Origin of the sequence: Bacillus sp. FSL K6-1560 (genome assembly GCF_038592935.1) — a bacterium.
Classification (GTDB): Bacteria; Bacillota; Bacilli; order Bacillales; family Bacillaceae; genus Bacillus; species Bacillus subtilis.
The window spans coordinates 1,995,237-2,047,837 of record NZ_CP151946.1 but is presented as its reverse complement, the minus strand read 5'-3'; the positions used below and the strand labels follow the sequence as shown (position 1 = coordinate 2,047,837).

Below are 52,601 nucleotides of genomic sequence, written 5' to 3'. Positions count from 1 at the left end.
TCCTCATACCTTTCCAGGATCTTTGTTTTATCGTTTGTCTTCAATGCGTAGTCATTGTAGAACTTAAACGCGCTCATAAAAGATGGGAATCTAAATTTGTAACTGTAAGCAATCTTATAAATTGATTTAATCTGTTCAAATGTGTATTGATCTAAGAATTCTTCTTCGTAATAATTATTTTTAATCAAATAATCAAGTTTCTCTTTTAGATCATGGAAAAAGACTGTGTTTTGATTAATGTAATCAACAAAGTAACTATGTACGGCCTCCTTATCCTTTTGGAATTGATACTTCCCATCTTTTTGAATCATGATCTCATTATTGAGCTTGATCCACTTTGGTATTGTGTTTGTCAATAAGTTGTACCTCCTGAATGATCTTCTGTAAGTCATGTTTCGTTCCACTAAGTTCAAATTTTAATAACAATGGTGTGTGGAACTTAGCTGAAAGCTTGTCTCCAGCTAAACCATAGTTATCACCCCAAACCTTGTTACCACTAACAGCAACTCCCCTTATTTTATTTTTATTCTTATTGATAAAACTCAAAGTCCTTTCAGGTACTTCCCCAAAGCCTATCGTATATGTAATATGTATGAACTCTTGAGTGATGATCGTATCATCAGTTATTTCAATTGCCTCAATGTCTAACTCTTGTTGCAACGCTTTTACAAACCTTCTTACATTGCCAGTTTTACTCTCATATGTAATGATCACTAATCGTTATAGGCTCCTGTAATTAATCTTGTAGTTGCACATTCAGCTTCATTTTCAACATGATTAAATACTTCTGATATCTCACGATTAATGTCGCCCATTTCCATGTAGCCCTGTGCCATACTTTCATATAAGGAACTCTTCTTAACTGGAACGTAATCATCTAGATTCTTTTCTAATTCAACAAATTGATTTCCCTGTTGGTCAGTTGCAATAATCTCTCCTTTTAATACAGGAAAAGATTGCCCATCAGCTAAATGAATATGAGTGTTCTCATCGGCTATTGTAAAGCTAATAATGTTCTTCTTTTTTACATATTGTTGAGTTGGATCAATACGTCTAGCTGCCCCCATTTTACATCTCCTTATTTTTTGTTTTTAATTTGAATAAAGCTGTGATTTTATTCAGATTTAATCCGTATCTATTTGCCCTCCTCACTCTTCTTCAATCGTCCATCCATTTAATCTTGCGTACTTTAATTTTCTTGAATATCTATGTTTCCACTCGTCCCACCTTTTCGTTTCCCCGAGCGTAGCGAATGGATCTTGGTTTTTCTGTTTTAAGAGAATTTCACCAACCCATCTAGGAACTGACGGTTTATAGTTACTTTCCGACATCTATTCGTCCTCCAATTACAAATTTCTGTATCTTCCTTTATTATTGTTTAGGCCATCCTTCTCCAAGGAGCTTTTTAGCCTCTTCAACATCTGTAAATCTCTCAATTTTGTGTCTATAGTCATCGATCCACCGGTAAACACATACAGCATTTTCTTCTACTTTCATGACAGTATATTGCTGCATAGGATCTTCTAAAAGGTGAAGCTTCTGATCTTTATAAAATCCTTGAATCATATAATATCCTCCTCTTATTTTATTGAATTTCTCTTACTTCATGCGGTACTCCGCTTTCTTCCTGAGCATATACAGCATCATTATGAGCCTCAATTGTATCATCATAAGTATTAACAAGTGTTCCCATGCAAAAAAGTCCGTATTTTTTATTCATCTTTATCATCCTCTTAATTTATTTTTATTCTTTAAAGTAAACTTCCATCCATAATCAAAACTCTTTCTTCATTACTTTGAAGTTCTTCGAGAACATCTGATATTGGGGACAGCTCTTGATCCTCGGTTACTGTTCGACTGTGTTTAACAGCTGCGTACAACATACCAACTTCTTTGATCTCATCTCTTAAGTTCCCGTCATCGTCCGCAACTTCTTCTGTATATAGCTTCAATGCTTTTTCCTTTGTATTAGCTTTAATTAGTGCATAATATGGGTCACACACCTCAAAAAATTTCATGTTATTACATCAACTCCTAATTTATTTTTGTGAACCTTTTTATCTCTTTTCCATCAACCACAACTGTTCCAAAGAACATGTCTTTAGGCCTTGCCCACAGAATGCCCTCCATGTCTTCATATGTAACAAGCTTCTCTTCTGTCTCAGTATGAATTGCCTCTCCAATAACCTTATATAGACCGCCTTTATAATGTTTAAACCGACAACCGATCACATTGTATGTATCTATTTACTTCACCCCCTTTTAAGCTTCCTCTAAATGAAACAATAAAACATTCTTATAAAAGTCTACCTGAATTTCATTCTCTGTATCTTCTCCATTAACACAACACTTAAAAGGAGTGTCCCCATAAAATTCAAGCTGTTCTTGTAGTACCTCAATAACATCGCTAATTTTAGGATTAATTAATTTACCATTGCTCTCATCGTAAGCCATTCCTTCTTCCTCCTTTCTCTATAAAATCATCCTTTTATTCAATAATCCTCTTGAGGGACTTTAATATAATTTGGAGCTTCTTCTAACATCTCATCAAATATTGCGTCAATTACTTCCTGAAATACAGTTAAACCTGTTTCACTATTTGTTGAGGTTTCATTAATCTTTTCAGCAAACCCTTTAGCAAATTGTCTTTTGTATTTAACCTTAATTGATTCATCCCAGTTGTTTGGGTTATTGTTAAATGCCACTTCTAACAAATCGATCGGTAGAGTAATGACTACATTTTTCCCTTTGACTTTCGCATAATCCATGCTTTCCATCTCCTCTTTTGTTTAAAATAAAACTTTTAAAGTGATTTTCTTAGCAAGGCTGCTAAATTGTCTAAGATTTTTTGCCTGTTTTCATTCTCTGAGATTGACAAGCTTACATCATTTATTTCTTGAATCACACAACCCTTATCATCAACTCTCTTAATATTGACCTTTGGATTTTCATTAAGTGTTAAACCATATGTAACAAAATCCCCTAAATCCCGTACTAAAGCTCTACCAGACATTATTTTGTTTTCACATACACTTTCTTTCAGATCGTATGTACCTTCGTATTCGATCAAGAGTTTGGCCATATTCCTCCACCTAACTCCTTTCAATAATATTTTTTCGTCTAAAGGTAACGAGAGAATTAATGTCAGTTGCCTTTAATTATTTTCAGATTCCTCCTTCGTTAAATAAACAGTGTGCTCACATACAGAACAATCAAGGCTAAAGCTGAATGAAGTAAAGACTTACCGGCTTTCTTGAAAATGTTCTCATCTTTTTCCTGATCTGACCGTTTTACACCTTTGACAAATACGTTGAGTAAAACACCAATAACAAATGCATGAGGTAAAGTGACATGGACATTTTGAATATTGTATGTATCAATAAGCAATGGATTTAACACATGATTCAATCCGTAATAAACAATGAGTGACATAGTCAACGCTTCAACAAAAATAAGTAATCCAACTACAATTAACGAACCTGACCCCATAAAGAATCCGCTCCAAATATCTTTCTTATTCAATAAATATCTCTCCTTTATTCTTTTTTAGTTAGCCTCTTCCACCAGGAAGTTTTTATCTGTCTTTGATTTTGAGTATCATTGTTTTTTGCTTTCTTATTATTGTGTTCTGCGCATTCCTTCAAGCTTTTTTCATCTACAATTGTCTTAACCACTCTGTCAGTTTGATATGTCCACTCGTTATGTATGTTTCGCTGCCTGTCAGTCACTATGACATATTCATTAAGTCCAGGTATATAAACTTTACCTCCAATTTCTATAGGCTCAATATCTATATAGCCCTCGAAGATTGATTCAGTACGAGTTATCTTACATACTGGCTGAGTAATCCACCTCTCTGTACCTGGGGCACGGTGTGAGTAATAACTTTCTATCATAACCAATCCTTCAATCGTTGCTTTATGGCGTCCCACTTATTCACCTCCTTATAAGTCTCTTTAAAAATTGAATTTTATTTAGATTACTTTGCAAAAAACCGTTCCAGTTTCTCGTGCAACCACCTCTTTAACTACCCATTCGCTTCCAACGGGATAGATAATGTGCCCCCAATAACCTTGCACTTCCTTTGTGACTCTAATTTTGTCTCCTTTTTTGGCACTCATATTGATTCTCTTCCACCCCATTATTTGTTTTGATTTGTCGTATACTGCGCTTGCCCGGGAAATTATGAATATTTCTTTGAGGTTTATTTCCCTTTTATAGATCCACCAACATCAGACCGTCTAACCCATACACCTTGTCTCTTTCAGTTAACTTTCCATTCTCTCTCATTATCTTCAATGCATTTTCTGCTTGTTTACGGTTTGAATAAATATGTGGGTGGTAACCATAAAGGTATTTCCCCCCACTCTTTGCAGCAATTACGAACATATTCATTTATCGACTCTCCTTATCTCTCTTAAATTTAGACAAAAACTTCATTTTTTCTTATATAGACTTAAATCCATGTCGAAATATATCGTTCCGCATATCATGTTCTATCTCCCTAAAGGAGGTGGAAATATGGGATTCTTCGGTGGATACTCTAACGGAAATAACGGTTACTCAAACGGTTATGGCAGCTCCTTCGCTTTGATCGTGGTGCTATTCATTTTGTTAATCATTGTTGGAGCTTCCTTCTTTGGTGGTTATCCAGAGGGTGTTCCAATCTAGTTTGGTATAAGCACCTCTCTGTTCGACAGACGCCATAAGAATTTTTTATGGCGTTTTTAATTTTGAAAACAAATCACGATAAAAGGAACATTTTATCCACTTATTTTGCATTTGTTGTTTATCCTTAAATATTCTAATGTCTTTTTAACGCTTAAATTACTGCATTCCTTCTTCACTTTCTCGGAATAACCCTTTGCACAACCTTCACAACAATTGAAGTCTACATAAGTTTTATCATCGCTGATTCTAAGACAAATTGTTTTTCCGTTTATGTACTCTTTACAGATGTCACATATATGATTCATTACCCCTCTCCCTTCACTCTAAGTTATTTTAATTATATACATATTATTTGTATTTGTCTATTGTTTTTTTATTTATTTTTCAAGAAGAGTAGGAGAGTTTCCTCCCCTACAGTACAATACGGCTGCTGCTAATGGTCTTCAGCTCGTTTATGAAATACACGAACAATTATTGCCGCTATGAAGAATAAGGCAAACAAACCAAAAGCCATTGATCCATTCTTTAAAATTATCCCAAAGATCAACAATGCACAACCAGACAAAATAAATAGTATTTTACTTAAGATATTGATCATTTACACTTCTCCATACAATCAAAGAATGCATTTACACCAATAATACCAGCAGTATTTACACAAGCATAACAAGCAGTTCCTGCTGTTGCTGGAACACCAGCTGTGCATGCAGCTCCACATAAAATAGCTAAACCAGTAATTGCCCATTGGCTAATATTCTTATCACCTAAGCAATCTGATACACATCCAGTCCAACTCTGAGTACTCATCATGTTAGATGAGCTTGTTTGATCTTCTAAAGATTTTTCTGTTTCAAAGACACCAGACTTGTCTTCATCCTTAACGCCATTAACCCAATAACTCATTTCGTTTTGAGTGCTGCTGATTTTCTTCATATCAACTTCATAGTATTCTTCAATATTCATATCGCTATCAAATGAAACATTGAATGAACTAACTCTATCTACTTTTTCAGTGTCCACGTATAAATAGGAAACTGAATAAGTTACTGTACCATCATCATACTTGATAGCCCTAACTGATGCATTATCAAATACTTTTTCGTTTGATTTATGATACTTAATGTCTCCGTCTTCAATTGCCTTATTTGCCTTTGAAAGAAGTTCTTCCTTAGTCTTTTTGCTCACATCAATAGTGTGATCTGCAATAAATTCTGCTTCTGATTTTACCTTACCCTTGTCAATATTATCTGTTGAGATTGTACTCTTTGCATCACTATTCTGAGGAAATGTTGCAAAGGCCAGCACAAATACGGCAACTAATGCTAAGATCGTTCGATAAAAAGACTTGTTCATTAAAATAACCCCTTTGTAAAAATATAATTCTCATCTGGCACCAATACTTATCAAACAGACAATCTCATAAATCACCTTCTTTCTTTAATAAATGCTACCAATCATATAAATAATTGTTAAGAAACAAAGGCGATTTTGAATAATAAGTATCACAGATGTCATTAACTCAAAGGGATATTGCTCACCTTTATAAACAACTTATGTAATTTTGTAATTCGTTAGATTTAGTAAAAACCTCACCGAATTTTTTGTCTATCGTTTTCCATTGCCTTTCAGTTGTTGAAGGCAACTCATTTTCAAGGTATATGAACAACTCATCGATTTTACTGCTAAGTTGATCCACATTTTGCACGAGAGTTTCTTTTATTGGATCAGATATTCGCATGGAGCCGTCCTCCCTTATGAAAAGATAGTTATAGCCTTGCCGTTGTCATTTTTTATGTATGGAGAATATTTTCGTTCAAGATAATTCCTTGATCTTCCTTCTCCCAGACTTACATTATAAATATCCCTTACCTCATTTACTTCGTATGCTTGTTCTTTTGCATGCTCAGGTGATAGCGCCTCAATAACTAGAGACGCATTTTCACCTTTGCTGTCTTTACACCTTACATAATACTTTTTCAATAAACATCCCTTTATCCTTTCGTTTTTTCTTGAAACAATTTAATGAATCAAGCCTCGATATGTATTTGGTTTAATATTGTGTAGATCGATTTGGTTAGTTAACCGCTCGATTTCCTTACTCATCGCATAACATTGATCAACATAAAATTTCTTTGGCATAATCACAAACTGGCCATCTTTAAATCCTTCCGCACCGGCTTCTTGCATTGCTGCTGGAAAGATATCAATTAGACTCCCTTTCTTAAAGCTCTCAATATACTCATCTACTGAAATAGTGTGCAAAACCTTAGCTAATACTCCATTGGTCTTTTCATCGTTATGTACGTAAATGCTTTGTGTATGTGGTTCAATAACTACAAAATCCAGAGCGTTTACCAAGTCAATTTTTTCTTGATCAGTTAGCATATTCACTCCCCTTTTAGATACGATTTGAAAAACTCACTTAAGTTATCAGCCATAGCTGCAGCAACTTCAGAAAAGTATTTATGTCTTTTCTCCTCTGATTTCAAAAACTCAACTGTCGTTTCTGCAATTTCTTTAATCCTGTCTTCTTTGATATTTCCATTCCTAACACGCTCTTTAATCTCCTCTGTCTCTTTTTTTAGGGACTCTGGGTAACTATCCAATCGATCTACTCCTCTAATTTTAAATTTGTATAAAAGACAAATTTTATAGCGATTTATATAAAGGGAAAACAGTCCTGTCAACCTCATAAAGATAAACCTCTATATCTCTCCTATCTAGATTCCAGAAGACATTTTTCACAATAAAGCACCTCTTATCATTTATATCTGATGACAGATCTCCTCCTACAATATAGTCACCTGTACGAGGCACCATTGACTCTAATCTTAGGTGGTTTCCTTCCCCATCCTTACTATATGTAAGCTCACTCAAAGAACTGCCAGTTTTACAATCATTAAAAATAACTAACCATTTAACTTCCATTTCACAACCTCATTTCGATAAAATTGATCTTTTAAACTAAAATTTGATCAAAGGTATTGTCATATTTATTAATTAAAGAAGGTATAGGCACTTCTTTTTCTTCGTTTAAATTTATTCCTGAGAAGATATGGCTAATAACATTGACTGTCCAGCCATTTCCTAACATTTTCCCTCGCTCTGTTTTGGAGACACCTTGAGTGTAGTTAATGGGTACCCCTTGGAGCCTTTCACATTCATTTATCGATAGCTTTCTATAATTTTTATGATCTTCAGTTATATTCAAATCAAAAAGACTTGCACAAATCGTCGGACAATTACCACTAATATCGTAGACCCTTCCTCGTTGCCAAGTTTGTTTACCTCTTTTGTCTCTTGGATTTATTGTAATAATCCCATCTCTACTCATTGTTGGCTTGTAGACTGTTCTATTTAAGAAGAAATCTATGTTTTTATCAAACTCCATGCTTCGATCAATAATGTCTTTTATTTTATATTCTTTATCAGGAAGGTCTCCAATAGGTATGTTTGTCCAATAGTATCGTTTTCTAATGTGTCCAGTAAAATTTCTACTGTCAATTAAAATTCTTTTTACACCTAACTCTTCATCAATCGCATCTGCAATTAAATTAGACATTTTCACATTTTCAAAAAGAAAGTACTTTGGCTTTAATATGTTCTTTATTCGAACAAAATCAAAGAATAATTCACTTCTTTTATCTTTAAAGTTTAATTTCTTCCCAGCAATAGAGAATCCTTGACAGGGAGACCCGCCTATCAATAAATCGATTTGGGGGAGACTACTTAAATCAATTGATTTTACATCACCCAGTTGAATAGTGTTTGGATAATTCTTTTGTGTTATTTCAATTGCATTTTTATCTATTTCACTAGCAAAATATTTATTAATAATCAGACCTGCTTTTTCAAGTGCGATTTGACCGCAACTCATTCCATCAAATAAGCTAAGAACGTTCAATGTATATCCTCCGGTAATTTTATTTTCATTTTGAATAAAAGAGATATTTTAAAGTAATTTTCGTTCAATCTCTTCCCAGTTCATAACACGAATAAATCTGTTGTCATTCCTGTTATGGGGAGCATCAAATAGAATCTTCATTCCTTCAAATGATTCTAAGTTATGTATTCCGTCATCTATCATGATGTCTGCTTTAATTATGCTTTTATTGCCACAAAGCACTACATTGCTATGTGGGATAAATGAAAAATGCTCAGTAAGCCATTCAAGCTTTGCTTTAAGGGACTCTGGATGGTTTGTTGCAGTAGTCACAACATATACTTCATATTTCTTCATCAGCTCTTTTACTACTCTTTGGCTGCCTTCTATAACATCAAGATTTCTGAACAAATTGTAATCTAAATGTCTATAAACATTATTGTTGGTATTTGTATATTTTTTTATATCCCAGCACAGGATGTCCTCCTCTTTGAGAAAAGGATCATCGTGTGTGTTAATGTTAGCTACCCAATCACTTAGTAAATCAGCTAAGACCTGATCCATGTCAATTGCAATTACTTTTTTCATAAATTCCCGTATTCCACTAAAAAGATTATGTCTTTAGCAATTTCGTCACTTGACCATTGTCCAGTATCCCATGAATATGTATGTAATCCCGCATTGCTCATAACTTCTCTATACAACTCTAAAATTGAATCAATGTCTTTTCCTTCTATATACTCATCTCCCCGTACGTTTAACCGTTCCTTAATAATGCTTGGATCAGCATGTAAGTATACAACCTTCGTTTTTGCTTTAATTTTATCCTCAATAAATCTAAGCTGTTGCTCTGTAAGGATCGAGTAATCTTTGAATTTCTTTGCATATACCAAGTTAGAATAAACAAACCTGTCAATAATCACATTGTCTTCGTCAGCCAATTTGTTGAAGTGCTCAAATAATTTCTCATTCCCGCTTGTGGCCAACTCAAAGCTTGAACCTTTGATAATTGGGTACTTCAGTTCTTTGCTAAGCTTTGCTGCAACTGTTGATTTAAAGCAGCAATCAGGCCCCTCCAAGATAATTAATGCCATTAATCCTCCACCTTTCTTATTTTATGAAATCCAACAACCTGATAAGTACCGTCAGGATACTTCACTTCTACCTGGTTGTATCGGTAATCAACTTTCGCAACAGCTCCAATCTCATCTGTAAAATCAACAATTACCTTTTGACCTTTTCTAAACATAAGTTAATCCTCCCTTTAGTGGCGTTAATTCATGTTCTTTAAAGTAAGTAATGTCACCTGTTTCATCGCTAACTGCATAGTCATATGTAGCTGAATGTAAATGCTCGATAATCTTTCCTTTTCTCCCCACATGCTGTGGGCATCCGTATCGTGCATTATTGTTAATTTCTACAGCTAGCCCAACAGGATAACTCCAGTATTTAGGCAATTTAATACCACCTCCCCTCAATAAAAAACCTCTTAATCTTCTGTTACTATTCTAGAAACCTGTTTTTCATTAAACCCAAGGGACGACAAGAACCTCTTAAAGTCATCTAACAACAATCCAGGAATTTCCCCTTTATGTTCTTCAATAATCGACGGTTTATAAGTCTTATTTAATTTGGTTACCTGTCCATATTCGTCTGTGAATGACATTTCAATTTGAATACACTTCAATTATCTCACCCTATTTTTTATTTTTGTCTTGAAATTTTAACTACTTGATGCCATAACAACATCATCAAAACTCCTTTCATCATAAGTTCCATCATAATAACAAAGTTCCACTGTCTTTGTTTCAGGGTAAATGGCTTCAATAACCCCGCACTCCCCAGTTGATTTGACCCTGGCCTCTTTATCTAAAATGAACATCCTCTTCACTCTCTCTATGTAATAGTTTTCCTTGGGATAAATTTCATGTTATGTATTGCATCGAACGAATTGTTGAAATGTTTATACCTTTCAGTTATTTGGATCGATTTACCAGCTCACTCTTACATTTTTACGACCAAATGCATTTGCTTCTTGCTCACTGTCCATTAGAATATCAATACGATTGTTTTTAATATCTCCTCCTGTATCTATTGCATATGCTTGAAAGCTATTCCCTTCATATGAAACTTGCACTAATGAATACAAAGGAATTATTTCTGGATCAACAGCGATTATTCTTTTTCCATTGTAATAGGATGTGTTTGATACATCATAGCCGGTTTTTGTTTTCCCTGTGCACCCTGTAGAACAAAACGCTGTGTAAGCAGTGGCAATCACTTCATGACTCTTCACTGCCTTTACATTAGTACTTTTTGAAGCTGGGTTATCTTCACTTCTCTTTTTATTAATTTTTTGCACTTTTTTTGTTTTTGTATGTTTTGCTGCTTTTTTATTTTCTTCTGTTAGATATGTAATCGTCGCATTAAGATATTTTTTTCTACTTTCAGCCTGCTTTTCTTCCTCACTCTTTAGCCTGGGAAGGATTCTTGGAACGTCAATTTCATGAATTAGTTTTTGGGTCACCTCTTTTTTATTTAGATAAAATGACTCTTTTATTAAGACTTGACTATCTTGATGTGTATACAAGTTTTTAGCGATATATACGAGCCCTACTCCTAACAAACCAATTGTAGCAAAAAGTGTCATTTCGTTAATTCTATGATATACATATTTTTTGTGTTTGTCTATAAGTTTTTTGAAAATTTTCATCTCTCCTATCATCAGTTAAGATTTATATTTCTGCCCTTTTAGTTGTCAAACTCATATTTCCTTCATTATCAACATTGTCTATTTTGCAGACAGTGTGATTATATATACTATCTTTATAGACTTTCGGAATGAAATTGTTACCTCTTCTGAAACCAGTAAACATGAGCAATGTTCCTCTGGTATACCAAGATTTCTCGACCACCTCTTTCTTTCCGCCGCCAATGGATCTAGAAATCTGTTTATTGTAATGGCTAAAGCTGCCTGACCACTGTTTAACTGTAACCACCCCTGTAGGTGTTAGAAGAGTAATTGTATGTTTGTTTTTATCCCTATCTAAAACAGTACCTATAATCCGTGTAGTCTCATATTCATAGAGAGTTTTTCCTCTCCATTGATAAGGTTTACCTTTAACCGGCTCTTCTGGCAGTTTATAAAAGTCAGTAATATCATACTTGGCAAAGTTAACTCCAGAAAGCTCATGGTCATTATAATAATAGCTCAATGAATCCATTTCCCACTTACCTAATGATCCATTGGCATATTTTTCCCACTCTTTTATTAATAAACAATCATTCAGTTTCTTCAGTGGCTCTTCTGTTGTTATCCAGTCTTTGATTTTGGACATTTTGCTGTCATATTCTTTTTTAAACACTCTTTCTGATACAACTAGCTGTCCATTAATCATGTCAACAATTCCGCTCTCGCTGAAATGCTGATTGTAAAAGTTGGATGACATATCATCTAATAAGAAAAGCCTGTCTTTTGGAGATTTCACTGTCTTGTATACCTTTTTGCTAATGTAATCTTTGAAACGAAAGAATCTAATTTCTAAAGCATATTCTTGGGGAACAATATCATTTTCAATTAGCATTTTTAAATTAGATAAAGTAAGTTTGGTTTTAGGCTCAGATATCTGTCCAATAAAAGATTTCATTATTTCTTGTCTATTACCAAAAGAGTCAAAACAACCGCCTTTTATTAGTTGGATTACTTGTCCCTTTTTAAGGATACGACTTCTAAACATTCTTTCCATGAAGTCGTTAAAGTCACTGTATGGCCTATTTGCAATTAACTGATGAACAACATCGTCTCCGATTCCATTCATTCCTTTTAACCCAAATACAATAGAATTACTATCTATATCTGCTTTAAAACCAAAATTTGCATTATTAATATCAGGTAAATCAACTTTGATTCCTCTTTTTCTAATATTCCCTATAGCTGCGGCCACTTTCCCATAGTTTGTGGCGGCTGATTTTTTAGTAGCCTGATCTTCTTCGCTTTCAATACCACCGCTATTTACAGTTAGACACGCTGTACTCCAATACAATGGGTTGTATTTATAGTTAAGGTTTAATTCTTGAAGAGCGATAATAGAGTATGCAAGTGTATGAAGAGTGCTGAACGAGTATCCGAATTGTCTTTTAAATTGGACATCCCAAACATATTTCAACATGTTTTCAGATGTTCCTAAGCTTCGCCCTTTCTCAAAAAACATTTTCTTTATTTCATCAATCATTTTTTTGATTTTTTTGGCTATCCCTTTTCTTAGCTTATTAGACTCTTCAATACTAAATCCAGCAATTTCTTTATCCATGGATAGCATCATAACTGATTCCTGTGTATCTGCTATCCCGTATAAACCTTCTTCTGGTTTATATAGATGTTTTTTTAGTACATCTATTTCTTTTGAGCTTAAATTGTGATTTCTCATTTCTTGATACCATTGGTTGATGTCTTTTTTAAATCTTACATATGTATCTACAAGTTGTTCTTCTCCTTCTGACATCAGTCTCATTAAAGAATTCGTTACAGCTGTTTCCAATAAATTTTTCGGCTTAACTTTAACAACGGATTGGTTGCCCACTTCTGTATCAAACTGAAACAAATCCATTATTTCTCCTTCGCCAGCCATTTCCCATATTCTCTTAGAGTTATACTCCAAAGTATCTGGATGCAGATACTTATTATAAGTTCTTTTTAAAGTTCCTTGAGATTGTATTTGATTGTCTTCAATAAGCTGATCTAAAGCTACTCGAATTTTATCTAAGCCTTCAATAGTCAACAGATCATATTTAACTGAACCCATTGCTTCACTGTCGCCCATATTGAACTGTGTGATATATGCTCCTTTTGGTGTCCTCATCATTGCGTTTGATTTGGTATATTCATCATTGAATATTAGAACACCAGCTGCATGAGAAGATCGCTTGTTAGTTAAACCTTCAATTTTAAGACAGGTTTCTTTCAAATTAGGAAATCCCTCAACCTCTCTAATAAATTCCTTAATAGGCTTTCTTCCTAATTCTTCATTGCCAAAGAAGCAATCGGAGAGAGTCCAGTTGGCTCCCCTTTCAAATGGAATCATTCCACTTAAATATTGAGAAATATCGTTATCAATCCCTAAACCTCTGCAAGCAGTTTGAAGTGCAGATTTAGATTTTTCAGTTCCAAAAGTGCAAATCTGCAGTACTCTTTTTTCTCCAAACTTGTCCCTTAATGCTTTCAGGATTCTTGGACGCTTAGATCCTTCAGTATCAATATCGATATCCGGCAAATCTGGTCTCGATTTATGTATGTGGCGCCAATGAGGAAGGTTGTACTCCATTGGGTTAATTTGCGTAATGTCTAACAAGTAATTTACTAAGAAACCTGCAGCGCTCCCTCTTGCTGCTCCAACTAAGCTGTCTCCTCCACATTCATCATCCCAAATTGTATTGATGATTTCTCGGACGGTAACATAATAAGATGACATGGCCTGTTTTAGCTTCTCACTAATTTCCCATAGCTCACCCAACTCTAAATCAATCCGTTTTAAAATTGAGTGCAACTCTTTTTTAGACATATCCTTTTTCATTAACTTTGTCTTAAAACCATCTTCAATTAGCTTTAACAAATACCTGTCCTGTTCTTCATTAGATTCTGCCATTAATTTTATATATTTATATCTCTCATAAGCCGGCTTGAACAAATGGGATAATTCAAACTCAGGTAAAGCCATTTTTGGAATAATTGGTTCGTGCTCAATAGTATAGTCTTCAATCATCTCTCCTATTAGCAATGTGTTTTCAATGGCCTCATTGATGATCTCTTTGTCCATGTAGTTCATTCTCTCATGAATTTCATCAACGTTTTGAACGAAACAGGCTTCATAAAAGGAATCAACTTCTCTTTCTCCATCCTTGGCGTTTAAAAAGGCTTGATGAATTGCCCTATCTTCCGGTCTAAGAAAGTGTGCATCAGTTGTGACAATTATCTTCAATCCATAGCCGTTGGCTATATCAACAAGTTTCTTATTACAATAAATTTGCTCTTCACTTAAAGCTGGCTGAAGCTCAATAAAGAACTTATCTTCCCCAAAGACTTTAATACACCATGTAATAAACTCATGAATTTTTAATTTGTGCTGCTTGATTGACTTAATATCTCCGCTTTCTTCGCATTCTTTGATTCTGAGTAAATTGATATTCACCTCAGAGCCGAGACAAGCTGTTGTAGCAATAATGTGACCTGGATTTTTGCTAAGCAGCTCTTCTACATCATTTTTAACTGTGGGCACTCTTTCCATCGTTCCTGTGTAAAATGAATTTTCCCAGGCTAGTGAAGACAGTATTCTTAGCTGCTCATGTCCTATAGGGTCAATTGCCAACATCAAGAAATGCGGAAATTTTGTCACTCCCGATATATAGTTATCACGGACTTCTTCTAATGAATCGACTAAATATGCTTCATTCCCCAAAATGAGTTTAAAATCTGTAGGCATATCCCCTTTCTTTTTCATTTCTCTGACAGTCTTAATTGCTTCTAAGTGTGCTGAAAGAACCTCATGATCAGTAATAGCTAATCCTTTATAATTCATCTGAACCGCTGTCTTAAGCAATTCTTCAACTGAGTTTGTTGAATCAAGTAGTCTTATGTTACTTTTATCAGTGTGACAGTGACATCCTATCAACTTTTCTCCCCCTTAAAACACAAGTTCTTTTTGTTTTGTGCGAACCACCTCCAATTCATAAATCTCGATTTGAGGTGTTTTCTTGCCTTTGTATTCATTTGCCTTTGCTTTGCCAATTACATTAATGACTAACGTTCCATTTGATGCAGTAAGCTGATTAAAGTAGTTCTCATCACTTTTAAACCTTATGTATTCAATATCGCCATGCTTAAATTTAACAGTTGTCTTATTCTTTTTCCCTAAATGCTCAATTTGTTCGACTTCAATTTCAAGATCCGTTATAGCTATTAAGGGTTCTTCAACTTTGTAACCCCAATAGTCTTTGTAACCATCAAGTTGAAGGATAAATTCTTTTCTCAATCGTTTTGCTGGGATCTCAAAATCAACATTCTGAATATCTTTTTCGATATCTATGTTTTTAAATTTTTCATTCAGCACTTTGTTCACCAGGATTAAGTTCTGTCGTTTAATTGCAAAGCCAGCTGCATTTGGGTGACCTTCAACAAACTCAAATAATCCAGTATCTATAAGCTCTTTCTTAAAATCCTTTATAAACCCTTTATCATATCCTCGTATAGAGCCACTCAAGATATCTTTACCTTTTTCGGGATCGTTTCTGGCTAACAAGACCGGCTTTTTATATTCTTCTGCAAGCTGATTGGCCACCAGTCCAGTTAGGCTTTTATCTAGAATTCCTTCAATGTAAACAATCAGTACTTTATTCGCTGTTAAACTTTTCTCCTCTATTCTATTTTTAATTTCAGCCCCAGCTGCATCTGCAATCCGTTTCTGCTTTGCTTTTAGATTTCCTAGAATCCTAACTGTGTCATCATGTATTGACACAAGCTCAGTTTCACTTTGTCCACGTTTTTTGTAGGGTACCTTTTCTTTAGAAAGGAGGAATGCTCTCATCATTTGATCTTTTTCTTCACTGCTTCCAACCCTAATGGCAGCATTAATTAAGGGGTTAATAAAGAATTGTGTATTCTGTATGTTCTTGTCACCCTTGGTTGAAAACTCTTGCTTCTTAAATAGCTTCTTTAATAATGGATGCTTAATTTTCTTCAAACCTTCATTCATAAAATACCTGGTTTCAAGGTTTCTTGAATCAGCCGAATCTGCTATGTTACCAATAGATACAAGGTCTAAGAATTGTTCAGCTTCATTTTTATTTAGCTTTTCATCAACTGCCTGGCAAAATTTATAGGCCATTCCTGCACCTGTCAGAGTTTTATTCGGATAATTAGGCGACAGTTGATTATTTACTACGATCGCATGTTCAGACACTCGTTCACATTCATGGTGATCAATAACAATTATTTCTGCGCCTCTCTTATTAAGAGCCTCATGTTCGTCAAATTGACTTGAACCTGCATCTGGGATTATGACTAAGTCAACATCATCAGGAATTGTATCAATAAAAATCCCATGCTCTTTCCCATCTTGAATTCTGTAATGTATATTAGCTTTCGGACAAATCTTCTTTATGTAGTTTATAATGATTGAGCTGGATGTGTATCCATCAACATCACTGTCTACCTGAACAAACAATTTATTTTTATTATTTAAATGCTTAATAAGACAATCTGCAGCTTTATCAATATTATTTAGCTTTGAATAATGAATAACTGAACTTTGATCAACATTAACAAACAACTTTGGATCTTCTATGCCTCTATTTTTTAAGATAGTAGCTAAAGGATCGAAATTATAATCATTGTCGCCAATTAGTCTATACTCCATTAAATTCCCCCTTCATCTGTGCCAATCTCAATTTTCCTTCTCATTAGCTCCTCTAGAGTTTCCTTTCCCTTGTCAGCTGGGCTGTCCTTATAATCCAGTAAGCCTTCATAATCCCACAAAACATACACACGAACATAAGGAGTAAATTTTGCTGCGAGCTTTAGAATTTTCTTCTGATATTCAACCAATTTTTCTTGATATTTCTCCTCTGTTTCATGTTCTTTTGGTGGTCGGTATTTATCAAGAGCAATAAAAACTTCTTCAACACCAAGAGACAATAAAATGTCCCGGTGAAAATTAGATATATTACTTGAACAAACAGCACAGGTAAAGTTTGATTCACCGTAAAAATCTTGGCATTTTAATACTGATTTTTCTGATTCGAAAATCAATACTTTCTTGAACCTTTCTATCGAATTTTTTGTTTTATGTAATCCATATAGATTCATCATTGTTTGATGGTTATATAAGGTATTGCCAACTTTTAAAGGCATATATTTATAGCCTGCATCTACTTCTTCTTTAATCATTGAGCGCCTACGTATACCAATCAACCTATTATTTAAATCTCGATGAGGAATGGTAATCCCTTCTGTATGAGGTCTAAAATAGTACCCAATCTCAAACTCTTTTAATGTCTTGTGACTTATTCCCTCACCTAGCCACAATTGGTGAGGATAAGGCACAAATACATCTAGAACCGTTTCATTAAAGCTGGGGAGCTCAATATGTATTTTTTTCTTCTTTTTGAACTTCCCCATCCATTCCCAGTCATCAATCAAATCATTGTTTATGTATGTCTCTCTATTCCCAAATCCAAATGTTCTTCCTGCTATTTTGGCAACATATTCGATAGCCTGATTAAAAGAGATATTAATACCTTTTTGACTTTTTGCTCTTATAACAAGTTCAAATACATCAAAATTATCTCCACACTCTGTATAACAGTGAAACTGTTTTGCTTCATGATAGTAATACAGCTTATAGCTCCCACCAGAAGCATTGTGACAAACAGTTCTGTAAATCGGATTTCCTTGTTGATCCCACTGATTGTTCTCGCTACCTAAGTCTTTTAAAATCTTATGTATATCCTCAATGGTCAGGCTTTCTTTTACTCTGTCTTTATCATACTTCAAAGGGCGCTACACCCCTCATCCTGCTTTTATATTCAATTTCTCAACTGTGATTAATTCATTGTCAAGATTTGTTGTGAAACAGTCCTTAATCCGCATGTTGCCCATATTGATATGAGAAAAGACTTTAACTTTGTCATACTCATTTCCCCTATTTTTAAATACATGTGTAACAAAATTTGGCTCTGGATAAAATCCTTCTTTTAAGATTGGATCAATTGCATCCTTCTCTTTTTTACTTAAAGGAAGAATTATCATTGCAGCATCTGTTTTATCTGCAATGGCCTTACTTCCTCTCAAGTAAGAAGCATCTATTACTTGTCCTTTTAACCATGCTTCTTTCCAATCACCATTCAACTGAGTTGCACTCATCATATAGACATCGTATTTGTTACATAAGCCCTTTAACTTATCCGACATAAGTAAAAGAATTTGGTCTTCCCTCAAGTTGACCCCACTTTTTTTGCTCATCTCTGAAAAAATGGTTACTGATGAGTGAATATAATCGAAATAAACGTACTCTACATTGTTTTTAATGACGTTCTTTTCAATTGTTCTTTCAATCTCCTGAATATTAAAATCAGGCAGATGTTCGAACCATATGTTAGACTCTTGAAGAACCTTAGCAGCCTTACGCACAAGTTGTTTTTCTTGTTCATTGATTGTGTTTCTAAGGATTTTTTTCTCTTCTACACCACTAATGTAGGCAAGTGCTAAACTTTGCAATTCTTCGGCCATCATTTCTGTTGAAATAACTGTAGAACTTTCACTCCATGGGTTTGATACCCATTCCTTCTTTTTAGGATCATAAAGTTCAGTTGCACTTAAGCGACAAGCGTCAGCGACCATGTTTCTTGTTTTACCGCCACCTGTAATACTTGAGCGCAGATAGAACTTTTTCTTCCGTGATCCCCGAAAAATTGAAGTAAGCATTTCGCTATTTAATGGAACTCCAATATCCGGCGACTCTTCGAATGAATCCAATAATTCATTAATACCTTCTCCACCCTGGATTCCCACACTTTCAGATGAAGTTCTGAATTTTTCTTTTATGTCTACAATCTTCATTTCATAAGCTGTCAAAATTTCATCAATCGACTTCTTATCAAACTGTTCTTGCATCTTTTCTTGTTCTTTTGGGTCAATCAGAGATTCATCATATATTTCCTTAATATCGAATCCCAAGCCATCCATTTCTCTAAGCAGACTAAACTTTTTTAATCTTTTATAGTGGTAATCAAAGTTTTCGACAACTGCCAACTCTTGTATTTTTTCTATATATTCAAGACCCTTATTATCATGGAAAATTTTATATTGAATATCGTAATCCTTTAGATATCCATCTATTTCAACGTCATTCAATACTTCAGTTCCTTGATGAAATAGGTTGCTCATGGCAAAAAATAATATTGAATGAAACCTTGAAGGAAAATCATCCGAAGTTATCTTATATTTATTGCTCTCTGACAAGATTGTGGGATCTTTTAAAATGCTCCCTAAAACTTGAATTATTGCCTGTTTGTCTTGTAGCAAATGGACTCTCCTTCCTATAGCGTTGAGATATCAACTAGCCCTCTTTTCTTTCTCATTCCTTTTTTTATGACTAACGTAATTTCTTCTCTTTTATGATTCTTTGGGTCTTCAGCTGATTTTCGGATGGCTTTTTGTCTAATGTAATGCCGCTTTGCTTCATCATAAACAAATGGAACGATTCCAATGCCATCTCCTTCTCTGGGTTGATTATCCAAAGTTTCATAAAAGTATCTAAGCGCTAGCTCAATGCCTTTAAGCTTATAACCATATTCCTCTTGATACTCTTTAATTTGTTTCAACATCATGCCAGTTGGAGATGTAAGACCATATAGATTGCATATGTATTGAATTAACTCTTTTCTGTGATCTGCTTCTTGCTTCCAGGTATTAAAACACTTTTCATGGTAATATCTTTTTTTATAAGGAATGGCTGAGTCTTTGTCTAACTTGGTCTCACAATATGGACATTTAACTTGTCTCCCCAAATAATCACTCCTAATTAAGGAGGAGAGAATAATCCCTCCTCTTTTATTCAGCTAGAAGGTCTTTTAGATCATCTAGAATTACAGACATGACACCCACTTGCTTACGGCTGCACTCAGTAACTTTTACACCCTTACCTAAATGTTTTTCTGTAATCTCATTAACTTCTTCTAAACGACCTTCTTCATTAAGCTTCATGCCAATTTCTTTAATTTGATCCATTAATGAGTTGAAATCGAGTTCTTCTGAAGCGTTGTTTTGTTTTTGCTCTTCGTATGTAACAGCAACAATTCCTTCTTCTTGCTCCTGTCTTTCAACTGCCTCAATAATTGCTTTTTCTAAGTTTTCTGCAGTAAATTCAGGAAGGTATGTGTCAATGTAATCAAATCGGCTACGAGCAAAATGTTCTTCAGTTTCAGCCAACCAGGCGCTTGATTTGATTACCTTTCTATCTTCATCAACACCATTAGAACTTAGATAGAGAACAATATCACTGTTATCAATTACTGGAGCTAAAACTCGTTTATCTCCCTTTGGATGTACTTTACCTTTTTTGTCTTCAGCAGCATGAGCAATAAAGATAACCGTAAATCCTACGCCAATTAATTTATTGATTTCTTCCCATACTTCAGTTTCGTACTCTTTCCAAAGGCCAAACCCATCATTACCATCTTTAATCCGTTCTACATCATATTGCTCGCAGACATATCTGGTCGCATATTTAGCAAAAGCATCTACTTCATCAACAATGATTGTCTGATACATCTCTTTGGCCTTTTCAGCATTTTTGGTTAACTGCTTGTTTACCTTTTTAAAATCAGCCCAACTATTGATAGGCATGAATTGGACACCGGCAATGGCATTTAATCCTTTTTCGAATGGCAGATATAACGGTTTCTTCATCCGAGTGCTTTGCTTAGTTTTACCTAAGTTGTTAGAACCGTAGATTGTGATAACTTTTCCTTCTAATCCTTTTGCTACTACAGAAACTTGTGGGTTGAAAATATCGATTGCCATTTAAGTTCTCCTTTTATTTTGAATTTGTTGGGTGAGTCGGAGCTCACCCCAGGTATGTATTAGATTAATGATCTATTTTATTTTAGAAAGGGAGATCATCATCTGAAATTTCAACCGGCTTTGAAGGCTTGTTATTAGGAGCACTTCCACCAAAGCCAGACTTTTTATTATTTTCATTGCTGCTTTCGTTCTTAAGTCCTTCTAGATAAGTCTCTCTTTCAGTCAATGCTTTTTTAATTACTTCTGGATTAAAAGCATTTTTACTATCTTCATCATAAGGATCGTTCCCACCTGTAACTAGGTACTCTCTTTTTGTAATGGAGGTGATTTCTTTTTTGTCTTCTCCAAATGCAGCAGTTTTGGTTGTTACTTTTTGTTCTTTATAATTAATAATCTTTCCGAAGACATTAACCGTAGATCCTTTTTCATAATTGTTTTCAACATATTGAGAACCTTCCTTAGTCACTACAAATGTAAAAGGAATGACTTTCCCGCCATACAAAGGGATATAACCATTTAAATTAACTCTTCCTGTTTCTTCTCCTTTTACTTTTTCTTCAGTTACATTTTTAACAAACAGTTCAACATCAAATTCAGCTTTAGGATTAAATTCTTCATTAGCATCCAGTCTGTTTACAAAGTTGGTGGTTAGCTGTGGGTACGCCTTTAATACTCCTTGAGAGTAATATTCATTTAATCCAATCTTACCTTGTGTGATTCTCACTTTATCAGCTTGATCTCTTCCATGTTCTGCGATGGACTTATAATCACTTATGATAGTTTGATACCCTTTGGCAATAGCATTATCTGTACCATCAGCTTTCTTATATTTTGAAAAGCCTTTAACTGTATGCACTTCGTTAGGTGCAACCTCAATATCTAATTCAATATTTAGTCCATTTCCATTTTTCCACTCAGTGTGTCTTACTTCTGCCAGAGTTCCTTCAAGTGTTACAACGTTTGATGCTTCACGTAATACCGTTTTGTTTTCTGTCATATTTTTAATCATCCTCTATTTTTATTTTTGTCTATTGTGATTTTTCTTTGAATATGTAATTTTGCTAAACTTGCAGTCTTTGATTCCAAGTTCTTTACTAATTTCTATGTACCTTCTTTTTGGGAATTTCCAATCATTTTGGTCAGAAAAGCATCCTGATTTATTTACAATTTCAAATACCTGCTTTTTTCTGTTAACTTTGATTATCATATTTCCGTAAGCGTACTCTGTGCAAAATAAACGTTTTTTCACTCGCTCAGGATGAGTTTCTTTGACAAGTAGGACATTCCTTATCATCTTTAACAGTGCCTGATCAGGAGTAATGGTCTTGTTGTCTTTAACGTTTTCTCTGTAATAGTTTAATGCTTTCTCTGTTATCCCAAGTACTTCCAAGTAATTCGCCTCCTTCCCTTTAACTTGAGTTTATTATATACATATTTTTTATTTTTGTCTACATGTTTTATAAACTTTTATATTTTTTATTTTTGTATTTCGTTTGCGCTCTTTCTAATTCGAATAAAATTATCATTTTATATAAAACAAAAAGCCCAATAAGGGGCTCTTGTTAGTTTGTACTTTCAACCTTACTCGTTAAGTAAGCTACTTGTTTTTCTAAATCGGCAACTCTTTCTTCGAGAGTTTTTGGCTTAGGGGCATTTTTCTTCTCTTCAAGCTCAATTGCTGCTTTTTCAATTTCCTCTACTGTAGGAATCGGTTCCCTTTTTCTCCAGGCAGTAAAGATATGTCTTCCGTTGTCATTTACAAATTCCCAATCATAAGATTCGTCTGAATTAGGGAACATATATTTTAAAACTTCTGGCAGAATCGATCCATGAATATTCCAAATTTCTGATACGTCTTGACCAACTTTAAACTCCACAAAAACATCTCCTCAATTATCAAATTCTTCTATATTATATCATATTTTCATTATATAGGTAAAGAGTTTACTATTTTCAAACAAGCTCACTCCACAACCACATATCCATTGTTTGCAATGAAAAGCCATCAGGCAGTTGCTTCATTTTCACATTTACATTATATCTTCTGCCGGTTGTTTTATGTACAATAGCCAGTTCTTCTCCATTAAAGAAACGTACAATGGCCTCATCAAATTCAATAGGTTGATTAACCACATAACCTTCCTTTAAAGCTCTAATAAACAAATAAGGATCATTTTTATACAGCTCATAAAGAATGTTCGCATATTGTTCGTTCTTGTCTCTAAGTAGTTCAAAATTAATCAATGGTATGTATAAGTCTTTGTCTGATAAATTCAATTTATTTCTAAAGTATTTAATTGCTTCATCTTGCTCTTTAGAAATTATGTTTGGCATTCAGTTAACCCCTTTATTCGTATGATAACTAGGCTAATCTTAGAGACTAGCCCAGCATTGCCTTATAAATATTCTACTAGACCATCATCTTTAGCCCCTTCTGCTATTAGACTATAGGCAGCCAGAAGATGCTCTTTGATTTTCTCTTTTGTTTCTTCCCCGAATGCATCAAAACCAATTTTAACATCGCTTGAGTAATTAATTTTCCTATTCCCTACTTGAACTACATTTTCCTTTTTAATTTGAGCAATAAAATAAGCATTTGCTAGGTTCTTTCCTAAATACTCCTCTGTTAATGGATCATAATCATCGAAAACCTCATACCGTATTTCTCCGATTCTAAGCTTCTGCTCACTCATACTCTCATCCCCTGTTTTGAAATTTTTGGTACTACTAAATTATATACCAAAACCCATAAAGGGAACAAGTGTTCTTGTTAAGATTTTTTATTTATAATCGATTACTGTATCATCTAAGGCTAATCTAGGTGTGCCGCTGTCGTATGTATTATATATTAAAGTTGTACTGGAAGCATTAAACGTTGCAAATGGATGCGAAAGCACTCTTGCACCAATACCTTGAACATCATTCCTTATTAATCGAACCTTTTTTGTCCCGTTTAAATATATTCCATAGCCTTGATCTGAATCTCTGTTAAACATGATTTCATTTCCTCTAACCATATGCTCAGAACCGCCTATTAAGTGGATCGCAATGATTGCTTTGCAATTATATATCTGGTTATCACTTATTCTGATATTGTACATATCAGCTGCCCCCATAATTGCAACATTTCTTGGTTCAAATATCTCATTCCTTGTTAGGAAGACTTCTGAATCTTTATCCCAATATATCCCGTAACCTTTTCCACTCAATAAGAAATCGTTTAGCTTAATTCTGACTGCCTGAGATCTCTCACAATATAGACCTCCGTAAAGATTGGAGAACGTATTATTTAAGAATTTAACGTCATTCGAATCCATCACTTTAATTGCATATGCTGAAGTTGTACCTTTCCCTTTATTATTGCTTACTTTAATATCTGATGAATTTCTCACCTGGATCTGAATACAATCGCTGTCCTGTATTCTGTTGTTTGAAATGGAAACATTTTCGGCCATATGTGTTGCTATCGCACAATTTGATGCGTTCTTTACGGTATTATTATCAATCGATACCCCTTTTCCTCTAATCATCATGCCTATTTTAAACCCTTGAATATTGTTATCAGTTATTTGAATTCTGTTGCTAGTCTCAGTGCTCGAAACGCCTACAGAGTCTATTCCATACTCTTTAGATTCCCCTTCATTTATTATCTTGTTACCCTTAATACTCACATCTGTACTGTAGCCATATGAAATAACATTGTCACAGTAGTTATCTTTGATGGAAACTTTACCGCTTGTATGAGCAGTAACCGAACCACGACCATTTTTTCTAAACCTGCAATCCGATATCGTTAACTCATAAGGATGATCATACTTTCTTCCGTTTTCTCCGTAGCCCTCTAAATCAATACCTAGTTGAGGGCCAATTGTATCTCCTCCAGCTTCCTCTATATCACAGTCTTCAACCAATAATCCTTCACAACCGTTAGTAGCTAAATTGTTCCGTCTCCCTCTTTTTAGTTCGCATTTTCTTACGGTAACACTTTTGGAAGGCGTATAAACCATCCCTGGGTAATTCATCATTCCGTGAGCTGCAATCCAAATGTTGTCTCCAATACAATCTGAGATTTGTACATTTTCAATCAAAACATTTTTGCTTCCATGAACATGTATTCCAAATCCCCATTCATGTGTTTTTCTATCGGTATCAATTAGAGAATAATCATGTTGATACCGGTCACCTATAATACGACCTCCTCTAATTATTACGTTCTCTGCAAGCCCAATATAAAAACAAGAATAGCCCTGATACCCATTGGGGTTAACTTGAAACACTGCTTCTGGATCCAAAAGGAGCTCCACATTTGATGGGATTTTAATTCCCCCACCAATTTCAGGATTTCGTTGATTTAATGTATTTACTGAATCAATAATAAAATTCCCTTTTGGAATTTCAACAATAGGAAAGTTGTTCTCTGATGCATATATAAGAGCTTCATTAAATCCTTTAGTTGTTTCAATTGGATTCGAGTTAAATGCATTTATTCCCCACTGATCAAAGTCAACATAGTATCGTATGGATTTATTCAACAATGTCATGGTGCTACACCAGCCATACAATACACATTTTCATTAATGAATTTAGTAAGAACAGCAATATAGTCATAAAAAACTTGATTCTGCGTTCCATTCCGTCCAGCTAGTGTAAAAGTATTAAACATTCCTCTTCGTTGTTCAGTGCTGATTTCAAGTTGAATACTCATACCAGTACTATTTTTATTAGCAATGTTCTGTTCATTTGTACCGGCTAAACGGGAGCCTTCAGGCAGCAATTCTGCAGAAAAGCCTGCATCGGTAAGTAATGATGTGATCTTTGCCGCTTTTTCTCTGTCTGTCCCACCAACTAAAGTGTGTTTCTTACTTGATGCATACCCATGAATTGAGATTGTTAAATCATGCTTACTCAATAAATCTAAAGCTTGAGGTTCATCAAAATTCGTACTTGTAATATGCAACTCAGAAGCTCCTGGTATCCTTAAACCTTCAAATAGATAGGCAGAGTAAGACTTACTTAATTCTCTTGCAAGCTCACTAGTCCCTCCTTCAATACCTCCACCATGGGGAGCCAGAACAAGCACTCTCCTGTCAACATCGGTAGTTAGAATGTTATAGCTCAAAGGTGACTCATTTTCTTCCAACTCTTTAAAATTACTATACTTATCTGCAGCTAGAACTGAACTGGGATTACATAACGCAAACAATGAAGTAGCTAGGATTGGTAAAGACTTCTTGTCTGTGATATACTTATATAGCTTCGCGAATCCGCGGAGTGTGCGGTAGAGAAGGACTGGCCCGCCAAAGCTTGCCTTCTCTGCCCCCTTAACTCTTTTTTCTACTATTCTGTTTTTAAACTTTAACAATCAACAACTCTCCTTGAATAGGTTTATTTTTATTTTTTACTTTCATCTTATAAGCAATCACATTAGTACCACCCCCTTCTCCGAATAAAAAATTACTTTTATTTAGACATACACTTTAAATCCAAGACACAATACTACCGCATTCTAAATGCATGTGTTCCCAATCTCCTTCCCAAGGCCCTTCTACCAAATCAACCTCATAATCAACTTCGTCTTTTTCAATTACTTTTTCACATTCGCTGCAAAAGCAAGTAAACATTTTCACTCATCCTCTTTCTGTAAAATATCGTTTTTATTGAATGTTTAATTTTATTTTTACTCCAGTGCTATTTTATAATCTTCATTAAGCCATTTGAGTAGTAAATCATATCTTTCTTGTCTATAAAAGGACTTGTTTAAATACCAGCTATAAAGTGAATTAGTTCCTTTGCTTGAATTGCAAGATTTACAAGCAGGGACATTATTACTTAAATCGTTTGCACCATTAGGGTCAACATGGTCTAAATGGAGTTTTTGATTGTTAACTTTAAAATGGTCTATCTCCGATAATCCACAATAGGCACAACTGTAGTTAAAATATGATTTACACCTGTCTCTCTCAACCTCAGAAATTTTGTGTTTTTTCTCTTTCCTTTTCAACTGGTAAAACTTTATTTTTTCTTTATTTAACCTTTGGTATTCTCTTATGTAACCGTTTTGAGTTCTCTTCTTCCAAGCAATATTGTTCCGTTCTCTTCCTTTGTCACTCTTAGCATATTTTTCTTTCAAGATCCTAGAAGATTCTCGATTATTAATGGCCCATTTATGGACTTTATTGATAGCGCATGATTTGCAATATGGGTATAATCCATCTACGTTATTACTTTTATTTTTATAGTACACATCTGTTAACAGCCAATCATTACATATCGAACAAAGCTTGTATTCAACTCCATTGATTGTTTTGTGCGTTTTATTGTATTTGTCCTTTTTCCTTTGAATTGCTCTTCTAACTTTCTCTTCTTGTGTTAATCCGATCACTTTTACCCACTTCTAATTTTATTTTTATCCAACAAATCAATAATGTAAGTCTCATACATGTCATCCCAATAAGGATCTGTTCTCGCTATGTATTTCTTTGTTCTTCCGTTCTCCTCAATCTTAAAGGTTTGTCCCTTTTTAATATCGGTGAACTTTTTCTTTCTCCATATTCCCCTGATCAACACATCAACTTCTTTAACCTCAACTGTTTGCTGCAGCATCACATTCCTCCTTTTTGATTTTCATGTACCAAGCCTGTACAATATTCAAAAACCCTAAAGGATGATGAACATGTGTGGCAGGTTCACTTTATTTTCTGAGTTTGATGACATTATTGAGCAATTCAATATAGATCAATTCTTACCCGAAGATGAATATCACCCAAGCTATAATGTCGCTCCTTCACAAAACATCTTGACAATAATCAATGATGGATCAAATAATCGCTTAGGCAAGCTTAGATGGGGACTTATTCCACCTTGGGCAAAAGATGAAAAGATCGGTTATAAAATGATCAATGCTCGAGCCGAAACATTGGCCGAGAAACCCAGCTTTCGAAAACCGCTCGTAAGCAAACGTTGTATTATACCGGCTGACAGTTTTTATGAATGGAAACGCCTTGATCCAAAGACTAAGATTCCTATGCGGATTAAGCTTAAATCATCTAATCTCTTCGCTTTTGCCGGCTTATATGAAAAGTGGAACACGCCAGAAGGCAATCCGTTGTACACTTGCACAATCATCACGACAAAGCCTAATGAACTTATGGAAGACATTCATGATCGGATGCCGGTTATCCTTACTGATGAGAACGAAAAGGAATGGCTCAACCCTAAAAATACTAATCCTGACTATCTACAAAATTTACTGCAGCCATACGATCCCAATGATATGGAAGCATACCAGGTTTCATCTTTAGTGAATTCACCTAAAAACAATTCACCTGAGCTTATTGAATCCCATTAAGTACCACTGCCATATCGCTTTATATATCACCTTCGCTTAGCTAATATGTTCTAAGTAGGAGGTGATATTTTGTTTGTATCGCCAATGCTATTGCATTCAATAAAAGAGCCTTTTAACGACGAGAACTATATCACTGAGCTCAAATTTGATGGAATCAGACTCATCCTTTCTAAATTTGATAATCAGATTAAGCTATACACTCGTCACAACAACGAAGTAACAAGTAAGTTCCCAGAACTCATGGACTTAGATATTCCAGATGGAACAGTGCTCGATGGTGAAGTTATTGTAGCTGCCCCAGGCGGTGCTCCTGACTTTGAAGCTGTAATGGAACGTTTCATGTCAAAAAAATCAGCCCATAAGATTGTTTACTGTGTCTTTGATGTTATTTACAAAGACGGTCAGTCAATAGCAGCTAAGCCACTCACTGAGCGAAAAATAGTCCTGAACTCACTTGAGTTAAATCATCCTAATGTCTTTGTAATCGAAGGAATTCAAAGTAACGGACTAGCTTACTTTAACCTGGCCAAAGAAAAGAACTTAGAGGGAATCGTACTCAAAAAAGCTGACTCCCCTTATGAGATCAATAAACGTTCACATAATTGGCTGAAAGTGATCAATTACGATTACACCGAAGTTCTTATTATCGGCTACACCAAAAAGGATATAAAATTCCTTCTATCCTATCCCGATGGAGTTGCAGCTGGTTTTATGGAATTCATGCCACATGCAGAACGTGGCAAGTTTCATTCTATGAAACAAGTAAAGTCTGAATCTGATGAATATGTATTTATTGAGCCTATTTTATGTAAGGTTAAGCACAGATTTAAGACTAAGCACGGCAAACTCCGCATACCTTCCTTCGAATCCTGGAGAGCATAGTCTCTCCGTTACATAATTCCTTAATGCCTTTTTCATAACAAAATAAATTTAAATTTTATTACATTAACACTAAGTTAGTTCTATTCCATTTCAATCCACTTATAATACTTTCCTATTTGATAATCAAAGCGCCAACCATCCTCAAGGACTTTCGAATGACTATTCTTATATTTCGAGTGATTTAATAACACCCTAGGAGAAAACATTATTCTCTGCCAGTTAAATAATTCTTTCATTTTTCATTCCCCATTTCTAATAAATTTAAATTTGATTAAAACTACATAAAATAAATATTTTATTTTAAATGCTATTTTTCTTTAAACCTTTTTAAATTTCCAAGCTTCATTTCACCTTTATTACTGCAAGCAGGTTGTCATACGCTTGCCATATAAAAGAGACTGGACATTTTTGTCTCGGAGGTGAAATAAATGGAATTAATCTTAGATTGTTTCGTGAATTGGTCATTTGACAAAATCATGGACTACATCTTAATTGCAGGACTTTATTTTGTGTTCAAATCGAAATCTAAACAGAATTATCCTGATCACTTCGAAGAAAAACGCCGGCATAGAAATTAATACTTTATGATCGTTATCGATACGTGTGCTTTTTCGATAACGATCCATCCTAATATGTTTAGTTAAAAACTATCTTTTATTCAATCTCTATATTCAACCCAGTTGCTCCCACTTTAATTTCCTTCATCTCTCCAATCTGTGGCATATATAAATGTTTCTTTTCATTCACCGAAACAATTTCACCCTTCCAACAACCGTTTTGCACAAAGAATTTTGTCCCAATTGGTAAAGTTCGAAGATCTGCGTTCTCTATGTATTCTCCTTCCTCTCTATACACCTCTCCTTGTTCAGAAACCCTCCTTTTAGAAACTTTAATATCGATTTTGTATAGTGAATTTTCATCTTCAAGCATTAATTTATGTAACCAATCAGTTACTTTTGATTGCCCATCAATAACGTTAACCGTATCGAAAATCTTTCTGTACATGTCATTCCTCTTCTCTTGAAAAATACTTATCTACCACTTGTTTTTCTAAGTTAACGACACCGTCTATTAATATGCCTCTATGTACATCTACATCTTCAACAGTAACGGTTCCGCCTTTCCAGAAGTTATTTAGGCAATCTTCTTTAACAGTTAATGTTTGACCCTTATAATAATCATTCGAATCTTCTTTATTACTATTCAATTCAAGAATCTGGTCATTAAATTGAATTGTCACACCATCAGCAATTATCTTATCTCGCCCAACTTTACTTAGCGAATCCGCTAAAATAACAAACTCCTGATTATAATCTCCTCCATTAACATCCACTGTAATTGAGTATTGATTTCTTTTATTCATTGATTTCCCTTCCGACTCCATCAGCTTGTCTAAAAGTGTCTAACAACTCTTTCTTCTTGAAATAGGTCTTTTCCAAACGATCTACTTCCTTTTGCAATTCAGTTGCAGCATCATACTTCAGAATCCATTCTCCTACTCCACAGGCTTCTCTTTGTTCTTTCTCAAACGTTTTTATGTGATGGCCTTCGAACCAAACCCTTACTCTTGTTCCATATTCAAATTCATCATTAAAAGCTGCTTCTTTTTCGGATCCCGCATAAATGCATTTAAATTTACTGTTATCGACTACATATGTATTCATTAATTTAACTCCTTCACCTAGACTAATGCTTTTTCTTTCTGTCTTTCGATCAACTTTCGAGAAAATTTTTGAGTTCTTATTTTGCGTTTCTCCTCAAGTATCTCTCTTTCGTTGGCTTCTAACATCTTCTTCAGACTCAGATTTTTTCTAATAAGCTCTTTCATTCTGTCCAATTTCTCATCCCCCTTTAAGCAAGATATTTCTTTCTATACGGTCTTTTATGTATGAAATCAAATGCTAAATTAACTTTCTCCGGTTCCCTTTCCTCTGTTACTCGCTGCATAACAACAATTAGTTGACCATTTTCTTGGCGATCAATACTCTGAACTGAATATCCTTTAGCAGCGTAATATTCTCCGATAATCTCATCAACGTGGTTGCTAAGCAGATTCCTCTTTATCATTTCTGTAACCTCCACTTATTTTATTTTTACTCTTTAAACATTTATATGTATTCCATCCGCAGCCATCAAATACGCTTATGTCCGCTCCTAGGTGCCATTTAAACCAAACTATGTTAAAGCAAGCTGTTTCAATTATATATTTAATGTAGCCTATCCTCTTGTCCTCCGTTCTGAATAAAATAATCCTTTTATTTTAATTCCCTCTTGAATCGATAAAACTGTTTTATTTGATTTAGATCAATCCCAACCCAGCAATTGTCCACCATCCACCCTTTTGGTTTTAATTCACTTACGAAATGCTTTCTGGCTTCAATATCATCAGAATATATGTACAATCGTTCTTCATATGTTCTTTCTTCTATTAGTTTCAGAAAAGTTCACCTCTCCTTATCATCCAACAAAATACGTAATATCTAATTCAAAATTAAAATCAGGATGAAGTCTCCATAGTTGATGTCCTAAGTAAGTTTTCTTGGCGTAATTTAAGCAGTTTCTTGTACCACTTTTACTTCCATCATAAACAGCTACTATTGCCTCACTGTGATCAATCATGTATTCATTTCGCTTTTGCATCTTAGCTGGCGAAAACTCTCCTGGTTTCTCTCCACTAACTTTATATTTATGTAATTCTTCAACATTAATAATCTCATCTGCCACATTAAGCATACGTTTGTACCACATTTTTTGGTCTGCAGACCAAACTTTATCTTGTTCTTTGAAAGGTGTGGCAATTATGTTTTTGATATGAGGGTGTTTCTTCTTTAGAATATGTACACACCAGCAAGCAGCCTGATCAGTTCCTAACGCTCCTCCAGTTATAAACCTGGACTTCTCTTCTTTTATGATTAACTCCTCAATCACTTCAAGTAGCTTATCTTTGAGTTTGAGCATTGTGGGATTTTTCATATCATAACCACCCAATTTATTTGGTCTGTGGCCTGTGAAGCAAACTGTTTTCTTTCTCAGTGTTTCTTGTTCTTCTAAAAGCCGCTCACGTTCTTTTCTTTCATCAGCCCACTGCTTTTTCCATTCTGGGTCATATAGCTTTGCAAAATCAATTGCCATGATGCATTTTCACCATCCTATAAACAAATCTTTTTTAGCTGATCATCTAGTTTTCTAAACAACTGCTGAACCTTATCAAGCTTTTCATCTTCAAAAATAATGGCATCTTCTTTAAGAACTGCAGCTTTGGATAAAGGAGTGTTTGAATCATGTTGTACACTGTGAGCAATCCCGCCTTTATTTAATACATCGTAATACGTACCTATCTTATCTTTGTACCAGTAGCTTGCATCTGAACATTTCATTATCCTTAATTTCATTAACTGCTCACCTCTCATTTCCGTTAAAACAGTCTTTTTATTCAGTGTAAGAATGCTTGACAGACCCACTTGTCTACACCATCGTAAATTTCGACTTCGCAGTGTTGTCCATTTTCATATTTCCAAGCTCCTTGATATTCATCATTAAGTACATCAAATTCTTTATTTTCTTCATTAATTACTTGTGAATCTGTTAGCTCACACATATAATCTCCAAACTGGACAACGACCGCTTCCAAAGTTTTGTTTCTGTCATATATCACACGGATATCTTGCACTTTAAAACAGCTCCTTTTTCTTTAAAGCTTCAATTTTATTTAGTTTTCTAATGCTGCAATAATCTCTTCTAATTGATCCTTGCTGATCCGGTAATATCTAGTGCCATCTGTTCCCCTTTGTGAAATGTTATTTTCAATCATTTCTTTTAAATCAACAATCAGTACTTTATTTTTCATTATTGAGGCCTCCTATCTGATCGTCAGAAAGCTCCTTAATTAACAACTGTCCGAGTTCATCACTAATATATCTCCAGTCAGCTCCTTCAGGCGTTCTAATACCAAGAGAAAAACCGCCACACAGTGTATCCTCAGCCAACCTTAAAACACCATCACTTGTTTTAAGTAGCTCATGTTTAACCATCCCTTTAATCATTTCTCCTCTTCCTTTCTCTTTAGAATTTTACTTTTATGTAGAACTGCATTGAACAATCAAATTTTTTTAAAAATAAAACGTGTAATTAGTTTCGCCTGTTGGTTCTTCTATGTAATGTATTTTCTCTTTTTCAGCCACTTCCAATAATTTGTCTCTTTTTGAGACATCTAACTCATTAGAATCAATCGCCTTCATCATATTTAAAAATCTCTGCAGCCTTTGTCTTGCATTTCGATCTCCTCTATATTCGTTTTTGTGTAGAGATAAGCTAAGTTCAATTCTGTTAAACTCGCTTGTATAGTTACTTACAGACTGCTCATATGACAAGTTTATCTTTGATAAGAATTTCTCTCCGTGTTGTCCTTTCTCAGTTAATTCAAATAAAAAGTACTTGTAACCATTTACATCTTTAATCCTTTTAATCTCATCATAAATTTCCTGAATATCTTCGGGGAAAGTAACAAATTCATCTTCTAAATAGTATCTATTTGTCTCTATTGTTTTGACTTTATTTCCATTCCGATAAGTGTATCCAAAATAACTTGGCTCTATCTCAGATTCTCCACACTTACATTTAGAAAATTCACCTGATTTAGCTTCAAAGACATCTTCACATAACATACATTGATACATTCCCTCTGTTACTGGCACCTCTATCCCCTCTTTCCGTTAAAATGCATCTTTTATATAGATCTCAATACTTCTCTGCAAGGTTACCAGCTTTGTTCATAGTAAACATCATCATATATAACCTTTGATTCATCGGCCATTTCTTTCTTTTCTTGGTATTCATCAATATGATTTGTAATAAATTCGCTTGCTTCTCTAATGGTTTTACCGGTGAATCTTGCACTGATATATTGCTCCATGCGTCCAATCAGTCTCAACTGTTTTTCCGTTGCTCTAATCACTTTGCGCCCTCCTTCTGACAATCTGGACATAGAGTTTCAAAACCGTTCCCCTTCTCCGTGAATGTATAATCGTGGTACAAAGCACCATTCATATGGCCCTCCCACGTTAACGGATTACCTGTGTTTAAAATCTTCTCTTTACCGCACTTATCGCAAATAACAATAGTTTTGTATATAGTCTCAACCACTTCTTTATGAAATGCCATCACTCCGAAACCTCCAATAACTCAGGATTTTCAAAAACGTTTCCACCAATGTTACACCCTCCCCAATGTATACAATCATCAATATAATACTCGGGATCATTGGGATATCTAAGACCCGAGTTCCCGTTTACACGTGCAACAATCATCGGCTCGTTGTCTGTCATATCAATATCCTTGTCATAGATCATTTTTTCGTTCTTATCCTTCAACCCTATTCCCCACATGAGAGCCGCATTTTTTTGAGTACTAGACGCAATACGGATAGGATAAAGAGCTCCTACGATATTGCGATACAACCCCCATTCTCCACCCGAGATAATAAGACTCAGCTCACCATCATCCCAATAATGCATCCGCTCGCCGCCCCAAACTCTGTATGCTGTGTTCATCAATACCCCTCCTGCTGCCGCTGATGATTGACGGCGTTTTTCTCCATGTACGCAGCTTCAATTTGTTCATGCGTTAACCCAAACATTTTACCTAGACCGATAAAACCCGCAAAAAACTCATCGTAAGTATCAAATAACTTTTCTTCAAACCAATCTTCATGTATTGCTTTATATAAGTCCGATGCATATCCAAACAAGTGGTTAAACTGGTTTACAATAGTGAAGTCAGTCCACTTCCCTAAATTTTCGTGTGCATATCCAATCCTGTTCCCGATGCTCAAGATAAAATGCAGGCAGTCCACGTATTCCTCAAGCAATGGATTCGATTCACCTATCTTTCCAGAGCCGTTGCAATCTTGGCATTTGGAATATGGTTCAGCTGCATGTCCTTCTTCGAGATATTGCAAATTAATATCGTGGTTTTCATCGCCAGTGCCTTCGCATGTTGGGCAAAAATGCTCTATTTTCGTCCGTGACTCCCGGTTATTACTCCAATGCTTAAAGCCGCGCCATTCATTCGCACACTCGGCCAGTTCCACCTGTAAAGCAAGAATGAGGTTTGGCAGCAAGTCCTGACCTTCCAGCCCCTTCTCTTTGATGATCCGTTCATCAAGCGCCTTTTGCATTTCGAACATTTTTTGTAGATTCACGCTATTTTCCCTCCTAAAATATAAGTCCGATTAAAACTTACATTTCATCCACTAATTTTATTTTTGTTATCTGAGTGAAAATTACAAAATTCAATATGTACTTACTTCTTTGCCCTTACTTGCTTCTTCTCTTAACATATCTTCAGCTATATACATCCCCTCGTAAGCATAATCAATTATTGAATGAAATTCTCCGATGACTCTTCGTAAATTTCCCTCTTCTTTGTATGCTTTTAATTGCAAAACCGTTTTTATTAATTTTTCGAGCTTTTCATCAAGCAACATAGCTCTCTTTACCAACTCCTTTATACATATTATTTGTATTTGTATAAACTATAACCCAGTAATCAATATCTGTCAATTAGATTCGGCCAATTTATGTGACCGAATCTAATTTTAATCTGAGAACATAAAGATCAATTCATTGATGTCATCCCTAAGCTTAACGAGGCTTTGTGGTGTAACTGAAATTGTAATATCTAATTTCTCTCCCTTGAAACCAAGTAGGAATTGATAATGTTCTGAAGTCAGCAATTTTTTTGTAAGTCTTAGACTAACCTCTTTGTAATTATCTTGATCAACAAATATATTCAAAACAATACCTTCATTCTCCTCTTGCTGCTGATTACATTATGTTTTAACGGAGTCTTTCTTTTTTTATTTTTACTCAGGCAATTCTTCTGTATTTGTTATTTCATATTCCATATCATTTAATTTAAAATTTTCAACTGATCCGTCAGCTTTTAAAAACGAGACTTCTTTAGATAAAAGTAAATTTTCACAAATCCTGGTTGCCAATGTTTCAGAGACTTCTGGACTATCTGCTTTGTTTTTGAGTACAATCTCCAGATTCAGTGCGATATTATTTAAATAACCTGCCATCCTCATTCTCCTATGTTCAATTTTCTGTGATAAACCCTTAAGACGTTAAGGGAACGTGCGTTCTGTTTTGTATAATCATTATACATAGAAAGTAGGTGTTATGCTAGTGGTTATTTATCGGCTTCGTATGGTATGATATGTATTATGTCTTTCCATAACAGAACGCAGGAGGATGTCCGATTATGATTAAAGTTGAGATCGGGCAATGCTTGATACCTGAATTATGTAGAAAGAAAGACATTACAATCAATGAGCTCTCAGAGATAACTGGGATTAAGAAACAGCAGCTGAGCGACTATAATCGGTTGGTTAAAGTAGATATGTCTATTCGAACTGCAAAAAGAATTGCTGCTGCTTTAGATTGTAATGTCGAAGACCTCTATGAATTCAAGGTTGAAAGGCATTGAAACGACTAAGACTTTGGTCTTGGTCTCCTCCTTAGTAAACCATATGGTTTACATGACCATCTTACTACATTTAAACATGTATTTAAAGTGATTATTTTGTCTATTTTTGTCGAAATGCGAATTTTTTCACAATTTTTTGAGATAAAAGAAAAATCCATTTAACCAAAATAGTCAAATGGATTTCATATTTAAATGGTCGTCTCTTTTAGACCTAGTTCTTCTGCGTAATATTTATTAACTTCTTCCTCATTAATATAATCTTGCATTGAATAAACTGCTCGATATTTGGATTTCACTCTTAAATTAAAGTCATCTATAATCTGATACCTTACAGAGTTATCAATAACCCCTTTTTCTTTATAAAGCTGATATGCTCTATACAAATGACCAGATCTAACAATAGTATTTGGTGTTAAAAAGTTAATTTTAAAGAACTCAGATATATCAGTAATTAGATTAGTTATGACAAATTTACTTGCTTGGCCGTCTCCTTTGTTGGACGTTCTTTTTGTTTTAACTACATAATCATTTTCAACTAAAAAGACTTCTTTTGTTTGGCCTTTTGCCTTCCCATTCTTTAATTTATATTTAGTTTCCTGAGCTGCATTTAAGGCAATAACAAGACATTCACTACTAACTTTTAGTTTTCGTTCACCGTGCTTTGAATCATAGAGGGTTAAAACGTTACCATTTAGCATCGCATCCTCAACTTGCTTTTTCGTTAAACTTAGCAATTCAGAATGAGCTAAACCTGAAACCCCTTCAAACAACAGCCTTAATACAGCCTTTGATTGATAATTAACTAATTGACTTTCCATTTCTTCTAATTCACTATAGGTAATATATAATTTTTTATCCCCAAGACACTCATAAAGCTCTTCTTCTGAAATAGTTCTTGCTAAATTGGTTAATCCTTTACTTAACTTATATGAAATTGCCCAATCAATATACAATGACAATAATGCTAAGGTTCTCCGAACACTACCGATAGTGGTTTGATCAAATGATCGTATAAGTTCTAAAATTTGCATTGATGTGAAATCATAAATGTCCTTATTATATAAAGTCTCAGTAATCTCTGCTTTAGCAAAAATAGGCCTCATCTGCAAAACCATACCCTCAGATAAGGTATCTAAATATTTTTCCTTAATCTCACTATTGAACATTGCAACAAACAACTCCTAAGTAATTACTCGTCTATTTTTAAATTATTGAAGAAATTCCATATCTTTTGTGGTGATTTAGCATTTCCATTCTTGTCTACTACACCTAATTCATCCCACAACTTATTTTTCTTACTAAAGTCTATAGAGCCTAAAACATCAGTAATCTTACTTTCCAACTCGTCCAGGCTTACCCCATCTAATTGCAATTTCTTAGCTAATCCCACATAACCATTAAAGAACAAATAGTTGTTTACAAAACTTCTCTTCCGTTCTTTTGCTATATCACCTAAGAACTCATCTACATATTGTGTAGCTAAAGCATCAAAGAAAGATGTAAGGTATCTTGCAGTTTTTAAGATGTCTGCCTGAGTAGAAAAATCTTTTTTAGAATAGCTTCTTTCAATTGCCTTTTTGAAGTCAGAAAAAGTTATAAGTAAGTTTTGATTCTGATTTATCCAGTCTCCATTTGTCTTTATATAATCACCAATTATGCTATTATCCTGAATAAACTTAACAATTTTATTTGAATAAACATTTTGACTCATCTCAGCCACTTTAGATTTTTTAACTGGGTTTATTGTGTTTTGTTGCCCAAAATGCTCTCTCGCCCTTTTTTGAGTGTAGTTATAGATGTCCACTTTAAAGGTTTCTTCAAACAAATGATCTAACTCAGGATGTTGTCTTATAGCCATAGTAATGCCTATTAGCCGGTGATACCCGTCTAAAACGTCTAAAATGGTGTCTTCAGTCACTGTAAGAGACATAGTGTCGTCATCATATTTTAATTCTTCGCCACCACTTGCGCTTCCAACACGCGCATTAAACGTAAAAACTGATTTAATTAATTTCCCATCTAAGAACAGTTCCTTTATTTCTTCAACCGATTGTTTATTGAGCTGCGGTACAGGTATCTCAATATCTGAGCCCTCTAGTTTTTTCGTTTTGTTTGTTCTTTGAGCATTAGGATTATAGTGCAATAACTTATTTTCAAATAGCATAAACAACTCTTTAGCAGTGATTGGGAAGAAATAATTATCATCCGAATACTTTACAACTTGTTTGAATGTATACGGAAATTTTATATCTTCCTCCACAGATCCTTCCCATAACGTTTCAATTTCTCTCATATCCGTTTCTGTGAAGTAATTTCGTGGATTAAACCTTTCACTTTCAAGAACTGAGTATAGTGACTTGGCTAAAAAGTACATATATTCTTTAGAAATTTCGACTTCTGGATTTTCTATATCGTAAATTAATTTTTGTGTTGTCCCTGGAGTAATTTTATTTTTAGCCATCTCTAATTGAATATCGTTAATAAAAGATCTTATGTGTTTATTTTTCGAGATAGCATCTTTCATTTCTGAAAGCAGTTTCTCATTTGCAGACTGATCAAAGATCACTGTCATATAGCCTTTCACCTCATGTCATGTTGCTAAATTTAAAGTTACCAAAGGCAATCTGGTTAATCAAGAAGAATTATCATTTGAACTGAGTAATATGCCGAAAAAATGATTATCGCTCATTTACATGCTTTATAAACTTTTTTAATGTAACAAGATCAGCGTTTTCAAAAAAACTAATAAAATCCTCTTGAGTTGCTTCATATAGTGGATTTAAATCGATTTTTTCATCCATTGTTACACCAGCAGAGTTCGCTATGTTAATCTTTCTGCTCATATATCTCTCTGTTGTTAATGTGTTTTTATGATTTCCTTGTTCTTTTGCTGCAAGTAAATCGTGACCAGAATTCTCATAGACATAGTCAATTCCTACACCCTTAAATGAGTGTAAGACTAATTCTCTTTCAGGAGGTATACCTAACCTTTTTTTCGACCTTTTTAAGGAGTGTCGTAAAGATTGTTCCGAAAGTCCCTGAAAAACCAATTCAGTTTCGCTGTCATCCTTTTCCTTCAGCTGCAACAATTCCTCATAAAATACCTGGTTAATGCCTGTAGACACAACCTGAGATCCTTTATCAATAACTGTTACTATATAATGGCCTGTACTTTCATCAAGTTGTATGTCTTTCCATCTTACGCGCAAAATCGCACTTACACGAAAAGAAGTTCTGATGGCGAATTTAACAAACAGCTTTTTCATTAAAGGTTTCTGTCTTTCATTTATATACATATCCTGAGCGATTCTTTCGGCTTCTGTCTGGGTTGTTTTATCCCAGTTTTTAGTTACTGTTTTAAGCCTTTCGACAGTATTAAACACCGACAAGTCAATATAGTCCTTATAATCATGCTCTAAATATGTATAGAGCATCTTCAGGGAGGTCATTTTTCTGTTAATACTATTATTAACTAATCCCTTTTCCTGAAGATACTTAACATAGTTGCTTAATTCGCTTTTACTTACAACTAAATCATCGGGAACCAGACTTTTGACATCTTTACCTTTAATCACACTAAAGAACTGCTTAATATCCCCTTCATAATTCTTTCTGGTGTTCGACACCCTTCTAGTTGATGAAGGCATCATATAGTTAGAATTCCCTGAGCTACTTCTTATATCTTTATTGATTAAAAAGCCCTCGATATCATCGTAAACCGCATAATTTTTTAATTGTTTAATTTTATTTTGCATTATCTTCTCCTCCTTTCTCATCTAATAACTCATCAATAGAGACATTCAACACCAGAGCGATAAGCTTTATGGTTGTAACATCTGATTCATCTGGCATTTCAATGATTTTGTTTAATGTCTGAATATTAATCATTGTCTCCCTCGACAATCCCTCTATTGTGATGCCACGTTTGACCATTAGCTGTTTTATTCGCTCTGACATGTCAACCTCCTATTTTTTATGTATACTATAGACTGCAGTGCGTATATGTTATGGTTGATAAATAAACTCTTCAAATTCAATTGCAATGTGTCGTTTTAAATTCTTAACAAAATGTATTAAGGATCTAAAATGTGGATTATTTTCAATGCTTCTTTTTAACCCATCTCCACCTAATAATACTCTATTTAGATCTTTTAATAATGCTGCTATCTCTATTTTTGCACCATGTAGATCATCTTCAGTTTTTGCATTAACAATCATATTTCTTATGTTTAGTACACTCTCTATGTAAGTTTGTTTCGCATTTAAAACAAAATCAGCATCAATATCTTTATGATTTGTAGACCTAAGTTCTACAACATGCATTATTAATCCTCCTTGTATTCACTTAGCAATTTCATGTATCCTTTAGTTAGTTGTTTTCGAACATTTTCATTCTTCATTATTTTTGACTTTTCAATGCTTTTTTCATGAAAAAACAAATCATTTTTAACTAAGCTTTCAACTTTCTTTTGGTAAATGGTTTTATGCATTGTCATACTGTTTTTTAAGTAACTAATTGCGGACAAACCACCAACCTCCTATATACATATTTTTTATCTTTTGCATCTATAGCAATTGTAATGCATTACATAAGGGAAGTAAAGATTTTTTTAACGACAAATAGCACATTCTACGCAATTTTTTTTTGCGAATGTGCTGCTTTGTAATGCATTTTATTTAATTAGGGTGTATGTATTTGAAGTTGATCACTAGATGTTATTAAAACCTAATATTTAAGTGATGGCCTTAAAACTACAAAAGACGCTTAGCTCAAGAGAGCCAAACGTCTTCCTTTTTCTCTGGTTAATTTAATTAAGTAAATAATAATACTAATAGCTTTATGTGTCAATGGATTTTATGCTCCACGTGGCATTCCAGCTACCTCATAATCACCTGAAGCTTGTTGGATTGAAGAATCTGCACTTATGTAAGAAGTGCCTAGTGCGCCCAAGATAACTAAAGCCATAATAAGTTTTTTCATCGTCTCACCTCCTTTAAAGTAAAAGTAATTCTAAAAGTTTTTGATTTTCTCCCATCTTTTGCAGTTCTAACAGTGGCAGCCTAATAAGGAATTTGTCATTAGACTTTTTAAAATACTCGATTGAAGAATAGAAGCATGCTTTATTTTGTTCGAGCCTCCCTTTCAAATAATGATGCATTGCAAGCTCATTATCGTTATGTTCTATCAGATCCAGTTTATCCAAAACTTCTTTCGCTTTGGAATTTTCATTAAAGTTGATAAAACAATGAGCTTGCTCCTGCAAATCCATAATTGACTCAGATTCAAAATTAATCCACTTATTTTCTTTGCGCCATACATTATTTAAGAAGCACAAAGCCTGTTGGAAAATCATGTTGTAATTTTCATTATGGACGGAAACGCTTAGCCCTTTTAAAAAGTTTTCCTGAGCCAATTCATAATTCGAAAATAATAGAGAGTTACCAATTGTTAAGTAGCTGAAAACCTGAAATCTCTGGATATTTGTACTTTCCAATGCCATTTGAGAATACTTTCTGCATTCCTCTAATGAACTTTCATTTAGTTTTATATTAGACATTAGAACATGAACTCTTGTTTGATATGTATTTCTAATGTAAATGTTCTCAGAAATCTCACTTAGGTCAATTTGTTTTATAAGTTGGGCCATCGGTGAAAAGTTACCAGTCCTTAAATAATGATAAAGCAGCAAGAGCCTTGAGAAAGAATTCATTTCAGGTGTTTTAATATTTAATTTACCGAGTCTTTTCACTGCCTCAAATTCAGTAATATCACATTTAGACAGTTCTCTATGTATTTTATACACTTTTCCATATTCTTTACTTTTCATATTGCTGCAAGAAATCATTGAATCTATTAAAACATCTTCTACTTCAAAAAACATATTTGCATCAGCATACTCCAATGCACTTCTTGCTGCCTTTGTCTTAACATCTAGGTTTAAACAGTAATCTTTCATTAATTCATATTCACGGTCTGGATACTGGCTCTTAACAATGTTGACTATTGAAGAAAATTCATTAAAAGTTTTCCCATCATGGTTTAAGAAGTCATAAAGAGGATTGGAGTTTTTAAGGCCAGCTACTGTTGCCCATTTATTCATTAAAGAGTTGTCATTTTCCAAGTCTTTCTTCATAGCTATCCTTATTAACTCCATTATTTCCCCTCATTTCTTTTTGTTGTCTTTCTTGGTTAATTTAATAATACTATAGATCACATTACCAGTCAATAAATTTATACATATTTTTTGTATTTGTATTTTCTTTAAAATTCCTATTTTAACTAGACAAGGGCTTCAGCTTGTAAAGGGCCCTTGTCTCAGGTGTTCTAACTGTACTCATAATAGACATCTTTTTGCTTCAGTCTTTCAATCACTAAGTCTTTGAAAGGGATATCTCCCAAAATAGCAAATCTAATATGATCAATTTTTGTTCTGGTACTTTTCTGTTGGAACATTATTCTGTCAATGTTTTGTTCAAAAATAGACCTTTGAAGTTTCTTTCTGTACCGCTTATATTCCTCAATTGAACAATCGTTCACTTTAATAAAATGGATTATCAGTCTATCCAACTGCTCTGCTGATAAAACTAATTGCGACCTTTTAAAATGCTGGAATGCATGACAGTTTGCACAAATTAAATCCAGGCCAATTAACTTTACAACACCATTATCAAAATCGTATTCTTCTATTTCATGCACATGTAATTCTTTATAATTTTCTTCATTTGGATGGTGTTTGCATATAACACATGAATAGTTATTTTCTATAAGGATCTGCGTTCTTATCTTCTTTAGCCACAGAGATTGAGTTAAATTGCTTCTTACTGTCTTTCCATGAAACATAGTTGGTTTAGCATCAATTTTCAACTTAAAATGAGAGAACTCATTCATTCGAGACCCTTCCTTTTAAAACAATTTACTTTAATAGTTTAACCTCATTAAAGTGAAACTCTGCAAATGACATTTCATTCATTTTGAAATTATGATTCATATTATAAAAATGCAAATCATTAATGAAGTACTTTCTGTTTCCGTTATAGCCTATTATTGAATAGTATTCTGGGGCATCCGGATCAAAATCTAACATATGAAAAAGATTGTTAAGATTAAATATCATGTACCCTTTACTGACATTAGGCAGAGGAATTAAATCTTCATTATAATTACTCCCAATCTTATTGACTTTAGCAAATCTTGTCTGTTCAAAAAAACCTGCCTCTTCAATGGATGAGTGCATTAGGTTGTTGAAAAAAGTGCAATCATGAAGAATTATTGGCTTATTAACCTTGTTTTTTAAAATTTCATTAATCATTTTTTATTCCTCATCGCATTAAGAATCAGAGCTTGTTTTAATTCTTCAATTTCTTTAACTAAATCATTCATATCTTTTTTTCCTAAATATAACAAACCCAATCGTTCTTCAAAATCAATGTCAAAGTCTCTGGTTATTTTTCTCGCCCCCTTTGATTCCTTAGGAGCAGTAAAATATGTGATATATGCTTTAACCAATTTGGGGTTATCAGATTCTAAATAATTAACAACGGAATTATAAAAAAAGGATATTTCTTCACCCTTTTCTAAAATTGGTAGCCTATTAAAAATGTTTAATTTGTTTATAGTTGTTCCCTTATACTCTATATCAGGTATAATTTTTATATTTATATCATATGCTGGACTATTGCCAGTGTTTTTAATAACCCAATAATAAAAATTAATATTTTTATGATGTGGAATTAATCTAACTGAAACTGCGGGTTCTTCCTGAGCTAACCTCTGTAATCTTGATTCATTATATCCAAGGTATGTTACCAACAGCAGTAAAAGCCCCCCAATTGCAGCAATGCTAGTGGAGATCGCACTTATTCCCGAGTACTGTGGAGATGAAAGTCCTAATCCAAGACTACTAATAAAATAAAATAGCAAACCCAATAATATTAAAAATGTAATAAAAATAACTATAAATGTTCTTTTCTGTTTCATCTATCTTTGCACCTCTAACTACAACATATATTTTCATATTAAATACTGAATTAAAGAAAAACATCAAAATTATGATGGCTAGTACAACAGCAATCTCAAAAGTATGTGAACTTCCATCTTCATTTTCTCGTTCTTCCTTCTCACTCATCTGTTCCCTATATTTTCTTTGTATTCCATCCCTTTTCTTATCCAACTTACTCGATCTCTTTCAAGGTAAAGCCAAGTAACTGTAGTTTTGATTATTTGTGACTAATTCAATTAATTATTTTATGGCGCCGTTATTTTTTAAATTACTCATGAGCTCGGGATTATCATTTTCAACGTTATAAAAGAACACTTCATCAACGTTATTTTCAATATCCCAATTTTGTATGCTCCATTCATTTGTAGTAATCAAAATAATTTTTCTTGAATAAGTTTTTTTAATTTCATTCAACAAATTTTTATATCTCTTCGAATCATCCAAAGCTCTTTGAACAGGATAATATAATGTGAAGGTGGTTTCATTTCCGCTTGGGTTTGATTTTGTGCGTCCTTCATAACTATTGATTTTGACAGTCATTCTGCCCATCCTATAAGCAGTTGTCGATTTTATAGAACTGGGTAATATCTCCTCTCCAAAAGCATTATTGATCGATCCTGCCACACTGTTCATTTTATTGCTAGTTCTTATAATTCCTTTATTAAAAACTTCATTTAAACAAGAAAGGGCTACCTTTACCTTAGCGTCATTATCATACCCTCTTAAAAGAAGTACTTTTTGCGTATCATCTTCTAAAAATTTCATCACATTATCAATTGCCATATCTCTATCATTCAAAATAATTCCTCCATATAAAATGATTATTTTATTACTATTATACTACAATTTTCCATGGTCACACTAAACAAAAAGCAGTCTATTCAGATCTGCTCCTTAGTGTTTTCTTCTTTTAACTTTTTGTTTAGTTTGAAGCCAATTAAGACATTGACAATAGCTGCTGGAAGATATAAAATCCCTGCACCTATTATTCCTAGTGCAGTACTTAAGCTCACAATAAATGTCTGCATTTCTGTGTTTCTTGACTTAAAGCAAAGTAATATTAGGAGTCCAGCTAAAACCCCCATAAGCCGGGCGATACCTGAAATAAAGAAATCTGTTAGGACTCCAAATAATTGCCCTATAATTGATAGCATAATCCCTAAAAAACTGGACAATAAAACTAAATTTTTAATGGCATTTTTCCCCCTCTTCAAAGCCGCTTCCATTCCACATACTCAAATCGCTTTTGATACAAGTCTTCAAGTATAGCAGCCCATTCAATCCATCCTTCAGCAACAATACTCTTCTTTTCCCCACCTTCAATCCACTCTATCCAATACACCTGAGAACCCCTAACGTTTTATGACTTGGATTTCCCTTACCTCACATTGTACATTACACTTTGTTTTGAGCTCACTTGCTACCTCAATGACTTCATACATTGTTTGCAATTTAGAAGCGCCATGTAGGTCGCTAGATGTCAAATAACCGCCTTCATCTAACTTAAATGATTTGAAGTATTCCTTGTTTTCAAACTGCAGTACATAAAAATAATCAATCAAAGGCATAAATCAACCTCTTTTAAATAATTTTGTAATCCTCATTGCTAATGGCAGTAAACCAATTAACATGAAAAAAGCAAGCACATTAAGCTTATTTCTGAAAAACAGGCTGGCCAAATTCCTTTCCATGCCCGCTGCTGTTTCTTTATCCATGAGTTCTTTAAACTCTTCATCATAGACCTGATCAACAAAAATAAACTTAATGCCAGTCAATAATCCAACTCCAAGCCAAATAATTAAAAAATAAGCTAAACCAATCGTTTGTTCCCTCCCTATATCGAACGAAATTTGCTATTCTTGAGTATATTGAATAAATTATGTGGGTGATCTTGTGGAAGAGAAATACGAAACAAACGGATATGATACTTCGATTGTTTATGATTACAAGGAGTATCCAGATGTAAAATATGGACGCTGCGACAATTGTGATTACACTTTGTTCAAAAGCTCTGTAAAGAGTGGAATATTCTTGCGTGAATGCCGGCGTTGCGGTATGAAAAAGAGCATTTAGATTAATGCTCTTTTTTAGAATTTAACATATATATTCCTTTTAATTTTAATGATAATATTCTTCTATCCCATTTTGTGATAATACAACAGAATAAGTTGTATCCCCAATCATTACATCGTCTACTCTTTTTATTGCTTTAGAAAAGAGTTCTGCAAGATTTCTGGGGAATTTATAATAATGTTGGCGCCGGGATATTTCATCATTTATAAAATCAATTGTTTCATTTATAAAAATTTTCTCATCATCTAAATTTTTAGAATTCCTTTTAATAGTACCTTTAACTTCTATCCCATTGTAATTATCATCTGAAGAAAAGCCAATTAACTTTGGTTCCTTTTGCTTAAGATATCCAAGATAAAAAACTGACAGTGGTTCTCCTGGAAAATTTTCTTCATAATATCCCTTCCCATAATTAAATGCTTTTTTAAAAAACAAATGTGGATCCATATAGTTGTTTATCGTATTAATTTTCTCATCGATAAATTCAAATGCCTTTTTTGCTACATCAAGACGACCTGCAAAAGAAATAATATATTTATTGTTTATGATTTTTATTTTCTTATAGTCATCTGATGATATTCCAATTACTTCACCCAAATGATTTGTGTTAGAGATTCTTCTATCAGCAGTCATAATTAAGCTGTCACCTAAATTTTGTGCTATCACCATTGTCATTTCATTAACACTACCTTCCTATCAAGGCTTTAACAAATTGCATAATGATATCCCAATCCATATTTAGCTATGAGACTGATTTTATTTTAAGCATATTCCCCTTAAATCAATATCTATTCTGTTACCTTTACTATCAGTCACCCATTCGCCGTTATACGTGCATTTGCTCATCGTACCAATTAAACTCTCAAGAGATTCAAAGTTTACACTATGAGGAACTCCTCGAAAAATATCGGGTGTATTCCAACCCCCAGCAACCCAATTTAACTTAACCAATTTACTCTCCCCTAACTATATAAAAGTACGATTTTATGCAGACCTAGAAAACTTGTAATTCCTTCCTATGCTTGTAACTTTAGTATACCATTTTCATCCTGAGTGATCGATATGGTTATTGTCTTTTTGGAATATCAACAATTCCTGCAGCTCGATGTTTAGATATGTACAGACTTTATCTAACAATCTCTTGGATACCGCTCCATTTCGTCATTATAAAGCTTTCTGACGGTCGGATACTCATGATCAATATCTCTGGATAGCTTTCGGATCTGATCTTTCTTTCGTCTAATATTGGTTAAATTTGATTTAATCAATAGTCCTCACCTTTGGTTACTTTTGTTTTAAGATTTTGAATTAAATATAAAAAGGAACTAAGTCTTAGCCCGTATGCTATATGCAATTATTCACCAATTCCATTCTCCATTAGGTTTTCCTGTTGACTTATAAATAAGCTCGATATCAATATATGTTTTATGATTACCCTTAGGAAATCTTACCAGAACAATCTCGCCCTTTTCCGGAACAAAATCCACATCGTTCCTCCAAAATTTAAATGTTTTATCTCCCTCCTTAGTTATTGGTGTTGTGTGATAACCATAACTTTCGGCTTGATTACTGGAGATCACGTTACCTCCATAAACATATTCGTCTTGTCCATTACGTGATTTAATTTCTCTAGTTGTTAAATCATATGCGTAAATGTCATATTCCTCATTCTCTTCTTGACTTAAATAATTGTCATTAAGTGTTTCACTTTCTTGACTTGAATCATTGTCATAATAACTTTTTCCTTCATTTTCATCTTCATGATTTTCCTCTAATTGAGTATCCACATAAACTTTTGTATTGTTGTCAAATTTGCTACACTGTACTATAAGAAATACCCCGATAATACCTAAACATATAATTATTAACTTTTTCATGACTTCTCCTAAGTCCTTCGCCATTTCTTATGCTATTGTACATATTTTAAAGCAACTTACTTAAATTAATTTTTTATCAATACAATACATATCGAATCCTTGTTTTATAATCCTTACCTGTCCATCAGCTGCAGACCAACTTTCACTTATCTTTTCAATAAAAGAAAAAAGTTTGTGTTCTAATTTTCCGGGTGTCATCTTCATAATATTATGAAGAATTTTTCTATATCGAAAGCTTTTTTCAAACTCAATCTTCAATTCATTTAATTGGTTATTCCATGTATCCAACTTTTGATCGTTGAGACTGTAGGAAGATCGTTTAAATGAGTAAGGCGGATATATAGAATAAAATGCTACTGTGACCCCTTTGTAAAGGATTTCTGAATAATATTGATTATTTTTAACTCCCCAACTAAGGTCATTCTCCTCAAAATAGATATTAATCTGCGATTCTAACTCTTTAAATCTTAAGAATGATTTATATAAGAAAGGATTCTTTCTTGCTCTAGTTACAAGAGCATAAATTGTTGGAGATCCTGTTATCTTGGCCCAAATTGTACGGTGGGTTCCATCACCGTAAACAGCATAAAAGTCATCATCTTCATAATGAATCAATTCCACTGGTGAGTGTTGATAATAGGTGTGAAATTCTTCTAGACTTTGTTTTTCCAAGTATCCAAAAGCTTTTTCACACCGGCCGATGTCGATATTATCTGTACCGTTATAACATGCGTGATCAAACCAAGATACACCACTGGTTCCCCTGAACCCTAAACTCTTAATTTTATTTAGTGGAACATCCCTATATAGTTTTTCGCTCTCTTCGATTACATCATAATACAATTCATATGGATACTCACTTATATTTGCAGTTTCCTTCATTTCCTTAATATGAGATTCCAATACACCTTTTTCAAGCAGCAATTTTTCAAGTTTATTTTTCAAATCTCTTCCCCCCAAGCAAGTGAATGTCAAAATATCATTGACAATTCAAGCCTACAGGTAAATTTTACATTTTTTATTTACGATAATAAAGAGTCGTTTCGAAAATCTAATTAAAACTGCTGTTTTATTCAGATTCAATCATTAACAAATTCATTATCATCGAATTTCAACACTTGAATATCATCAATTTTCATATTGTGCTTTACACTAGAACCAACACATTCCCCGATAATGTCAAACGGATCTTTTTGATTTTCTGCTTTCGCTAAAACAGTGTAACAAGCTTCGGAATCAAACCCCTTGAACGAATAAAAATATGTATTCATAATTTATCTCACCCTATCTGTGTGAAATTGTGCTTTATTCAAAACTCACCAGTTCACCATATGATTTTAGATCGCTCATTTTTTCTCTTGTGTTTTTAAACATAACTATTTCAATTGCTGTAATGTTTGTCTTGCTTTTTCTAAATAAGCATCATCATTAAAGATTCTATACAAAGTCATATAATCATTATATTCATCAAGAATTTGGTCTGCTGTTCTTGTCTCCTTGAAAATGTACTCCTTTTCAGTAGCTTTTTCTGTTTCTGCTTTTTTGGATACATCGCTGCTCTTTTGTTCGATTTCCCCTGATTGCTCTAAAAGCTGAACAATGTCCATACCAACTTTGTAATTTCTTTTGCCAAATTGGATGGTGGCCTCGCCCCAAAACATTTGATAATCAACCAGTATCCCTTGAGATCCTTTTTTCTTTAAAACTCTGTCCCCAGAAATCGTTGTGTGATTTTCTGTTAATATAACGGTACTTCCAATTAGATTATGAAGTTCTTTTTGAGACAATTTTTTAAGTGTTGTTTTCATTTTAAATATCTCCATTCATCAATTTGTTTTATGCATATTATTTGTATTTGTTATTTATATTATAACTTGATAATCTATAATAATCAATAATTAAATACATATTTTTTGTATTTGATGTAGCGTTAATATTAATTGCTCATGAGGGGGTTTGGGGGTGGTGTGAGCAAAAATTGTTCAGGTGAGGAACGAACCGTATTGAACAATTAGCAGCACCCCCATTCTCTTATTTTATTATTTAATTTATTTTTGTCTCTCTTAAAGACTTAGACGGGAAAACCCTTGGTATTATTGAGCTTTTTTTAGAGTTTAAGAGGTTTATTCTCTTTAACTACCCATTTAACCATTCAATTAATAGCTTCCTCATCCTTAATGAAGGTATGTATACTGTTATTTCTTCACCATCTCTAATTGCAGATCTCCAAATCCATTGTACTAATTCGGATAATGCAAATGCGTCTTGATCAATTGTTATTTGATATTTCTCTTTAAAATAATTATATAGAACAGTGTTAACGTATCTGTTTATTGTATACACTAAATGTTTTTTGTGCTTAAAATCATTTGTAGCTCTTGCATTACATGACACAAACCCTTTTGTATATCCATTTCCCTTTACTTTGTTTTTATGTTCTGAATAAGTCGTCCACATAGCTTCATCACTTGATGACTTAACAATGTTGTTAAAGTAATTGAATACATTGTTCTTTACCTTCTTGATCGTATATGGTGATTTATTTTTATACCAATTAGATGATAATGAATAATCCAATTGGCCAACTGTATTCAAGTTACCTTCATATATTTTTATTTTATTTCTTAATTGAGCCTTTAGAATACTCTCGTATTCAGTATTATGTTTTGTAAACCTGTATTGCCCATCTATAAATTCAGAAACGTATTTTTGATACTTGATATTGTTTATATCATAATAATATCTTTGTATTTGAGCATCAAACATGTAAGTGAGTATGTAAACCTCTTTAAACAACTTGAATATATCTGCAGGAAAATTCCAAATCAATATATTGTCTTTAAAGTACATCAGATTATTGTTTAAAGCCATATCACGGATATCATCATAGCGTGTTTCATAGTCCTTTTTTTCTTCGTTCCATTTGACAAATCCGTCTTCAACATATATTAACTTTGATTCAAATAGTGTAGTAAGATCATGCTTCTTAACGCGTAACTGTTCAACTACTTCCATAACTTCATCTAATATCAATGTATAGTTACCTGAAAGGATCAGCTCCTTTGTTTCGTCATTAGCATTTTTGAATAGATTATGTGTAGCAACAATATTTTTGTTCTGAGATAAAAGTTCATGAAATGACTCAAACTTATATTGTGTTTTGTCACCTTTCTTCTTTACTTTAGGCTCATAAATTTGTTTACTGTTTATGCTCTTCTTAATACGATCCACTTCATCCAAATACGGTGTAATGAAAATAAAATTTTCATCTGTCCCTGAATTATTCATCATGTCAATTGCTGCAGATGTTTTACCGCTTCCCATAATAGAATCAATCACTTTAACCTTCTCCATATATCCTCCTTATATTTTAATTTTGTATTCAAAAATAAGGAACGATAATTGCCTTACCGCTCCCTTATTTATAACGCATATTTAATTATCCTTGTGTTGCTGCATGATTAATACTGAATCATCTTGTTTTACTTTGCTTATCTCTTCTCTGTACTCTAAAAGGTCTTTATCAATTCTGACAGTTGCTTCTTTGATGGAGTCAATATCTTTCTTGAGCATTTCCAATTCCTTTGTTAGCTGCTGAATAGCATCCAGGAATTTTTTCTCCACTCATCTCACCTCAATGATTTAATTATACCATGAGGCCTATATGATTAGCGTGACTTGTTTCTTAGTTTAAGGAATACAAAATAGATGATCCATAACAGTATGGCAATGATACATGTGACTATGAATATTATATTGATTAGTGTTTGTGCTTCGCTGCTGAAGTAATCCTTAATGAGTTGAA

General features: G+C 33.8%; 90 protein-coding genes and 3 pseudogenes (2 of these 93 cut by a window edge). 6 read left to right on the top strand and 87 right to left on the bottom strand.

The features are described from left to right. The 14 genes and pseudogenes from NYE22_RS11390 to NYE22_RS11325 form a co-directional block, all read right to left on the bottom strand. Positions 1 to 356 (bottom strand): annotated as a pseudogene (locus NYE22_RS11390) (ribonucleotide reductase N-terminal alpha domain-containing protein) (its annotated part extends 364 nt beyond the left edge of the window); the annotation flags it as partial. Beyond that, positions 319 to 714 (bottom strand): class Ib ribonucleoside-diphosphate reductase assembly flavoprotein NrdI, encoded by a 396-nt coding sequence (nrdI, locus tag NYE22_RS11385; protein ID WP_017697102.1) that lies wholly within the window; start codon positions 712 to 714, stop codon positions 319 to 321. The gene nrdI and the pseudogene NYE22_RS11390, both read right to left, overlap by 38 nt. After that, positions 714 to 1,067 carry a hypothetical protein gene (locus NYE22_RS11380; RefSeq protein WP_014471944.1) on the bottom strand — a complete coding sequence of 118 codons (354 nt, stop codon included), beginning with the start codon at positions 1,065 to 1,067 and terminating at the stop codon, positions 714 to 716. Before NYE22_RS11380 ends, nrdI begins: the two co-directional genes overlap by 1 nt. 81 nt (positions 1,068 to 1,148) lie before the next feature. Continuing rightward, positions 1,149 to 1,331 (bottom strand): hypothetical protein, encoded by a 183-nt coding sequence (locus NYE22_RS11375; protein WP_225516839.1) that lies wholly within the window; start codon positions 1,329 to 1,331, stop codon positions 1,149 to 1,151. Between the two features lie 40 nt (positions 1,332 to 1,371). Beyond that, positions 1,372 to 1,566, bottom strand: coding sequence for a hypothetical protein (locus tag NYE22_RS11370; protein ID WP_004399360.1), 195 nt, complete (start codon positions 1,564 to 1,566; stop codon positions 1,372 to 1,374). A 19-nt stretch (positions 1,567 to 1,585) separates the two neighbouring features. Further along, the gene (locus NYE22_RS11365) at positions 1,586 to 1,720 is read right to left on the bottom strand and encodes a hypothetical protein (protein ID WP_342412668.1); all 135 of its coding nucleotides are present in this window, start codon (positions 1,718 to 1,720) and stop codon (positions 1,586 to 1,588) included. Positions 1,721 to 1,751: 31 nt separating this feature from the next. Further along, entirely contained in the window at positions 1,752 to 2,018 is a 267-nt protein-coding gene (locus NYE22_RS11360) for a hypothetical protein (RefSeq protein WP_166851988.1), read from the bottom strand. 16 nt (positions 2,019 to 2,034) lie between these two features. Next, positions 2,035 to 2,232 carry a DUF1653 domain-containing protein gene (locus NYE22_RS11355; protein ID WP_342412667.1) on the bottom strand — a complete coding sequence of 66 codons (198 nt, stop codon included), beginning with the start codon at positions 2,230 to 2,232 and terminating at the stop codon, positions 2,035 to 2,037. Positions 2,233 to 2,262: 30 nt separating this feature from the next. After that, entirely contained in the window at positions 2,263 to 2,454 is a 192-nt protein-coding gene (locus NYE22_RS11350; protein WP_041056314.1) for a hypothetical protein, read from the bottom strand. 38 nt (positions 2,455 to 2,492) lie between these two features. Further along, positions 2,493 to 2,768: a hypothetical protein gene (locus NYE22_RS11345; protein WP_045207822.1), complete on the bottom strand. Its 276-nt coding sequence runs from the start codon at positions 2,766 to 2,768 to the stop codon at positions 2,493 to 2,495. Positions 2,769 to 2,803: 35 nt separating this feature from the next. Further along, the gene (locus tag NYE22_RS11340; RefSeq protein WP_161986085.1) at positions 2,804 to 3,082 is read right to left on the bottom strand and encodes a hypothetical protein; all 279 of its coding nucleotides are present in this window, start codon (positions 3,080 to 3,082) and stop codon (positions 2,804 to 2,806) included. Between the two features lie 98 nt (positions 3,083 to 3,180). Next, a complete protein-coding gene (locus NYE22_RS11335) occupies positions 3,181 to 3,522 on the bottom strand; it encodes a hypothetical protein (protein WP_161986086.1) in 342 nt (113 codons plus the stop codon). A 14-nt stretch (positions 3,523 to 3,536) separates the two neighbouring features. After that, positions 3,537 to 3,932 (bottom strand): hypothetical protein, encoded by a 396-nt coding sequence (locus NYE22_RS11330; RefSeq protein WP_342412666.1) that lies wholly within the window; start codon positions 3,930 to 3,932, stop codon positions 3,537 to 3,539. A gap of 283 nt (positions 3,933 to 4,215) precedes the next feature. Continuing rightward, positions 4,216 to 4,395 (bottom strand): hypothetical protein, encoded by a 180-nt coding sequence (locus NYE22_RS11325; protein WP_161986088.1) that lies wholly within the window; start codon positions 4,393 to 4,395, stop codon positions 4,216 to 4,218. Positions 4,396 to 4,521: 126 nt separating this feature from the next. Here NYE22_RS11325 and NYE22_RS11320 point away from each other — a divergent pair, with 126 nt between their 5' ends. Beyond that, positions 4,522 to 4,671, top strand: a complete 150-nt coding sequence (locus tag NYE22_RS11320) for a YjcZ family sporulation protein (protein WP_071579003.1) — start codon at positions 4,522 to 4,524, stop codon at positions 4,669 to 4,671. Positions 4,672 to 4,763: 92 nt separating this feature from the next. On the opposite strand, the gene NYE22_RS11315 is transcribed toward NYE22_RS11320, so the two are convergent. The 29 genes from NYE22_RS11315 to NYE22_RS11175 form a co-directional block, all read right to left on the bottom strand. Next, a complete protein-coding gene (locus NYE22_RS11315) occupies positions 4,764 to 4,976 on the bottom strand; it encodes a hypothetical protein (protein ID WP_342412665.1) in 213 nt (70 codons plus the stop codon). A 289-nt stretch (positions 4,977 to 5,265) separates the two neighbouring features. Continuing rightward, on the bottom strand, positions 5,266 to 6,024 hold the full coding sequence (locus NYE22_RS11310) for a hypothetical protein (protein ID WP_101502269.1): 759 nt from the start codon (positions 6,022 to 6,024) through the stop codon (positions 5,266 to 5,268). A gap of 399 nt (positions 6,025 to 6,423) precedes the next feature. Continuing rightward, positions 6,424 to 6,651 carry a hypothetical protein gene (locus NYE22_RS11305; RefSeq protein WP_019712331.1) on the bottom strand — a complete coding sequence of 76 codons (228 nt, stop codon included), beginning with the start codon at positions 6,649 to 6,651 and terminating at the stop codon, positions 6,424 to 6,426. A 39-nt stretch (positions 6,652 to 6,690) separates the two neighbouring features. Further along, entirely contained in the window at positions 6,691 to 7,056 is a 366-nt protein-coding gene (locus NYE22_RS11300) for a hypothetical protein (protein ID WP_119996833.1), read from the bottom strand. A 2-nt stretch (positions 7,057 to 7,058) separates the two neighbouring features. Beyond that, positions 7,059 to 7,277, bottom strand: a complete 219-nt coding sequence (locus tag NYE22_RS11295) for a hypothetical protein (RefSeq protein WP_003231092.1) — start codon at positions 7,275 to 7,277, stop codon at positions 7,059 to 7,061. A gap of 43 nt (positions 7,278 to 7,320) precedes the next feature. After that, positions 7,321 to 7,599, bottom strand: coding sequence for a hypothetical protein (locus NYE22_RS11290; RefSeq protein ID WP_017697084.1), 279 nt, complete (start codon positions 7,597 to 7,599; stop codon positions 7,321 to 7,323). A gap of 31 nt (positions 7,600 to 7,630) precedes the next feature. Continuing rightward, positions 7,631 to 8,575, bottom strand: a complete 945-nt coding sequence (gene dcm, locus NYE22_RS11285) for a DNA (cytosine-5-)-methyltransferase (protein WP_342412664.1) — start codon at positions 8,573 to 8,575, stop codon at positions 7,631 to 7,633. 48 nt (positions 8,576 to 8,623) lie between these two features. After that, on the bottom strand, positions 8,624 to 9,142 hold the full coding sequence (locus NYE22_RS11280) for a 5'-3'-deoxyribonucleotidase (RefSeq protein ID WP_032721774.1): 519 nt from the start codon (positions 9,140 to 9,142) through the stop codon (positions 8,624 to 8,626). Continuing rightward, entirely contained in the window at positions 9,139 to 9,648 is a 510-nt protein-coding gene (locus NYE22_RS11275) for a hypothetical protein (RefSeq protein ID WP_342412663.1), read from the bottom strand. Before NYE22_RS11275 ends, NYE22_RS11280 begins: the two co-directional genes overlap by 4 nt. Then, positions 9,648 to 9,803 (bottom strand): hypothetical protein, encoded by a 156-nt coding sequence (locus tag NYE22_RS11270; protein WP_041338484.1) that lies wholly within the window; start codon positions 9,801 to 9,803, stop codon positions 9,648 to 9,650. The genes NYE22_RS11275 and NYE22_RS11270 overlap by 1 nt, the downstream gene beginning before the upstream one ends. Continuing rightward, positions 9,796 to 10,011, bottom strand: a complete 216-nt coding sequence (locus NYE22_RS11265; protein WP_342412662.1) for a YorP family protein — start codon at positions 10,009 to 10,011, stop codon at positions 9,796 to 9,798. Before NYE22_RS11265 ends, NYE22_RS11270 begins: the two co-directional genes overlap by 8 nt. Positions 10,012 to 10,043: 32 nt before the next feature. After that, a complete protein-coding gene (locus NYE22_RS11260; protein WP_041336515.1) occupies positions 10,044 to 10,241 on the bottom strand; it encodes a hypothetical protein in 198 nt (65 codons plus the stop codon). 36 nt (positions 10,242 to 10,277) lie between these two features. Then, positions 10,278 to 10,436 carry a hypothetical protein gene (locus tag NYE22_RS11255; RefSeq protein WP_068947558.1) on the bottom strand — a complete coding sequence of 53 codons (159 nt, stop codon included), beginning with the start codon at positions 10,434 to 10,436 and terminating at the stop codon, positions 10,278 to 10,280. 108 nt (positions 10,437 to 10,544) lie between these two features. Further along, positions 10,545 to 11,261 (bottom strand): 3D domain-containing protein, encoded by a 717-nt coding sequence (locus NYE22_RS11250; RefSeq protein ID WP_342412777.1) that lies wholly within the window; start codon positions 11,259 to 11,261, stop codon positions 10,545 to 10,547. Positions 11,262 to 11,289: 28 nt separating this feature from the next. Then, complete coding sequence (locus tag NYE22_RS11245; RefSeq protein ID WP_342412661.1) at positions 11,290 to 15,219, bottom strand: DNA polymerase III subunit alpha; 3,930 nt, start codon at positions 15,217 to 15,219, stop codon at positions 11,290 to 11,292. Between the two features lie 12 nt (positions 15,220 to 15,231). Beyond that, positions 15,232 to 16,962 carry a single-stranded-DNA-specific exonuclease RecJ gene (gene recJ, locus NYE22_RS11240; RefSeq protein WP_274357869.1) on the bottom strand — a complete coding sequence of 577 codons (1,731 nt, stop codon included), beginning with the start codon at positions 16,960 to 16,962 and terminating at the stop codon, positions 15,232 to 15,234. Next, positions 16,962 to 18,098, bottom strand: a complete 1,137-nt coding sequence (locus NYE22_RS11235; RefSeq protein WP_068947554.1) for a hypothetical protein — start codon at positions 18,096 to 18,098, stop codon at positions 16,962 to 16,964. The genes recJ and NYE22_RS11235 overlap by 1 nt, the downstream gene beginning before the upstream one ends. A 15-nt stretch (positions 18,099 to 18,113) precedes the next feature. Continuing rightward, positions 18,114 to 19,628 carry a replicative DNA helicase gene (locus tag NYE22_RS11230; protein ID WP_042976133.1) on the bottom strand — a complete coding sequence of 505 codons (1,515 nt, stop codon included), beginning with the start codon at positions 19,626 to 19,628 and terminating at the stop codon, positions 18,114 to 18,116. Positions 19,629 to 19,642: 14 nt separating this feature from the next. Further along, on the bottom strand, positions 19,643 to 20,113 hold the full coding sequence (locus tag NYE22_RS11225; protein ID WP_041352045.1) for a hypothetical protein: 471 nt from the start codon (positions 20,111 to 20,113) through the stop codon (positions 19,643 to 19,645). Between the two features lie 43 nt (positions 20,114 to 20,156). Continuing rightward, positions 20,157 to 21,128, bottom strand: coding sequence for an ATP-binding protein (locus tag NYE22_RS11220; protein ID WP_342412658.1), 972 nt, complete (start codon positions 21,126 to 21,128; stop codon positions 20,157 to 20,159). A gap of 82 nt (positions 21,129 to 21,210) precedes the next feature. After that, positions 21,211 to 22,125: a hypothetical protein gene (locus NYE22_RS11215; protein WP_072692914.1), complete on the bottom strand. Its 915-nt coding sequence runs from the start codon at positions 22,123 to 22,125 to the stop codon at positions 21,211 to 21,213. A 21-nt stretch (positions 22,126 to 22,146) separates the two neighbouring features. After that, a complete protein-coding gene (locus NYE22_RS11210) occupies positions 22,147 to 22,518 on the bottom strand; it encodes a hypothetical protein (RefSeq protein WP_342412655.1) in 372 nt (123 codons plus the stop codon). 172 nt (positions 22,519 to 22,690) lie between these two features. Beyond that, the gene (locus NYE22_RS11205; RefSeq protein ID WP_342412654.1) at positions 22,691 to 23,005 is read right to left on the bottom strand and encodes an XkdW family protein; all 315 of its coding nucleotides are present in this window, start codon (positions 23,003 to 23,005) and stop codon (positions 22,691 to 22,693) included. Between the two features lie 76 nt (positions 23,006 to 23,081). Further along, the gene (locus NYE22_RS11200) at positions 23,082 to 23,462 is read right to left on the bottom strand and encodes a hypothetical protein (protein WP_064814894.1); all 381 of its coding nucleotides are present in this window, start codon (positions 23,460 to 23,462) and stop codon (positions 23,082 to 23,084) included. Positions 23,463 to 23,524: 62 nt separating this feature from the next. Beyond that, on the bottom strand, positions 23,525 to 23,821 hold the full coding sequence (locus tag NYE22_RS11195; protein ID WP_019712320.1) for a hypothetical protein: 297 nt from the start codon (positions 23,819 to 23,821) through the stop codon (positions 23,525 to 23,527). A gap of 87 nt (positions 23,822 to 23,908) precedes the next feature. Then, positions 23,909 to 25,669: a right-handed parallel beta-helix repeat-containing protein gene (locus NYE22_RS11190; RefSeq protein ID WP_342412651.1), complete on the bottom strand. Its 1,761-nt coding sequence runs from the start codon at positions 25,667 to 25,669 to the stop codon at positions 23,909 to 23,911. After that, positions 25,666 to 26,490: a gamma-polyglutamate hydrolase PghZ gene (gene pghZ, locus NYE22_RS11185; protein ID WP_342412648.1), complete on the bottom strand. Its 825-nt coding sequence runs from the start codon at positions 26,488 to 26,490 to the stop codon at positions 25,666 to 25,668. The genes NYE22_RS11190 and pghZ overlap by 4 nt, the downstream gene beginning before the upstream one ends. 315 nt (positions 26,491 to 26,805) lie before the next feature. Beyond that, positions 26,806 to 27,510 carry an HNH endonuclease signature motif containing protein gene (locus NYE22_RS11180; protein ID WP_342412646.1) on the bottom strand — a complete coding sequence of 235 codons (705 nt, stop codon included), beginning with the start codon at positions 27,508 to 27,510 and terminating at the stop codon, positions 26,806 to 26,808. 2 nt (positions 27,511 to 27,512) lie between these two features. Continuing rightward, positions 27,513 to 27,731, bottom strand: coding sequence for a hypothetical protein (locus NYE22_RS11175; RefSeq protein WP_342412644.1), 219 nt, complete (start codon positions 27,729 to 27,731; stop codon positions 27,513 to 27,515). A 70-nt stretch (positions 27,732 to 27,801) separates the two neighbouring features. Here NYE22_RS11175 and NYE22_RS11170 point away from each other — a divergent pair, with 70 nt between their 5' ends. The 3 genes from NYE22_RS11170 to NYE22_RS11160 all read left to right on the top strand — a co-directional run bounded on the left by NYE22_RS11170 (position 27,802) and on the right by NYE22_RS11160 (position 29,936). Further along, positions 27,802 to 28,476, top strand: coding sequence for an SOS response-associated peptidase (locus NYE22_RS11170; protein ID WP_110124778.1), 675 nt, complete (start codon positions 27,802 to 27,804; stop codon positions 28,474 to 28,476). A 69-nt stretch (positions 28,477 to 28,545) separates the two neighbouring features. Then, entirely contained in the window at positions 28,546 to 29,358 is an 813-nt protein-coding gene (locus NYE22_RS11165) for an ATP-dependent DNA ligase (protein WP_342412640.1), read from the top strand. A 428-nt stretch (positions 29,359 to 29,786) separates the two neighbouring features. Then, positions 29,787 to 29,936: a hypothetical protein gene (locus tag NYE22_RS11160; RefSeq protein WP_004399538.1), complete on the top strand. Its 150-nt coding sequence runs from the start codon at positions 29,787 to 29,789 to the stop codon at positions 29,934 to 29,936. Positions 29,937 to 30,012: 76 nt separating this feature from the next. Here NYE22_RS11160 and NYE22_RS11155 read toward each other — a convergent pair whose 3' ends face one another. The 18 genes from NYE22_RS11155 to NYE22_RS11070 all read right to left on the bottom strand — a co-directional run bounded on the left by NYE22_RS11155 (position 30,013) and on the right by NYE22_RS11070 (position 36,439). After that, on the bottom strand, positions 30,013 to 30,363 hold the full coding sequence (locus NYE22_RS11155; protein ID WP_041352063.1) for a hypothetical protein: 351 nt from the start codon (positions 30,361 to 30,363) through the stop codon (positions 30,013 to 30,015). A gap of 1 nt (position 30,364) precedes the next feature. Continuing rightward, complete coding sequence (locus NYE22_RS11150) at positions 30,365 to 30,721, bottom strand: hypothetical protein (protein WP_342412638.1); 357 nt, start codon at positions 30,719 to 30,721, stop codon at positions 30,365 to 30,367. Further along, positions 30,714 to 31,022 (bottom strand): hypothetical protein, encoded by a 309-nt coding sequence (locus NYE22_RS11145; protein WP_342412636.1) that lies wholly within the window; start codon positions 31,020 to 31,022, stop codon positions 30,714 to 30,716. The genes NYE22_RS11150 and NYE22_RS11145 overlap by 8 nt, the downstream gene beginning before the upstream one ends. A 17-nt stretch (positions 31,023 to 31,039) precedes the next feature. After that, positions 31,040 to 31,195 (bottom strand): URC4/urg3 family protein, encoded by a 156-nt coding sequence (locus NYE22_RS11140; protein WP_161792529.1) that lies wholly within the window; start codon positions 31,193 to 31,195, stop codon positions 31,040 to 31,042. Positions 31,196 to 31,209: 14 nt separating this feature from the next. Beyond that, a complete protein-coding gene (locus NYE22_RS11135) occupies positions 31,210 to 31,425 on the bottom strand; it encodes a hypothetical protein (RefSeq protein ID WP_342412632.1) in 216 nt (71 codons plus the stop codon). 188 nt (positions 31,426 to 31,613) lie between these two features. Next, positions 31,614 to 31,796, bottom strand: a complete 183-nt coding sequence (locus NYE22_RS11130) for a hypothetical protein (RefSeq protein ID WP_124058922.1) — start codon at positions 31,794 to 31,796, stop codon at positions 31,614 to 31,616. A gap of 19 nt (positions 31,797 to 31,815) precedes the next feature. Then, the gene (locus NYE22_RS11125) at positions 31,816 to 32,490 is read right to left on the bottom strand and encodes a DUF1273 domain-containing protein (RefSeq protein WP_342412631.1); all 675 of its coding nucleotides are present in this window, start codon (positions 32,488 to 32,490) and stop codon (positions 31,816 to 31,818) included. 17 nt (positions 32,491 to 32,507) lie between these two features. Beyond that, a complete protein-coding gene (locus tag NYE22_RS11120) occupies positions 32,508 to 32,750 on the bottom strand; it encodes a hypothetical protein (protein ID WP_236823986.1) in 243 nt (80 codons plus the stop codon). Positions 32,751 to 32,791: 41 nt separating this feature from the next. Further along, entirely contained in the window at positions 32,792 to 33,028 is a 237-nt protein-coding gene (locus tag NYE22_RS11115; RefSeq protein WP_061187771.1) for a hypothetical protein, read from the bottom strand. A 39-nt stretch (positions 33,029 to 33,067) separates the two neighbouring features. After that, positions 33,068 to 33,205, bottom strand: coding sequence for a hypothetical protein (locus NYE22_RS11110; RefSeq protein WP_342412626.1), 138 nt, complete (start codon positions 33,203 to 33,205; stop codon positions 33,068 to 33,070). Beyond that, positions 33,195 to 33,401 carry a hypothetical protein gene (locus tag NYE22_RS11105; RefSeq protein WP_108490797.1) on the bottom strand — a complete coding sequence of 69 codons (207 nt, stop codon included), beginning with the start codon at positions 33,399 to 33,401 and terminating at the stop codon, positions 33,195 to 33,197. The genes NYE22_RS11110 and NYE22_RS11105 overlap by 11 nt, the downstream gene beginning before the upstream one ends. 66 nt (positions 33,402 to 33,467) lie before the next feature. Further along, on the bottom strand, positions 33,468 to 34,052 hold the full coding sequence (locus NYE22_RS11100) for a hypothetical protein (RefSeq protein ID WP_342412624.1): 585 nt from the start codon (positions 34,050 to 34,052) through the stop codon (positions 33,468 to 33,470). 62 nt (positions 34,053 to 34,114) lie between these two features. Continuing rightward, positions 34,115 to 34,312, bottom strand: coding sequence for a hypothetical protein (locus tag NYE22_RS11095; RefSeq protein ID WP_064814743.1), 198 nt, complete (start codon positions 34,310 to 34,312; stop codon positions 34,115 to 34,117). A 205-nt stretch (positions 34,313 to 34,517) separates the two neighbouring features. Next, positions 34,518 to 34,907, bottom strand: a complete 390-nt coding sequence (locus NYE22_RS11090; RefSeq protein ID WP_342412619.1) for a YopX family protein — start codon at positions 34,905 to 34,907, stop codon at positions 34,518 to 34,520. After that, positions 34,907 to 35,557 (bottom strand): dUTP diphosphatase, encoded by a 651-nt coding sequence (locus NYE22_RS11085; RefSeq protein WP_342412617.1) that lies wholly within the window; start codon positions 35,555 to 35,557, stop codon positions 34,907 to 34,909. Before NYE22_RS11085 ends, NYE22_RS11090 begins: the two co-directional genes overlap by 1 nt. 90 nt (positions 35,558 to 35,647) lie before the next feature. After that, positions 35,648 to 35,842, bottom strand: a complete 195-nt coding sequence (locus NYE22_RS11080) for a hypothetical protein (protein WP_342412616.1) — start codon at positions 35,840 to 35,842, stop codon at positions 35,648 to 35,650. A gap of 111 nt (positions 35,843 to 35,953) precedes the next feature. Continuing rightward, entirely contained in the window at positions 35,954 to 36,151 is a 198-nt protein-coding gene (locus tag NYE22_RS11075; protein ID WP_010330351.1) for a hypothetical protein, read from the bottom strand. A gap of 69 nt (positions 36,152 to 36,220) precedes the next feature. Beyond that, positions 36,221 to 36,439: a YopT family protein gene (locus tag NYE22_RS11070; protein WP_041336980.1), complete on the bottom strand. Its 219-nt coding sequence runs from the start codon at positions 36,437 to 36,439 to the stop codon at positions 36,221 to 36,223. 182 nt (positions 36,440 to 36,621) lie between these two features. Here NYE22_RS11070 and NYE22_RS11065 point away from each other — a divergent pair, with 182 nt between their 5' ends. Next, positions 36,622 to 36,846 carry a helix-turn-helix transcriptional regulator gene (locus NYE22_RS11065; RefSeq protein WP_004399410.1) on the top strand — a complete coding sequence of 75 codons (225 nt, stop codon included), beginning with the start codon at positions 36,622 to 36,624 and terminating at the stop codon, positions 36,844 to 36,846. A gap of 188 nt (positions 36,847 to 37,034) precedes the next feature. Here NYE22_RS11065 and NYE22_RS11060 read toward each other — a convergent pair whose 3' ends face one another. The 17 genes and pseudogenes from NYE22_RS11060 to NYE22_RS10980 all read right to left on the bottom strand — a co-directional run bounded on the left by NYE22_RS11060 (position 37,035) and on the right by NYE22_RS10980 (position 46,666). Further along, a complete protein-coding gene (locus NYE22_RS11060; RefSeq protein WP_032721688.1) occupies positions 37,035 to 38,012 on the bottom strand; it encodes a hypothetical protein in 978 nt (325 codons plus the stop codon). A gap of 23 nt (positions 38,013 to 38,035) precedes the next feature. After that, a complete protein-coding gene (locus NYE22_RS11055; protein WP_342412611.1) occupies positions 38,036 to 39,418 on the bottom strand; it encodes a DNA sulfur modification protein DndB in 1,383 nt (460 codons plus the stop codon). 106 nt (positions 39,419 to 39,524) lie between these two features. Then, positions 39,525 to 40,601 (bottom strand): site-specific integrase, encoded by a 1,077-nt coding sequence (locus NYE22_RS11050; protein WP_342412609.1) that lies wholly within the window; start codon positions 40,599 to 40,601, stop codon positions 39,525 to 39,527. Beyond that, complete coding sequence (locus NYE22_RS11045) at positions 40,591 to 40,803, bottom strand: helix-turn-helix transcriptional regulator (protein ID WP_144453792.1); 213 nt, start codon at positions 40,801 to 40,803, stop codon at positions 40,591 to 40,593. The genes NYE22_RS11050 and NYE22_RS11045 overlap by 11 nt, the downstream gene beginning before the upstream one ends. A 48-nt stretch (positions 40,804 to 40,851) precedes the next feature. Then, positions 40,852 to 41,169, bottom strand: a complete 318-nt coding sequence (locus tag NYE22_RS11040) for a hypothetical protein (RefSeq protein ID WP_109962735.1) — start codon at positions 41,167 to 41,169, stop codon at positions 40,852 to 40,854. A gap of 2 nt (positions 41,170 to 41,171) precedes the next feature. Next, the gene (locus tag NYE22_RS11035; RefSeq protein ID WP_004399418.1) at positions 41,172 to 41,372 is read right to left on the bottom strand and encodes a hypothetical protein; all 201 of its coding nucleotides are present in this window, start codon (positions 41,370 to 41,372) and stop codon (positions 41,172 to 41,174) included. 329 nt (positions 41,373 to 41,701) lie between these two features. Next, positions 41,702 to 41,827 (bottom strand): lysogeny pheromone peptide AimP, encoded by a 126-nt coding sequence (aimP, locus tag NYE22_RS11030; RefSeq protein WP_009967508.1) that lies wholly within the window; start codon positions 41,825 to 41,827, stop codon positions 41,702 to 41,704. 13 nt (positions 41,828 to 41,840) lie between these two features. Continuing rightward, complete coding sequence (locus NYE22_RS11025) at positions 41,841 to 43,001, bottom strand: AimR family lysis-lysogeny pheromone receptor (RefSeq protein ID WP_342412604.1); 1,161 nt, start codon at positions 42,999 to 43,001, stop codon at positions 41,841 to 41,843. 170 nt (positions 43,002 to 43,171) lie between these two features. Beyond that, entirely contained in the window at positions 43,172 to 43,735 is a 564-nt protein-coding gene (locus NYE22_RS11020) for a hypothetical protein (RefSeq protein WP_061891114.1), read from the bottom strand. A gap of 25 nt (positions 43,736 to 43,760) precedes the next feature. Further along, a complete protein-coding gene (locus NYE22_RS11015; protein ID WP_017696834.1) occupies positions 43,761 to 44,156 on the bottom strand; it encodes a hypothetical protein in 396 nt (131 codons plus the stop codon). Beyond that, a complete protein-coding gene (locus NYE22_RS11010) occupies positions 44,153 to 44,824 on the bottom strand; it encodes a hypothetical protein (protein WP_198508139.1) in 672 nt (223 codons plus the stop codon). Before NYE22_RS11010 ends, NYE22_RS11015 begins: the two co-directional genes overlap by 4 nt. Before the next feature lie 40 nt (positions 44,825 to 44,864). After that, a pseudogene (locus tag NYE22_RS11005) lies at positions 44,865 to 45,017 on the bottom strand (hypothetical protein); the annotation flags it as partial. Positions 45,018 to 45,086: 69 nt separating this feature from the next. Continuing rightward, the gene (locus NYE22_RS11000; RefSeq protein WP_017696837.1) at positions 45,087 to 45,644 is read right to left on the bottom strand and encodes a hypothetical protein; all 558 of its coding nucleotides are present in this window, start codon (positions 45,642 to 45,644) and stop codon (positions 45,087 to 45,089) included. Between the two features lie 83 nt (positions 45,645 to 45,727). Continuing rightward, entirely contained in the window at positions 45,728 to 46,072 is a 345-nt protein-coding gene (locus NYE22_RS10995) for a hypothetical protein (protein WP_061891112.1), read from the bottom strand. Beyond that, positions 46,057 to 46,188, bottom strand: coding sequence for a hypothetical protein (locus NYE22_RS10990; protein ID WP_042976227.1), 132 nt, complete (start codon positions 46,186 to 46,188; stop codon positions 46,057 to 46,059). The genes NYE22_RS10995 and NYE22_RS10990 overlap by 16 nt, the downstream gene beginning before the upstream one ends. A gap of 10 nt (positions 46,189 to 46,198) precedes the next feature. Further along, positions 46,199 to 46,414, bottom strand: a complete 216-nt coding sequence (locus NYE22_RS10985; RefSeq protein WP_061891111.1) for a hypothetical protein — start codon at positions 46,412 to 46,414, stop codon at positions 46,199 to 46,201. Positions 46,415 to 46,417: 3 nt separating this feature from the next. Next, complete coding sequence (locus NYE22_RS10980; RefSeq protein ID WP_342412776.1) at positions 46,418 to 46,666, bottom strand: hypothetical protein; 249 nt, start codon at positions 46,664 to 46,666, stop codon at positions 46,418 to 46,420. 73 nt (positions 46,667 to 46,739) lie between these two features. On the opposite strand from NYE22_RS10980, the gene NYE22_RS10975 reads away from it, so the two are divergent. Beyond that, positions 46,740 to 46,919: a hypothetical protein gene (locus NYE22_RS10975; RefSeq protein WP_003231000.1), complete on the top strand. Its 180-nt coding sequence runs from the start codon at positions 46,740 to 46,742 to the stop codon at positions 46,917 to 46,919. Positions 46,920 to 46,964: 45 nt separating this feature from the next. Here NYE22_RS10975 and NYE22_RS10970 read toward each other — a convergent pair whose 3' ends face one another. The 9 genes and pseudogenes from NYE22_RS10970 to NYE22_RS10930 all read right to left on the bottom strand — a co-directional run. Next, a complete protein-coding gene (locus tag NYE22_RS10970) occupies positions 46,965 to 47,594 on the bottom strand; it encodes a hypothetical protein (RefSeq protein ID WP_061891109.1) in 630 nt (209 codons plus the stop codon). 369 nt (positions 47,595 to 47,963) lie between these two features. After that, a pseudogene (locus NYE22_RS10965) lies at positions 47,964 to 48,187 on the bottom strand (helix-turn-helix transcriptional regulator). Positions 48,188 to 48,277: 90 nt separating this feature from the next. Then, entirely contained in the window at positions 48,278 to 48,796 is a 519-nt protein-coding gene (locus tag NYE22_RS10960; RefSeq protein WP_061891108.1) for a hypothetical protein, read from the bottom strand. 60 nt (positions 48,797 to 48,856) lie between these two features. Next, positions 48,857 to 49,741 (bottom strand): hypothetical protein, encoded by an 885-nt coding sequence (locus tag NYE22_RS10955; protein WP_061891107.1) that lies wholly within the window; start codon positions 49,739 to 49,741, stop codon positions 48,857 to 48,859. Positions 49,742 to 49,875: 134 nt separating this feature from the next. After that, positions 49,876 to 50,067, bottom strand: coding sequence for a hypothetical protein (locus tag NYE22_RS10950; RefSeq protein ID WP_342412600.1), 192 nt, complete (start codon positions 50,065 to 50,067; stop codon positions 49,876 to 49,878). Between the two features lie 105 nt (positions 50,068 to 50,172). Continuing rightward, positions 50,173 to 50,604 (bottom strand): hypothetical protein, encoded by a 432-nt coding sequence (locus NYE22_RS10945; protein ID WP_342412598.1) that lies wholly within the window; start codon positions 50,602 to 50,604, stop codon positions 50,173 to 50,175. A gap of 328 nt (positions 50,605 to 50,932) precedes the next feature. Continuing rightward, positions 50,933 to 52,150, bottom strand: coding sequence for a hypothetical protein (locus NYE22_RS10940; protein WP_342412596.1), 1,218 nt, complete (start codon positions 52,148 to 52,150; stop codon positions 50,933 to 50,935). A gap of 81 nt (positions 52,151 to 52,231) precedes the next feature. After that, the gene (locus NYE22_RS10935; RefSeq protein WP_004399547.1) at positions 52,232 to 52,420 is read right to left on the bottom strand and encodes a hypothetical protein; all 189 of its coding nucleotides are present in this window, start codon (positions 52,418 to 52,420) and stop codon (positions 52,232 to 52,234) included. 44 nt (positions 52,421 to 52,464) lie between these two features. Beyond that, a protein-coding gene (locus tag NYE22_RS10930; RefSeq protein WP_342412594.1) for a hypothetical protein crosses the window boundary here: on the bottom strand, positions 52,465 to 52,601 show its 3' portion. 115 nt of this gene lie beyond the right edge of the window; only the last 137 of its 252 coding nucleotides appear in the window; its start codon lies off the right edge, out of view; the stop codon is at positions 52,465 to 52,467.

What these genes read in the sequence shown, in the direction of transcription:
- NYE22_RS11060 (WP_032721688.1), bottom strand. Translation starts at nt 38,012, where the DNA reads ATGTTCAATAGTGAGATTAAGGAAAAATATTTAGATACCTTATCTGAG.
- NYE22_RS11055 (WP_342412611.1), bottom strand. Translation starts at nt 39,418, where the DNA reads ATGACAGTGATCTTTGATCAGTCTGCAAATGAGAAACTGCTTTCAGAA.
- NYE22_RS11345 (WP_045207822.1), bottom strand. Translation starts at nt 2,768, where the DNA reads ATGGATTATGCGAAAGTCAAAGGGAAAAATGTAGTCATTACTCTACCG.
- NYE22_RS11040 (WP_109962735.1), bottom strand. Translation starts at nt 41,169, where the DNA reads ATGCATGTTGTAGAACTTAGGTCTACAAATCATAAAGATATTGATGCT.
- NYE22_RS11255 (WP_068947558.1), bottom strand. Translation starts at nt 10,436, where the DNA reads ATGTTCATTTTAGATAAAGAGGCCAGGGTCAAATCAACTGGGGAGTGC.
- NYE22_RS11325 (WP_161986088.1), bottom strand. Translation starts at nt 4,395, where the DNA reads ATGAATATGTTCGTAATTGCTGCAAAGAGTGGGGGGAAATACCTTTAT.
- NYE22_RS11365 (WP_342412668.1), bottom strand. Translation starts at nt 1,720, where the DNA reads ATGAATAAAAAATACGGACTTTTTTGCATGGGAACACTTGTTAATACT.
- NYE22_RS11105 (WP_108490797.1), bottom strand. Translation starts at nt 33,401, where the DNA reads ATGATTAAAGGGATGGTTAAACATGAGCTACTTAAAACAAGTGATGGT.
- NYE22_RS11190 (WP_342412651.1), bottom strand. Translation starts at nt 25,669, where the DNA reads ATGACATTGTTGAATAAATCCATACGATACTATGTTGACTTTGATCAG.
- NYE22_RS11020 (WP_061891114.1), bottom strand. Translation starts at nt 43,735, where the DNA reads ATGAATGAGTTCTCTCATTTTAAGTTGAAAATTGATGCTAAACCAACT.
- NYE22_RS11065 (WP_004399410.1), top strand. Translation starts at nt 36,622, where the DNA reads ATGATTAAAGTTGAGATCGGGCAATGCTTGATACCTGAATTATGTAGA.
- NYE22_RS11320 (WP_071579003.1), top strand. Translation starts at nt 4,522, where the DNA reads ATGGGATTCTTCGGTGGATACTCTAACGGAAATAACGGTTACTCAAAC.
- NYE22_RS10960 (WP_061891108.1), bottom strand. Translation starts at nt 48,796, where the DNA reads ATGAAAAAGTTAATAATTATATGTTTAGGTATTATCGGGGTATTTCTT.
- NYE22_RS11315 (WP_342412665.1), bottom strand. Translation starts at nt 4,976, where the DNA reads ATGAATCATATATGTGACATCTGTAAAGAGTACATAAACGGAAAAACA.
- NYE22_RS11300 (WP_119996833.1), bottom strand. Translation starts at nt 7,056, where the DNA reads ATGCTAACTGATCAAGAAAAAATTGACTTGGTAAACGCTCTGGATTTT.
- NYE22_RS10985 (WP_061891111.1), bottom strand. Translation starts at nt 46,414, where the DNA reads ATGCCTTTGATTGATTATTTTTATGTACTGCAGTTTGAAAACAAGGAA.
- NYE22_RS11360 (WP_166851988.1), bottom strand. Translation starts at nt 2,018, where the DNA reads ATGAAATTTTTTGAGGTGTGTGACCCATATTATGCACTAATTAAAGCT.
- aimP (WP_009967508.1), bottom strand. Translation starts at nt 41,827, where the DNA reads ATGAAAAAACTTATTATGGCTTTAGTTATCTTGGGCGCACTAGGCACT.
- NYE22_RS11275 (WP_342412663.1), bottom strand. Translation starts at nt 9,648, where the DNA reads ATGGCATTAATTATCTTGGAGGGGCCTGATTGCTGCTTTAAATCAACA.
- NYE22_RS10970 (WP_061891109.1), bottom strand. Translation starts at nt 47,594, where the DNA reads ATGACAATGGTGATAGCACAAAATTTAGGTGACAGCTTAATTATGACT.
- NYE22_RS11290 (WP_017697084.1), bottom strand. Translation starts at nt 7,599, where the DNA reads ATGGAAGTTAAATGGTTAGTTATTTTTAATGATTGTAAAACTGGCAGT.
- NYE22_RS11025 (WP_342412604.1), bottom strand. Translation starts at nt 43,001, where the DNA reads ATGGAGTTAATAAGGATAGCTATGAAGAAAGACTTGGAAAATGACAAC.
- NYE22_RS11370 (WP_004399360.1), bottom strand. Translation starts at nt 1,566, where the DNA reads ATGATTCAAGGATTTTATAAAGATCAGAAGCTTCACCTTTTAGAAGAT.
- NYE22_RS10995 (WP_061891112.1), bottom strand. Translation starts at nt 46,072, where the DNA reads ATGGAAGCGGCTTTGAAGAGGGGGAAAAATGCCATTAAAAATTTAGTT.
- NYE22_RS11010 (WP_198508139.1), bottom strand. Translation starts at nt 44,824, where the DNA reads ATGAAACAGAAAAGAACATTTATAGTTATTTTTATTACATTTTTAATA.
- NYE22_RS11280 (WP_032721774.1), bottom strand. Translation starts at nt 9,142, where the DNA reads ATGAAAAAAGTAATTGCAATTGACATGGATCAGGTCTTAGCTGATTTA.
- NYE22_RS11170 (WP_110124778.1), top strand. Translation starts at nt 27,802, where the DNA reads ATGTGTGGCAGGTTCACTTTATTTTCTGAGTTTGATGACATTATTGAG.
- NYE22_RS11200 (WP_064814894.1), bottom strand. Translation starts at nt 23,462, where the DNA reads ATGCCAAACATAATTTCTAAAGAGCAAGATGAAGCAATTAAATACTTT.
- NYE22_RS10940 (WP_342412596.1), bottom strand. Translation starts at nt 52,150, where the DNA reads ATGGAGAAGGTTAAAGTGATTGATTCTATTATGGGAAGCGGTAAAACA.
- recJ (WP_274357869.1), bottom strand. Translation starts at nt 16,962, where the DNA reads ATGGAGTATAGACTAATTGGCGACAATGATTATAATTTCGATCCTTTA.
- NYE22_RS11145 (WP_342412636.1), bottom strand. Translation starts at nt 31,022, where the DNA reads ATGAATACATATGTAGTCGATAACAGTAAATTTAAATGCATTTATGCG.
- NYE22_RS11160 (WP_004399538.1), top strand. Translation starts at nt 29,787, where the DNA reads ATGGAATTAATCTTAGATTGTTTCGTGAATTGGTCATTTGACAAAATC.
- NYE22_RS11155 (WP_041352063.1), bottom strand. Translation starts at nt 30,363, where the DNA reads ATGTACAGAAAGATTTTCGATACGGTTAACGTTATTGATGGGCAATCA.
- NYE22_RS11045 (WP_144453792.1), bottom strand. Translation starts at nt 40,803, where the DNA reads ATGTCAGAGCGAATAAAACAGCTAATGGTCAAACGTGGCATCACAATA.
- NYE22_RS11270 (WP_041338484.1), bottom strand. Translation starts at nt 9,803, where the DNA reads ATGTTTAGAAAAGGTCAAAAGGTAATTGTTGATTTTACAGATGAGATT.
- NYE22_RS10950 (WP_342412600.1), bottom strand. Translation starts at nt 50,067, where the DNA reads ATGAATACATATTTTTATTCGTTCAAGGGGTTTGATTCCGAAGCTTGT.
- NYE22_RS11350 (WP_041056314.1), bottom strand. Translation starts at nt 2,454, where the DNA reads ATGGCTTACGATGAGAGCAATGGTAAATTAATTAATCCTAAAATTAGC.
- NYE22_RS11090 (WP_342412619.1), bottom strand. Translation starts at nt 34,907, where the DNA reads ATGAACACAGCATACAGAGTTTGGGGCGGCGAGCGGATGCATTATTGG.
- NYE22_RS11380 (WP_014471944.1), bottom strand. Translation starts at nt 1,067, where the DNA reads ATGGGGGCAGCTAGACGTATTGATCCAACTCAACAATATGTAAAAAAG.
- NYE22_RS11120 (WP_236823986.1), bottom strand. Translation starts at nt 32,750, where the DNA reads ATGAAATTAAGGATAATGAAATGTTCAGATGCAAGCTACTGGTACAAA.
- NYE22_RS11220 (WP_342412658.1), bottom strand. Translation starts at nt 21,128, where the DNA reads ATGGCAATCGATATTTTCAACCCACAAGTTTCTGTAGTAGCAAAAGGA.
- NYE22_RS11050 (WP_342412609.1), bottom strand. Translation starts at nt 40,601, where the DNA reads ATGCAAAATAAAATTAAACAATTAAAAAATTATGCGGTTTACGATGAT.
- NYE22_RS11080 (WP_342412616.1), bottom strand. Translation starts at nt 35,842, where the DNA reads ATGTTGCTTGATGAAAAGCTCGAAAAATTAATAAAAACGGTTTTGCAA.
- NYE22_RS11175 (WP_342412644.1), bottom strand. Translation starts at nt 27,731, where the DNA reads ATGCTGCAGCAAACAGTTGAGGTTAAAGAAGTTGATGTGTTGATCAGG.
- NYE22_RS11310 (WP_101502269.1), bottom strand. Translation starts at nt 6,024, where the DNA reads ATGAACAAGTCTTTTTATCGAACGATCTTAGCATTAGTTGCCGTATTT.
- NYE22_RS11135 (WP_342412632.1), bottom strand. Translation starts at nt 31,425, where the DNA reads ATGATAAAGAGGAATCTGCTTAGCAACCACGTTGATGAGATTATCGGA.
- NYE22_RS10945 (WP_342412598.1), bottom strand. Translation starts at nt 50,604, where the DNA reads ATGAAAACAACACTTAAAAAATTGTCTCAAAAAGAACTTCATAATCTA.
- NYE22_RS11150 (WP_342412638.1), bottom strand. Translation starts at nt 30,721, where the DNA reads ATGAATAAAAGAAATCAATACTCAATTACAGTGGATGTTAATGGAGGA.
- NYE22_RS11070 (WP_041336980.1), bottom strand. Translation starts at nt 36,439, where the DNA reads ATGGCAGGTTATTTAAATAATATCGCACTGAATCTGGAGATTGTACTC.
- NYE22_RS11125 (WP_342412631.1), bottom strand. Translation starts at nt 32,490, where the DNA reads ATGGCAATTGATTTTGCAAAGCTATATGACCCAGAATGGAAAAAGCAG.
- NYE22_RS11375 (WP_225516839.1), bottom strand. Translation starts at nt 1,331, where the DNA reads ATGTCGGAAAGTAACTATAAACCGTCAGTTCCTAGATGGGTTGGTGAA.
- NYE22_RS11195 (WP_019712320.1), bottom strand. Translation starts at nt 23,821, where the DNA reads ATGAGTGAGCAGAAGCTTAGAATCGGAGAAATACGGTATGAGGTTTTC.
- NYE22_RS11015 (WP_017696834.1), bottom strand. Translation starts at nt 44,156, where the DNA reads ATGATTAATGAAATTTTAAAAAACAAGGTTAATAAGCCAATAATTCTT.
- NYE22_RS11340 (WP_161986085.1), bottom strand. Translation starts at nt 3,082, where the DNA reads ATGGCCAAACTCTTGATCGAATACGAAGGTACATACGATCTGAAAGAA.
- NYE22_RS11110 (WP_342412626.1), bottom strand. Translation starts at nt 33,205, where the DNA reads ATGAAAAATAAAGTACTGATTGTTGATTTAAAAGAAATGATTGAAAAT.
- NYE22_RS11215 (WP_072692914.1), bottom strand. Translation starts at nt 22,125, where the DNA reads ATGACAGAAAACAAAACGGTATTACGTGAAGCATCAAACGTTGTAACA.